Origin of the sequence: Shewanella sp. BJSY2023SW001, from assembly GCF_047314685.1 — a bacterium.
Classification (GTDB): Bacteria; Pseudomonadota; Gammaproteobacteria; order Enterobacterales; family Shewanellaceae; genus Shewanella; species Shewanella indica.
This window is the reverse complement of record NZ_JBKORF010000031.1, coordinates 781-58330: the sequence shown is the minus strand read 5'-3', so window position 1 is coordinate 58330 and position 57550 is coordinate 781. Positions and strand designations below refer to the sequence as shown.

Below are 57550 nucleotides of genomic sequence, written 5' to 3'. Positions count from 1 at the left end.
CTTCTGATGAGTCATCTGTCTGCAACAGCTGACTGTTCTCTGAGGGATAGAGCAAGAAAGTCGGCATGTTATCTCTTGCCAGTTCGGCTCTCAACTCGGCAAAATCCGCCTCGGTTTCTCCCACTATCACCCGGACGTCCGGCACGGCCAACTGCAACAAACGCACACTATTTTTTGCATGCTCGACCTCTGAAGGATGTTGCAGCACCAGTAACTGGCTACTAGGGTATATAGCAGACACTGCAGCACAAACACAGGCCGTTTCTGGGTACCCACATTGTTCACAGTAACAGCGCGACATACCTAATAACTTTCCTTAATCAGCACTTGCTCTCTTCAACGCCATCTTGCCATTTATCGTCAGGCTAATAGTCGATCATCTGCCAAGACGGCAACTCAGTAATACCAATATTAACACATGCCCCAGGTTAAATTCGGCTCTGAGTCCAATGCCAAAATGAAACGGTTAATGAGAGTTCCCTGTATGACAACAATGCTTTATAAATAGAACAACTCTGTCCTCATCGCCTTTGCTTCCAGTTATGACTAACAGCTCTTGTCGAAAGTCCGACCTCAAAAACAATGGTAAAAGATATAAAAAAGCCCCGCTCAAAGAGCAGGGCAAGCCAGTTAGCATATAAATAAGAAGGGAGAAACCCGCAGAGCCCTTGAGCTCTAACCAAAGATCGCCAGCAAGATTAAGCCCACTTGATGACAGCGGCATGACACTGATGCGGGATTTTTATGACAAGCTCAATCCTGCTGTGCTTGCAGGTACTGACGTAATGCATCTCCCGGAATCGAGGTTTCAGAGGCAACCGCGAAAGCCGCCCACTGAGCGGCTTCCTTCATGGCCTGTTCCACTGCCATTCCCGATACCAAACCATGGATAAGCCCGGCGGCAAAAGCATCACCGGCACCCGTGGTATCCACCACTGTCGCCGGCACAGCCGCTATCAGCGTCTCACCATTCTCCTGGTATAACACTGCGCCCTGCTCGCCTTGAGTCACAATAAAGTATTTAAGTGCATCACCGGCTATCTGACGCCCAAACTGCCAGGGGCTAAGCTCACTGCGCCCTTGCATATCTGTTACCGAAGACAGCAATACATGGCAGGGTCTTGGCCTGTCATCTTTGGCCAATTGTGCCACCACCAGAGTGTGTTCCAGCGCGGTTCGCGCCCAACTGACCGCTCCTTCGGCAGAGGAGTTGATATATAGCGCATCCCACTGCGACCACTTGGGCGGCGCCGGCAATTCAAATATCGGCCGCTGCGGCCGAATAATGGTGCGCTCGCCATCCGGGGTCATCACCAACAACATTTCACAGGTATTGCCTGCTCGCCGCTGCACCCTGCGACAATCCAGCCCTTGGGTACTGGCTTCGGCCAGCAACCAATCGCCCATCTCATCCCGTCCAACCTGGCTGACCAGAGCCACATTATGGCCGGCCCACTCCAGTCCTATGCCTGTGTTGGCACCACCGCCCCCCAAGCGTTGGCCACCATCCTGATAATGGAATCGACCTCCGGTGCGCAGGGGTTTATCCAGCAATAAGATTCGGTCACAGTTAAGATTGGCAACGAGCAAAATATTGGCCATAGAAATAGTCCACAGAAACGAATGACCCATCTTACCCCAGGGCAAACACTAAATGCAGCGCAGCCAACAACAAAGGCCCTAAGAGGTGATATTGCCAAACGGCTAAAAACACCGTTTAACTCAGCAAAAACTGCCGTTTAAGCAAGTTTTTATTTACATTTATTCAAAGTTAAAACAGACTATTAACCATCCAGACTTTGGTGAAATTTTCTTTCCAAGACAACAAAATAAACTCACTTTACCCAAGCGCTACAGACTCCTATATTCGCGGAAAATTTCACCATTAAGACCTTTTTAAACTGATCTTCGTTTAAAAGGTCGTTTTTCTATTTGGAGTCTGAGTTGTCTCAACCTCATGCCACCGCTCACAACAACAGTGCCTGGGTACCTGTTGCGGGTTTGACCCTGTTTGCTCTGGCTTCCGGCTATCATATGAGTCTGCTGCCGCTGGCATTGGACGGTTTCGGCTTAGCGACAGATCTGGCGGCTTGGCTGGCGAGTATTTTCTATTTCGGCCTGTTGCTCGGGGCAACTTGTATTTCACCTGTAGTGGCACGCCTGGGACACAGAGGCGCCTTCATCCTATTTCTATTACTGCTGGCGGCGACAGTGGCTGGCATGCCCTTGGTGGTTAATGGTCAGTTTTGGCTGGCGGCGCGCTTTATTGCCGGGATTGCCGTGGCCGGCATCTTCGTAGTGGTGGAGTCCTGGTTGTTGATAGCCGACACAGCCAAGCAAAGAGCCAAGCGTTTGGGCTTCTACACAGGCTCACTCTATGGTGGGAACGCCCTGGGACAACTGGGTGTGGGACAATTGGGTGTTGATGGTGCCATGCCGCATATTTTGGTGGCGATAGTACTGGTGTTGGCCGTATTGCCGCCACTGCTGGCCAAGCGCTGCCAGCCACAAAAAATACAGCATCAGAAGATTAGCTTCAAAGAAGTCAGGCATGTGAGTCGCCCTGCCATCATGGGCTGTCTGGTTGCAGGTTTGGTATTGGGCCCCATCTATGGCTTGATGCCTGTATTTCTCAGCGAGCAAACAGGTGACCACCAGCTGACGGGCAAACTGATGGCCATAGTGATCCTGGGAGCCATGTTGGTGCAACCCCTGGTCAGTTGGTTGTCTCCAAGATTCAGCAAGACTCTCTTGATGGCGTTTTTCTGTTTGTTGGGCGCCGCCGGGGTTATGGGTATTTTGCTGAGTCACAGCACTTTGGTGATGGGCTTCAACCTGTTGCTGCTGGGGGCTGCCGCCTTCGCCCTTTACCCTATCGCTATTACGCTGGCCTGTGACAGCCTCGATAGCAGCAAGATAGTGGCGGCAACCGAACTTATGCTGCTCAGTTACTCTGTGGGCTCGGTTATCGGGCCTCTGGTGGCCAATGGCTTCCAGCAACAACAGGGTCTGCTCATGTATCTGGGCTTGTGTCTGACCACAACCTGCATCTATATGCTGATATCCAGTGTACGGCCAACCCGCGGCCGGATGCCGGCACTGCGCCCATGATCCCAATCCCCGAAGTGAGTGTCAGCCATTCAGGCTGACACTAACTTGGCATGCCCCTCAGAACTTCTGAGTCATTTACGCTCTATGGACGCCGCTTGGCTTGTCATCATAACAACAGAACTCCAGCACAGCAGGCAGCACCTCACGGCCATCGGCCAACCCTAAATGATACACAGCCTCTACCTTGTTGATGTCGCGCTCCAGCCTCGACAAGTCCAGTGCCATGTTAGGCTGGATCACCATAGCACTCCCTGCTGCCACCGCCTGTTGTAATTGCTGTTGTGCCTGGTTATACACCTGATGACGCCTCAACAAAGCCTCGGCAACCTTGGGATAACGCCGATAAGCTTTTTGTGCCAACCATTTAAATTTAAAGGCTGACTTACTGTAATCTGCAGCCTGAGTCAGGATAACCAGTTGTTTTTGATAGCCGTCGGCTCTGGCTTGCTCTAGCGGGATAGGAGCCGCGATGCCACCATCAAGATAAGGCACGCCATTAATGGCAACGGGTTTGGAGATAAAAGGCAGACTGCTGGAGGCGATCAGTATCTGCAACAGCTGCTCGTGGCCGTCAAAGTCACTCATACCAAAGAAGTCGGTTTCACCGGAAAGGCAGTTGAAGGCGCCTATTTTGAATTCGGCTCCCGAAGACAGGAAAGTCTCAAAATCGAACGGCAACAACTCATGAGCCATGCGTCTGTAGGTGAAGTCAGTGTTGACGTAATTGCCCGTCTTCAACAGATGTCTCATGCCCATGTAGCGTTTATCTTCAAGATAACGCTGCTGAATTAACAGATTACGCCCCTTCTGCCTGGACAGATACGAAGCCGGGTAGATGGCGCCAGCGGAAACACCCACCTGATAATCAAACATAACTCCGGCTTCCAGAAAAGCATCCAGCACCCCGGCGGTATAAATGGCGCGCAAGCCACCGCCCTCCAGCACCAAAGCCGTGCCTTGCTGTTGCCTAAACGCTATGACCATGATGATTTCCCCCAATACAGCCAATAGCGCAGCATAGCCAAGCATGACCCACAGGGAAAGCCACTCTTACAAAACCTGTACTTTAGCAGTAAGAAAATTGCCCTGAACTACTTAAGCTTATACTGATTTTTTATTAAGAAATCCGCCAAAAATATTCTAGTTGATGACCAGCTTATCCTTGGTAAACCTTGGTGGCACCGGGTTTGGCTATATTTGGACAAATCACAACATTGCGGATATCAGGCGAACCGGCATTATCAGGCAACTGATTAAAAAGTAATTTATCTACCGTGGCAGGAAGCCATGCTGTATTGGCGGACAGGAGTTAAAAGAATGGATGCTAACAATCAAGGGGAAATCTGCTTACTACCGCAGTTGGCCAACAAGCACAAACTCAAACTCTATCGCTGTTGCCTGGAAGAATTTCGACAGTTGGGCTACTGGGACAAATATGTGCAGCAAGTGCAAGACGAAGTTAACAGGCTCCAGGCCTTGGCGGAAGAGTAAACTGCACAGCACCAGGCAATAGGGTGACACTGTTCAAATTTAAGTTAAAACATTCCCCGGAACAAGCTGCAATAACAACGTAAAATTTCACCTTGGGTGATTTAGCCATTCAAAGACGCAAAGCCAACTTCAATTTGGCCAAGGATGCCGAAATTCTTAAGGGAAAAAGATGAAACGCTTTGTTTTTTATTTTATTTTTGGTTATGCCTGTTATCTGAGTTGGGTAAAGCTCAGTGGTAATGAACCTCAGCAGCTGACCAAAATTCACCAAGACACCCTAAGCAACAGTATCCGCGAAGCGGCTCAAACCTCGCCGCGCTATGCCAGTAAGCCTGTGGAGATGGACACAGGTTTCCACTGCGATGGGCGCCGATATTGCAGCCAGATGACCTCCAGGGCCGAAGCCGAATACTTCAACCGTTACTGCCCCAACACCAAAATGGACGGCGACAATGATGGCCGTCCCTGTGAAAACGACAGCCGCTGGTGAGTCACGCTATTTCTCAAGCAGCGGCTATAGCTCACTCACGACCAGACAACTGCCAACAGTTGCGGCCATGTTTCTTGCCTTGATAGAGCGCTTATCGGCCAAGGCTATCATGCTGGAAAGCTCATCGTCATATCAAAATCCAGTCCAGGTCTGAGCATCAACACTTAAGTGACAAGCACAACTTGGTATTACTGATACAAAAAGTTTCATCTGTGAGCGGATTTGGTGACCAAACACACGATATCTCAAGGTTTAAAAATCTGGCCGAGGTCCATGTGCGGTGAAACATGCGCCCAGGGTCGCTATCGCCTCACGAATTTTAGGAGCTTGCCCCTCACGCCCAGCGGTCAAGGCATAGACGCTGTACCGCGGCAGTTGCCAGTCAGGCAACAAAGTTAACAGTAAACCCTGCTGCAAAAACTGCCGCACTTCAGGCTCCGGCAAGGCCGCATAACCCAAACCATCCAGGGTAAAACGGATCAGACTCTGCATATTGTTGACGGCCAGGCGCCCTGGCGCCAGAGACAGCTGCTCACCACTGACGGTATGACTCAACATACTGTCTTGCACCATACTCCCCTTATGACACAGACGCTCCCAGTCCTGCAGTTCACCAGGATAGCTTGGCATTGAGTTCCCTCGCCGACGCAGAAAGTCCGGTGCCACGCACAAGAGCATCTGCCAATCGGCCAGATGATGCGCCACCAGCGCCGAATCGGCCAAAGGTCCGATACAAATGGCCAGATCTATGCCACTCCCCACCAGATCCACTGCCTCATCCTGCAGCTGCAACGACAATTGAATGCCGGGATGCGCTTCCAACAGACGCCTTAGCGGCTCACTGAGAAGCCCTCCACCAAAGCCCACAGGGGCGGCTATCCGCAACTCACCGGCCGGACCGTCCTTCAAACGACTCAACTGTAGTTCTGTCTCATCGGCAAGAGCAATCATCTGCACGCAGCTCTGGTAAAAGAGTTTGCCAGCCTCGGTAGGCGTCAACGCCCTGGTGCTGCGGTTAAGTAGCCCAAGCCCAAGTTGCTGCTCCAGCTTGAATATCTGCTGGCTAACGGCAGATGTACTCATGCATAACTGCCTGGCGGCGGCATTCATGGTGCCCTTCTCAACTGTAGTGGCAAATACCAGCATCGCCTTGACCATCTGCCTATTCATCTTTCAGCCCCATTAAAACAGCAAAAACTCTCAGTTTCGGCAGTCGCTATAAAGCAATCCTTAACTGTGTTTCCAGAAAAATGCGCTTGAGAGGATTGTATCATCGGCGTAAATTCTCGCCATTGAAAATCATTCTCATTTACATAGTTTGCATTTATCATTCAGGAGTCCAAAACCTATGCCTTTATGTCGAATCAGCCCACTGGCCAGCGTCATTGCCGCACTCTTACTCATACCTGCAGCTCAGGCCGATGAAGCGCCCCAAGACATGGAAGTCATAGTGGTCACAGCCTCCGGCTACGAGCAACAACTCAAGGATGCTCCCGCCTCTATCAGCGTGCTTACCCGAGAACAACTGGATAGCCGTTTCTACCGCGATATTACCGATGCCATGCTGGATGTGCCCGGCGTCGTGGTTACCGGCGGCAGCGATCGCCGTGACATTAGCCTAAGGGGTATGGGAAGCCAATACACACTGATCCTGGTGGATGGCATGCGCCAGTCATCCCGGGAGACTCGTACCAACAGCGATGGCCCGGGAGTCGAAGGCGCCTGGACACCGCCATTGTCGGCAATAGACAGAATCGAAGTAGTACGCGGCCCTATGTCATCCCTGTATGGTTCTGATGCCATAGGCGGGGTGATCAATATCATCACCCGCAAGGTTCCGGAAAACTGGCAAGGCGAACTCAGGTTGGACAGCACAGTTCAGGAACGCAGCGAATCCGGCAATATCTATCAGGGTAACTTCTTTGTCAGCGGGGCCCTGATCCCGGACTGGCTGGGTCTACAACTCTATGGACAATACACCAAGCGAGAAGAAGACCAGATCACCGGCGGTTACCGCGGCCGAGATGCCAACAATCTCAGCGCCCGTTTCTCGCTGACTCCGAGTGACGACCACGACATCATTTTGGAGGTCAGCAGTGCCACTCAGGAATTGGACAGCACTCTTGGCAAAACAGTCGCCCCCCTCGCTCCCGGCAAACCTTGTGGCCGTTTTGGCTGCCCGGCGTCCTCCACAACAGAATATGAAAGCCGCAAGTATTCCTTGGCACACACGGGCCGCTGGGAAATAGGCACGAGTAACACCTGGGTCAAATATGAAGAGTTTGAAAACAAAAGCCGGGCAATGACCATCAAAAACACTGATGCCCAGACCAGTCTGATCACCGGCTTTGGAGATAGTCATACTACCACCTTTGGAGCCGCCTTCAATTACCAGGATCTCAGTGATAAAACAGGTAATCAGGTAGGTGACCGTAGCGACATCAGCAGACGCCAATGGTCGGTATTTGCCGAAAACGAATGGCGCATGAGCGACACCTTTGCCTTGACGGCCGGTTTACGCATGGATGATGACGAAAACTTTGGCGAGCACTTCAGCCCCCGTGTCTATGGAGTCTGGAACCTGACTGACAGCACAACGCTCAAAGGTGGTGTTTCCACCGGCTTCAGGGCGCCAAGCCTGAGACAAACAGTGCCGGATTGGGGCCAGGTCAGCCGCGGTGGCAATATGTACGGTAACCCGGATCTAAAACCTGAGACCTCAATCAACTACGAGCTGGGGCTGCACACCGGCTTCGGCGATAATATCACCACGGCCATGACAGTCTTCTATAACGAGTTTGAAGACAAAATTACCCGAGTACCCTGCCCCGAGAGTCAGTGTACCGATGGTCCGAACCGGTTTGGCTCGGATCCCACCACTTATGTGAATGTGGATGAGGCGGTAACCCAAGGGTTCGAGTTGGATTTCAGCTATGACATCAATGATGACATCCAACTTTCGGCCAACTACACCTACACAGACTCAGAGCAAAAAACGGGTCGCTATCAGGGCAGCCCCCTGAATAAACTGCCCAAGCACTTGCTGCAAACCTCCCTTAACTGGCAAATCAACGACAGTTGGGGCAGTTGGGCCAGGGTGCACTACCGAGGTGAAGAAAGCCAGCCAACTACGGGCCCCTCTTCATCAACTCTGGTAGCCCCCTCTTACACACTGCTGGATATAGGTGCCAACCTGCAACTGATGGAAAACCTCAAACTCAGCGCCGGTATCTATAATCTACTGGACAAAGAGATTACCCAGGAAGAATACGGCTATATCGAAGACGGCCGTCGCTATTGGATGGGAATGACCTGGAGTTTCTAACGAAAGAAATCTTATGCCGTTTTTATAAGCCGGAACAGTTCTGGGATAGACTGGCGCCATTCAACTCTCTCACTCCAAAGACCGCGCGCTGCCGCGGTCTTTTATTAGCTGTTGCAAAAACATCATGACAGCGTTTACTGTGTCCACGCCAACTTCCCAAGGTTAAGGAAAACAATGAAACTGATACTGATTATTATCGCGTTTGTGGCCTTCTTTATTGCCCTGAAAAAGTGGCAACGAGCCCAGGCGGTAAAAAGTGGCGACCCGGATGCCATGGCCAATGAAGGCTTGAGACTGATTGGCAGAAATAGCGTCGATGAAGGCATAGCGCTGCTGGAACAGGCCGCCAATAAAGATCATCCCGCCGCCGCCCAAATGCTCTATGAGTTCTATACCCGTCCCGAGCTGGAGATGGTCCCCAATGATGCCGACAAGGCGATGCACTGGGCCGCTAAGGCCTCGTCATTGGACAATGAATTTGCCAAGCTCCATGACCTGATGCTGGAGCTGAACCAACACCCTGCTTTTGGTGACAATATTCAGCTGCTGGAGCAAAACTTACTCCCCAGAGCCGAAGCCGGTGATATTGAGAGCCAAAGCCAACTGGGACGGGTCTATGCCCGTAACCCGATACTCGATAAAGATGGCAGCAAGGCGATAAAATGGCTCGAGTTGGCCGCTGCCAAAGATGATCCCGAGGCCTGCTTTCATCTGGGAAAATTACTGCAGGAACCCAGACAAGGTGAAGCCGATATGCAGCAAGCGAGATTCTGGCTCACCAAGGGGCACCAGCTGGGTGAAGCGGCCAGCGGCGGTCATCTGGCGGAAATGATGTTGCAAGGCCAAGGTGGCCCGGTGGATAAACGCCAGGCCGAACGACTCTTGATTGAGCAGGCAAAAGACAGCAGTTACTCGCAACTGACATTAGGACAGCGCTACCTGAGCGGTGACCAATTACCCCAAGATCTGCACAAGGCCAGAGAGTGGTTGGAAAAGGCCGCAGCCGACGAAGAAAACAGCGTGGCTGCCACTATTTGGGCCGGCTTCCTACTCGAACACTCCCACGACAGTCAGGATCATCTGCGTGCCAAGGCAATACTTGAACCCCTGGCGCAAGCTTGGGATCTGGGTGCCCACTTTCAGCTCGGCAAACTCTATCAACAAGGGCTGGGCATCAATCGCCAACTACCGCTGGCACTGATGCATTTCGAGTTTGCCGCCATGGCTGAAGAAGCCGAGTATATCGCCGCCAAAGAGACTCTGGCAGCACGTCTGAGCCAATCGGAAAAGCAGCAAGCCCAAGCTCTCAAACAGGAATATTTGACCCTGCACCCCATAGACAACCTGGCCCAGGCCAGATTGGACCTACTCAAGGGCCAAGCTCTACTGTATGCGGATGAGCAAGAATACCAGGAGCTGCAACAAGCGCTGCACTGGCTGGAAAAGGCCGCCTTCGGCGGAGAAACTCTGGCCTATGAAGAGCTGTATGAAACCTGCCTCAAGCTGGATAAACGGGTAGATGCCGCCGTATGGCTGTATCTGGAACTGGCAGAACATAACCAGTTTGGTTTTCAGGGGAATCTAGTGCTGCAGCAACAGGAACTGCTGCAAAGCTTTACCGAGGCCGAAACTGCCTGGTATGAGCAGCGTCTCGAAGAGATTCAGGCGCAACTGCCGCAAAACAACCCCGCGGCCGCTTAAAGCCTGTTTATATGTTAAACCTTGAAGATACAGACCCAGGCCAAGGCTTGGGTCTGTTGTTTCTGAGAAGATTGGCAAAATCGCTAACCCAAAGGTTCAACCTTTATTCTTGATGGTCCAGTAGGCGGCGTTAACACCATCTTCACGAAATTCAATATCCACCGGGTACTCACGCTCACAACCTTCTACTATCCAGCGTTCATGCCAGTAGCGCTCACCGACTTCGCCTTTGGGCATCGCCAGCACAAAGGCAAAAAACTGCTCCGGCACCTCGCAGCCGCGGCGAGCCACTTCGGCGGCCACGCCCGGCATAGCATCCTTGAGCAGGGTTTCATTAGCTAAAGTGCCTTGCTGAACTATCTCCTCAGAGAAGTATTCCCCTCCGGCAGCGGCTACCGGCAGTGACACCAGCAAGCCACACAAGATCCCAATCCATTTCATCTGCTTTCCTCCCTGATAGTTTCAGTATCAATATTAGCCCGCCATCCCGCCACAGGCTCAACCAGCCTAGTAGAAGATTGGTCTGCTTTAGGTCGCCGGAGTGTGAACAAAGCTATAGTTTGATACAAAACAATACCTTAACCTGGAAATTGTGCAAACTTTAAGCTAAACCCTAAATCAGCTAACGAGAACTATCGGTCAATGCCGAAAACTTTAAAAACTGCTTCTATTTATATGGTGGTACTTAGGAGCGCCCATTTTCTAAATAAATGACAGGTGAATGAAATGGATTTTATTGAACGAATTCAAGCTCTATCAAAGCGCGTCCCCCAAATATCCGCCAGCCTTCAAACCGAAGAAGCAACTAAGAACGCACTAATAATGCCTTTCCTAAGCTCTGTATTAGGGTACGACGTATTCAACCCAGATGAAGTACTCCCTGAGTACACTGCCGATACTCCAACGAAAAAAGGAGAAAAAGTCGACTATGCGCTGATGAAAGACGGAGAGGTGTTGATGTTGATTGAGTGCAAGAAATATAACGAAAAACTATCAATAAAACATGCTAGCCAATTATTCCGCTATTTTTCAGTCACCAAAGCAAGAATTGCCATATTGACCAACGGTGTTCAGTACCTCTTTTTTACTGATCTGGACGCTCCCAACAAGATGGATGAAAAGCCTTTTTTGGTATTAGATCTGGAGAATATTGATGAACACATAGTGCCGGAAGTTAAAAAGTTGACAAAATCAACATTTGACATGGAGTCTATCGTCAATGCCGCTGGAGAACTTAAATATCTAAGTGACATAAAGAGAATTATCAGTGATCAGTTCAAAAATCCTGAAGAAGAGTTTGTACGCTTTTTTGCCAGCAGGGTTTATGACGGCATGTTAACTCCAAAGGTAAAACAACAGTTTACTGAGATCACGGCCAAAGCTCTCAAACAGTTTATGAAAGACGGTATTAATGAAAGACTTAAGTCTGCAATGGGAGATAGAGCGACCGATGACGTTGAGGAAGTCTCAGGCTCAGATGGCGAAATCGAAAATAAGCCAAGGATAATTACGACCGAAGAAGAGGTTGACGGCTACAATGTCATCAAGGCGATTCTTAGACAAAAAGTCGATGTTAGTAGAATCACCGGACGAGATACGCAAAGCTATTTCGGAGTTCTACTGGACAACAATAATCGCAAGCCTATTTGCAGACTGCACTTTAATACCAAACAGAAATATCTCGGATTAATGGACCATGAGAAGAATGAAACCCGTCATCCGTTAGACTCAGTAGACGATATATTCCTGCATAGTGAAGCCTTACTGCAAACAATCACCTTCTACGAGTAAAGCAAAAGATCGAACGGCGAGCCACTTCATTAAGTGAGTTCGCTGTTATTCTTATCATCCGCGACTTGCCAGACCTCAGAGGCTTGGCTAGACTGCCGCATCGGCGACGATTGTTGGCAATATCTCTATTCTATAAACCGGGCGATGTAATGAAAGCAAAGCAGTATCAGGGCTTTACCCTAATTGAACTTGTAGTGGTGATTATTATCCTCGGGATCCTGGCAGTAGTGGCCGCGCCCAAGTTTATCAATCTGCGCGACGACGCCACAGAGCAAGTGCTCAGGGGCCAGTATGCCGCCTTTGAATCTGCGGTGAAACTCTATCACAGTGGCTATCTGGCCAAGGGAGAACAGGGCGCCATCGACAATCTGGCCAGCTTTGGTGATGGCAGTGTTGATTCCAGTTCCAACGGCTGGCCCTATGCCACCGCAGGCAAAGACACCCATATTTTCGACGCCTGCGAACAGTTGTGGCATGGCCTCACAGATACCGACCTCAGCATAGCCTATGTAGAAGATGCCAATCTGCCTACAACCACTGTCGACGTGGCCTATACCTATAAACAAACGCCCAATACCTGTATCTACCGCTCAGTGTATTTTATCCAGCAAAATGAAGAGACACTGATCATGGAATATCTGCCGGATACTGGTGAAGTCTCGGTTCACAAAACCTTTTGGAGTCAGCCTTAAAGCCTGGCAGTTTCCCCCGGACTCTGATCGAAGTAACGCTTGAACTCCCGGCTGAATTGAGCCGGGCTCTCATAGCCCACTTCCAGTGCCGCTTCCTTCACCTTGAGGCGCTGTCTTTGCAGTAGCTCTTTGGCCTTATTAAGGCGGATCTTCTTCAAGTACTGAATGGGCGATGAGGCCGTGACCTCCTTGAAACAGCGATGAAATGCCGAGGGACTCATGTTAACCAACTCGGCTAACTGCTCTACCTCCACACTTTCACGATAGTTCTGATGCAGATATTTGAGCGCCTTCTCTACCCGGGATAAACGGGTATGACTGAGCGCCAGCGCATATAAAGGCGCCGCATTGTCGGAAGCCAATACCCGAAACAGCAACTCTTGCACCATGGCCTTACCCAAGACCTCGGCTTCCAACGGCGACTGCAGAGCCAGCAGCAAACGCTCGACACAGCAGAGCATGTCTTCACTGTTGGCGGCAACAAAGAAGCCGCGCTGACGAGCATCATCGAGATCCTTGGGCACCTTATGGTGTTGATCCATCATGCGGATCAACTGGTTCAGTTGCTGCAGATCTATATCCACCATGAGTACCAATACCGGTTCTTCCTCGGAAGCAAAGGTTTCACACTCCACCGGCATAGGTACTGTCATCACCAAGGTGTTCTGCGGATCATAGTCATAGATCTTATCTTCGAGATAGACACGTTTACGCCCCTGGCCGACTATCATGATCCCTTGGGAATAACACATGGGGCCACGGCTGCCATAGGCCGAACTGCGAAACAGATGCACCCCTGGCAGGCTGGTGCTGTTGACCCCTTCATCCACCGCCAGGGCCGCCATTAAGGCTGCAATATCACTCATAACACTCTCCAATCATCAGGGTTTGGATACTAGCACCATCACAGAAAAAAGCATCAAAATAGCCATATTCAAGCCCCTATTAACCAATTTAGGCAGGAATAGGCATAAATGCTCCAGCAATGTGTATTTCAATCCAAGCTGAGGGGACTAAGATGGCAGCATAGTTTTTCGGCTGTAGAAGAGAGAAATATCATGCTCAATTTCGACTATCGCAACCCTACCCACATAGTATTTGGTAAAGACAGACTGGCAGAACTGGATCAACTGGTACCGACGAATGCCAGAGTACTGGTGACTTACGGCGGTGGCAGTGTCAAACGCTTCGGCACCCTGGATAAGGTCATAACCGCGCTGGGCGACCGCGTTGTGTTTGAGTTCGGTGGCATTGAGGCCAACCCCAAATATGACACCCTGGCCAGAGCTGCCGAGCTGGCACGGCGCGAATCCATCGACTTTCTGTTGGCCGTTGGTGGCGGTTCAGTGATGGACGGCACCAAGTTTATTGCCCTGGCGGCAAAATTCGATGGCGACAGCAGCAGCTTGCTGCATCACGGTTTAAACCCGGTTCCGGTCACAGAGGTACTGCCTGTCGGTACAGTGGCGACACTGCCAGCTACAGGCTCAGAAATGAATGCTTTTGCAGTGGTCAGCCATCAGGGTGGCAAGTTTCCCGTGACTCATCCGCAGAGTTTCCCGGTATTCTCCGTGCTGGATCCCAGCCTGACCTTCAGTCTGCCGAAGATCCAGGTCGCCAACGGCGTAGTCGACTCTTTCGTGCACGTGGTCGAGCAATACGTCACCTTCCCCGTGGATGCCAGAGTTCAGGACAGAATGGCCGAAGGCATACTGAAGACCCTGATTGAAGTGGGCCCTGTCACAGTGGCCGAGCCGGAGAACTATGATGCCCGCGCCAACCTGGTGTGGAGTGCCACCTCGGCGCTCAACGGCATGATAGGCAGCGGCGTACCGGCAGACTGGACCACTCATATGATAGGCCACGAGCTGACTGCCATGTTCGGCATAGATCATGCGCAAACGCTGGCCGTAGTCCTGCCCTCTGTATGGCGGGTGCGCAAGGAACAGAAACGCGCCAAACTGCTGCAATATGCCGAGCGGGTTTGGGATATCACTTCGGGTGATGAAGACAGCCGTATCGAGCAAGCCATTGCAGCCACCCAGGCCTTCTTTGAACAGGTTGGCCTCAAGACTCGTCTGCGCGACTATGATGTACCGCAAGAGCGTATCGCCGATGTTGTTGCCGCACTGGAAGCTCACGGCATGACCGCCTTGTCTGAAACCGGCGATCTTGGTCTGGACAGCAGCCGTGAAATCCTTGAGCTTGCCTGGTAATTCGACCGACCGATAAGACTGAACTTTGAGTCAGTGAATTAACCCACTCAGCTAAATCAAAAATCAGCAAAAGGTGCGAGAAATACCGAGGTTATCCAGGTACAAAACGTCTGGATAATACTTTAAACGCCCGCCAAGAAAGCAGAATGCCGTTCACTTGGGGTGAACGGCATTCATTAGCAATCAAAACAACACACTAAATAAGTTATGTTATACGTCCATACAAGCCTTAAGCTTGTTCATGGCGTTTTTCTCCAACTGGCGGATCCGCTCGGCAGACACCTGATAGGTATCGGCCAATTCCTGCAGTGTGGTCTTTTCATCGTCCAACCAACGGGCCCGCAGAATATGCTGGCTGCGCTCATCCAAGGTCTTGATGGCAGACAACAGCTTGTTCTGGGCGTTGGATTCCCAGTTGTCATTTTCTACCTGGGCGGCCAAGTCGGAAGAATGGTCTTCCAGATAAAGCGCCGGGGCAAAGTCATGATCATCATCGTGATCATTGGTCAGGTCGAAGGCCGGATCCTGCGCCGCCATTCGCGACTCCATCTCGGTCACATCCTGTTTGGATACGCCAAGGTTTTCGGCCACCATAGTGACCTCTTCATCGCTGAACCAACCCAGACGTTTCTTGGCCTTACGCAGGTTGAAGAACAACTTACGTTGTGCCTTGGTGGTGGCGACTTTGACTATGCGCCAGTTCTTCAACACATATTCATGAATTTCTGCCTTGATCCAGTGCACGGCGAAAGATACCAAACGTACACCCACATCAGGGTCGAAACGCTTGACCGCCTTCATCAGGCCTATGTTGCCTTCCTGGATCAGGTCTGCCTGTGGCAGACCATAACCCGCATAACCGCGGGCAATATGCACCACAAAACGTAAGTGCGACATAATCAGTTGCTTAGCCGCCTGCAGATCACCTGTTTCCTGCAAACGCTTCGCCAGCTCATACTCCTGCTCGGCGTCCAGCATTGTCATGCTGTTTACCGAATGGATATAGGCCTCGAGACTGCTGCTCCCCTGGGGAACCATCAGTGCCATTGATTGCGTTTGATCAGTCATTCACGCTCCTGTTTCTTACTGCTTTGATGCTCATTTCGGGTCGAAAAAAACGCTGATGAGCCGATGCACTATCGGTCAATTGACATATATTGTCAACGCCGTATCCAACATCCGGGATTATTTTCACCCCGAAAATAGGACAATGCAAGTGAAGATAAGTTCATTTTTACCTCAATGAGGCTCTATGGCTCGCAGGTGTTGGCGTACCGACAGGAAAGACCCCAACCAACCCAAAAATGACGCCAGTGCCATCATCTGCAGCAGCTCAACAAAGGTCAGAGACTGCATCTCAAGTTGGCTGCCATACAGGCCCAAAAGCGAGGCCAACGCCCCATCCAGGTACCAGACCAAGAGGTTGATTATCACCCAGGCGAGTATACCGCCGATAACACCATACCAGATGCCGGTGTAGAGAAAGGGCCGCTGAATAAAGGCTTCCGTGGCCCCGACCAGCTTCATGACCTCAATTTCACTGCGCCGATTCATGATAGCCAGGCGAATAGTGTTGCCTATGACCAGCACCACAGCCAGGATCAGCAGTGCCGCCAACGCCAGCACGGTACGTTCCAGCAAGCGCACCAGCGCCTGTAAGCGCTCCAGCCACTCGATATCCAGACGGCCAAAGCTCACCTCAGGCTCACGCTCCAGCTTGGTCAAAAGCTCTCTGGCGCCTGCGGGGCTGGAATACTTTTCAGTGGGGATCACGCTGATCACCGCCGGCAAAGGGTTGCTTTCCAGATAGGAGAGCGCCTCGCCGAAACCAGACAGCTGTTGGAACTCCGCCAGTGCCTCGTCACGATTGATATAGTCGACCGTGTCGATTTCCGGGTAAACCTTAATCCGCGCCAGCAGGCTCTGAATACTCTGCTCTGAGCGGTTCCCCTCAATAAACAAGGAGATCTGTGCCGCACTGTTCCAGGATTGGGTAATGGTTTCGGCATTTTTTACCAGCACCTGCAAGGCGGCCGGCAAACTCAGACTGACCCCCAGCACAGCCATGGTCATCAGCGATGAGATAGGGTTGCGCCACAACTCACCCATGCTGGCCATGGCATGCTGTATATGGCGGATAAAAAACATCACTATCCGGCCGGAAAGCGGGAGTTTACTGCGGGTCAATGAAGGCTGGGCAGACATAGCTTATTCCTTAGCGCTCATGGGGCTGGTCCCCAGTTCTTCACCACCTATCATCCGCCCCTGCTTCAGGGTCAGGGTGCGGTACTTCATTCTGGCGATAAGACCGAGATCATGGGTGGCAATCAACACGCTGGTGCCCGCATCATTGAAGGTTTCAAACAGCCTGAGAATATCCATGGACAGCTTGGGGTCCAGGTTACCGGTCGGCTCATCGGCCAGCAATAGAGGGGGTTTGTTGACTATCGCCCTGGCAATACCTACCCGCTGCTGCTCACCGCCAGAAAGCATAATGGGGTTATGGCGCTCTTTACCATAGAGTCCCACCATATCCAGAGCACCGGCGACCCGCTTGCGGATCTCCCCCAGGGTAAAACCTTCGATAACCAAGGGCAGCGCCACATTGTCAAACACGCTGCGGTCCATCAATAGATGGTGGCTTTGGAAGATCATCCCGATATCGCGGCGCAGATAAGGCACATGGCCGCGCTTGATACCGGCGATATCATGACCGTTGATCCATACCCGGCCGGCACTGGCGCGCTCGATAACAGTGATCAATTTGAGCAAGGTACTCTTACCGGCTCCGGAATGTCCGGTAAGAAAGGCCATTTCGCCCCGCTGAAGATGAAAACTCACATCAGACAGTGCCTTTTGGCCCCCGGCGTAAATTTTGCTGACCTGCTCAAATCGAATCATATATCAGTTATCCCCCTTCTCCTGACTGAACAGGGCTTCGATAAAGTCTTTGGCATTGAAGGTACGCAGATCGTCTATCTGCTCTCCCACGCCTATGTAACGAATAGGAATACCAAATTTATCGGCAATGGCAAAGATAACTCCGCCTTTGGCTGTGCCATCCAGCTTACTGATACTGATACCGGTAACCCCGACCGCTTCCTGGAACAGTTGCGCCTGACTGATGGCATTCTGGCCCGTACAGGCATCCAAGGTCAGCATCACTTCATGGGGAGCGTCCGGATCCAGTTTCTTCATCACCCGAACCACTTTCTTCAGCTCGTCCATCAGATGGCTCTTGTTCTGCAAGCGACCTGCGGTATCGGCAATCAACACATCAACATTTCTGGCCTTGGCAGCCTGCAGGGCATCAAACAACACAGAAGCGCTATCAGCACCTGTATGCTGGGCAATCACAGGAATATCATTGCGCTGGCCCCAAACCTGCAACTGCTCAACTGCAGCGGCGCGGAAAGTATCACCGGCAGCCAGCATGACAGACTTGCCTTCGCGCTGATACTGTTTGGCCAACTTGCCTATCGTAGTGGTCTTGCCAACGCCGTTGACACCCACCATTAAAATAACGAAAGGCCCGGCAGCATTGTCCGGCACCAGAGGCGCACTCACAGGCTCCAGCGTCGCCAGCATCTCCTGCTGCAGCAATTCATATAAGGCTTCGGCATCCTTGAGCTGCTTGCGTGAAGCATGATCTGTCAGGCTGGAGATCAACCGACTGGTGGTTTCTACCCCAACGTCGGCAATAAGCAGTTGCTCTTCCAGCTCTTCAAACAGGTCATCATCAATCTTTTTACCACGAAAAAGCCCGATAAAACCGCTACCGATATTTTCGCTGGTGCGCATCAGCCCCCGCTTGAGGCGGGCAAAGAAGCCCTCTTTAGCAGGTTTTGCCTGTGGCTCAGGTTGAGCTTGTTCCTCGGCAACCTGTTCAGCTTGTGCTTTTTCAGCGGCCAAACGTTCAGCTTCGGCTTGCTCGGCCTGGGCCTTTTCAACAGCTAAACGTTCGGCTTCTGCCTGTTCTGCCTGGGCCTTTTCAGCGGCCAGACGTTCGGCTTCGGCTTGCTCTGCCTGCGCCTTTTCAGCAGCAATACGCTCGGCTTCAGCTTGTTCAGCCTGGGCCTTTTCAGCGGCCAGACGTTCGGCTTCGGCCTGCTCGGCTTGGGCCTTTTCAGCGGCAATACGCTCGGCTTCGGCCTGTTCGGCCTGGGCCTTTTCAGCGGCAATACGCTCGGCTTCTGCCTGTTCGGCCTGGGCCTTTTCAACCGCAATACGCTCGGCTTCGACCTGCTCGGCCTGGGCCTTTTCAGCGGCCAGACGCTCGGCTTCGGCTTGTTCGGCCTGGGCTTTTTCAGCAGCTAAACGTTCGGCCTCTGCCGCGGCTTCTGCAGCCTGTTGTTCGGCGAGTTTGGCCGCCTGTTCGGCTTCGTCGTTGTGTTTGTCTTTACGAAACCAGGAAAAAAAACCTTTCTTTGCCATCAGTGCTACCAGTGCTCAACATCGTGGGGGATCTTCAGGAGCCGGGCTCCCGCTTGAGGTCGCAACTATTTCCCTGGAGCAGCGGGGCCTGTTACTGGCATTCCCGAGCGATAAAGGGCTTTAGCTTCATCTCACCTTTTCGGCTGAGTTTGTTATAAAATAGCGACGCTTTTAAGGTGGCATAGTCTACCACTTTCTTTCTTCAGGCAAAATCACGGGGGCAAGATGGCCAAAAATAGACCGGGCAGCGGTCAGGTTCGTATTATCGCAGGCCAATGGCGCTCGAGAAAATTACCCATCCAGGATCTGGAAGGCCTGAGACCAACCACAGACAGGGTGCGGGAAACTCTTTTTAACTGGCTGGCAGGTGAACTCAGTGGCAGCTCGGTATTGGACTGTTTCGGTGGCAGTGGCGCTCTGGCATTGGAAGCCCTGTCCCGCTATGCCGCTTTTGCCAGAGTCTATGAACTGCAAAAAACTGCGGCTCAGCAACTGCAGCAGAATCTGCAAACCCTAAAATGCGATAGTGCCGAGGTCATTAACGGCGATGTATTGGCCGGTTTGGCGCGCCCTGCCGATCGCCGTTTCGATATCGTGTTTATCGATCCCCCTTTTCGCAAGGGGCTGGCCGAGCAAACCCTAACCCTGCTGGCCCGGCATCAATGGCTCAACCCAGGCGCCCTCATCTATCTCGAAGTGGAATCTGAATTGCAGCAGTTACCGATACCGGCTGACTGGGAGGCATTGAAAGAGAAACAGGCTGGCCAGGTCAGCTACCGCCTGTATCGCGTCCAGGGAGGAGCCGAGTCATGAAAGCCGTATTAGTGTTGGGAAAACTGGCGACCCTATTGGCCTGGGTGTTGATGTTTTTCAATCTGTTCAGCCCGTTTGAAGGCAATATCGGCGTGATACTCACCATACTTCTCGGGGTAACCGCCATGATGCATGGGCTGCAGGTGCTGATATTCCACACGATATTTTGTCAGTTGTTGCCGCTCAAGGCTAAAGACTATCTCAACGCCTTTCTATTCGGGGTGTTTGCCTTGCTGGATTACCGCCAGCGAGCGCTGAGTAAACTGGCTGCAGAAACCTCGGCAAACACTCAAGATTAAGGTGGCAAAGGCGCCTCTTTACCCTTGGCCAATATTTCCAGAATTTGCTGCAAATGCTGGCTCAAAGCTTCAGCCTCGGCTGCCGCAAACCTTTGCTTGAGGGATGCATCGAGTTGAGTCGCCAGCTCCGCCTTCACAGCTGAGAGGGCCGGTTGGTTCTCTTCAACCTGTAACTTGGCAACGCTGAGAGCCAACAACTTAAGCTCAGGCAACAACTCTATTTGCTTCAGTGGTGCCAATAAGCCTGGGTCGTCAACACTGAGTCGTTGATCCAAAGTCACCAGCAGTTGGTCAACCCGCGCCAAAGTCTGCTCCCCACGCTGATACAGAGGAGTTATGGCAACATCATTGGCAAAATCAGTGAGTTGATAAAGCGTCACACTCAGAGTCAGCACAATTAACAACAGCGGCAGTGACAACCCGAACACCAGACCGACCCAAAAGTTATTGATACCGGATAAAAAGGCTCGCATTGCTCCTCCGCTGTCAGCAACAAGGCCATCCAATGGATGGCCCGGGATCACAGGAATTTGATTGCCAAGGGGTACTTGTATTCCACGCCTTCACTGGCCTTGACTGCTGCGACTATGGTCACCACCACATCAAAAATTGCCAGCACGGCCACCAGCACCAAACCTATGCCAACAAAGATCAGGATCAAGCTGATGATGGTGTAAATGATCATACTGATTTTGAAGTTCAGGCAATTACGGCCGCAAACATCGACAAATTCAAACTCTTCCCGTTTCATCAACCAAACGATCAACGGCCCCAAGATAGTGCCCAAAGGGATCAGGTAACCGGCAAAACTCGCCAGGTGCACCAACATTCCCATGTCTCTTTCCTGCTTTTCCATGTTGTTTCCTAACTTTTTCAGTTCAAAGCCAAACTATCCGGGCCATAGAGGCGCATCTGCCAGTCTTCTATGCTGCCCCGCTCCAGTCGGCGCTGCAAGCTGCCTACCCAGCTGGAGGCCAAACCTTCACAACTGAGCAGCCTATCATAGGCGGCCGCATCAAATTCGGGGCGAAAATACAGCTTCATCGCCTCGGCAACACTGATATCGGTACGCCTTTGTTTCAATATCAGGGCATCCTGACAGTTTATGATGCCAGGCTTAAGCACCCGATAGAACCAACCTGACATACCCGTTTGCTGCATGGCAAGGGCAAAGTCCCGCTGACCATATTGGTGATTGAGCTTAAAGCAGGGGGAACGCGGTTGGGTGACCTGCAGCTCAACTTCGCCAAAGCTGAGGATATCGCCGATATGAATATCCGCCTCGGTCAGGCCAACACTGCTGATGTTTTCTCCCATGGCCGGTGCATCCTGCCCCGCGGTTATCAGCCCCATGCGCCGGTAATAGCCATAGTGCTCGCGAGGAAAATGATGCAGCACCCTATCCGGGCCACCATGATGTTTGGGATCCGCCTGGGCATCACCCGCAACCCTGTCGCCGAAAACCTCCAGCGTCGCCATCCGAGACTTGTTATCTATCCCGCTTGCCAGCTTGTCCCTGAATGTCAGTTTATCACCGGCATACAGCCCAGAAATCTTGTCAATCAAACACTTGGTCACGTTACGTCTCCCTTCGGGTGCCAAAGCCCGATCATACTCCAAGCTTACGGGACAGATCACGGACATTTCCATACAAAGCGGCGCTATTGTATGGCCGCAGCGCCGAGGACAATGCCCGGGATTTCTTATGTATTCAGGAGAAGTAATATGAAAGCATTCAGATTCAGCGCCCTGGCCCTTGTTGGGGCTGCAGTAAGCAGTGCCGCCTTGGCGGACAACACTGACGTTTATATCCGTAATGGCCAGATTTACAGCCATGAAAACAGTTTCTTTGTCTCTGCCGGTGCCTATCAGGGCAGCGAACTCTATCAAGGCGTCGATTCCAAGCTGCGTCCATTCGGTAACCTGGGTTATAACGGCAAGGACTTCAACGCCTCACTGGCCAATATCAACTACCGTTTTTTCGGTAATGATAAAGATCTGTTCAACCTGAGTGTGTTTCTGGGTAGTCCGGGTATTGCCTTGAAAGACTCAGACGCAGCAGCGCTTGGCGGTATCCATGAACGTAAACTGAGTGGCGATCTGGGTATCAACCTGGATACCCAACTGGGATTCGGTACTCTATCCACCTCGGTACAACATGACGTAACCAACAGATACAACGGCTTTATCGGCCAGGTCCGTTACGCCGTACCACTGAATCTGGGCTGGGGCACTGTCGTTCCCTACGCCGGCGTCAGCTACTTGAGCCGTGACTTTACCCAGTACTACTTCGGAGTCAGCAAGGCTGAAGCCAATAAGCAGCATAAGTACTACCAACCGGGCAAAGCCTTCACCTACAACGCAGGTTACAAGCTGATTGTGCCTCTGGGCGAACATCTCGAACTCAGCCAAAGCAGCAACTACAGCTACCTGGATTCCGCCATTGCCGACTCGCCGATTGTCGATGGCAAACAGCAGTGGAACGCCAACCTGGCACTGACTTATTACTTTTGAGTTTGAGATCATTGGATGAAATCGCTTAAAAACCTCTTTTTTACCATAGGCTTAGCCATAGTAGTCAGTGGCTGTGCGACCCATTATGACACCCAGAAATTTTCCTGGGATCTCGACAAAGACTTTACGAGAACTCAGGTGGACTCAAATACTTGGTGGAATAACTACGTTAACAACCATAACGACAAATATATAATGGCGGCACTCTGTCAGAAACACCGCTACTCCCAGTACTGCAAAGGTTAATTTATAGCGACCTATAACTTGGATTTTGGGCTGGCTATATTTTCAATACTGTCAACCGCATTACTGAATGTTTGTGGGTAAAGGGGTGACCAAGTCCCCCTTTATGCCAATTGAGCTGTCACTTATGTAACCGGAGTGATAATTTTGCTTTATCTAAACCCGCATGCTTACCGGCAGGAAATGGCAAACACTCGCATAACACTCGTAGAAGACGATAATAAGATCAGTGACCTTCTGACAGATTATCTCAGAAACCAACATTTCGATGTTGAACGAATAGATGACGGCAGTCGCGCAGGACAACTTATCCTCGAACGTCAACCTGAACTGGTGATCCTGGATCTTATGTTGCCGGGGAGTGATGGTCTGAGTATCTGCCGTGAAATCCGCGCCCAATACCAAGGCAAGATACTGATCCTGACCGCCAGTGAGGACGACATGGATCAAGTGGCCGCACTGGAGATGGGCGCCGATGATTTTGTCAGTAAACCAATCCAACCCAGGGTACTCCTGGCCAGGATCCGCATGTTGCTAAGACGTCAGGAAAATGTGCCAACGGAAAGCAATCGCGAACGCCAGTTCGGAGAACTCTACCTGGATAATGCCCGCAAGTTTTGCGCCATCAGTCAGGTAGAAGTCAACCTCACCACTGCCGAATTTGACCTGCTATGGCTGCTGAGCTCACATCCGGATGAAATACTGTCGCGGGAGTATCTGGTCAAGGAAACCCGCGGCATAGAGTACGACGGAATAGACCGCAGCATAGATAACAAGGTAGTGATTTTAAGGAAGAAATTAGGTGACAACCCCAGCTTGCCGCGCAAGATAATCACGGTAAGAGGCAAGGGTTATCTATTTGTACCGGATAGGTGGTAATGAAACGGCTGTTTATCTTCTCCTACCTGGTGCTGGTGTTTCTGTTTTTCACCTGCTTCATTTTTGTCTTTCAACTGGACTTCTTTTCCTCCGATGAGTGGGAAGCCGACTATCAGGATCGCTCCTATATGTCTCTGATCCAGTTGTTATCGGATATCTCGACGGCCGAGGGCGTTGCCAGTGCCGAGGCCTCGCTTGAGCAAGTGCTCGGCAACCTGCACAAACAGCTGAGGGTCATCTCGCTGGACTCGGATGAGCTGTCGGCTGACGAGAAACAGCGCCTGAGAGAAAACCAGCGTTATATCAAAGATGTGGAAGAGGATATCTCCTACATCATGTTCCAGGGCTCAGACAAGGTGTATGCCATCAGCCGCGATGAGTCCGCGCCCTTCTGGCAGGAATACTACTTCAAAGAATCCATTGCTTTCTGGGTGATGTTTCCGGTACTGGCTTTTATCAACTTTGTGCTGCTCTATCTATTGGCCCGGCGCCTGCGCCGCTTGGAGCGGGTCCACAGCGCCTTTGCCAATGGTGATTTCAAAGTTAGAGCCAAAACAGGTGTGTGGCACAAAGTGGGACACCTGAACCAATCCTTCAATCAAATGGCTGACAAGATAGCCAAACTCATCGATAGCAACAAACAACTCACCAATGCCGTAGCCCACGAAGTGCGTACACCTATATTCAGGATCCGTTGCAATCTGGATATGCTGGACGATTCAGGCGTTCGCCCGGAGCAAATGCCCTATCTGGAAGGCATACATCAGGATCTGGATGAACTCGGCACCATGGTGGACGAATTGTTGCATTACGCCAAGATGGAGCGACGCCAGGCGCCATTACAATTGAGCTACCAATCATTGGATACCGCACTGCAGGAGTTGATCGCCCACCTGCAGTTTGAAACCGACATCGCCCTTGAACTCACCACGGCAGAACCACTAACGGCCATGATAGACCTGCGCCTCTGGCACAGGGCCGTCAGTAATATCATCCGCAACGGCTACCGTTATGCCCACCAAAAAGTCAGCATAAGAATTAGCGGCGACACAGATAGGATCTGGCTGCATATTGCCAACGATGGCCCAGGGATCCGGGATGAAGACAAGCAGCGCATTTTTGATCCCTTTGTTCGCATCGACAAATCACGGGATCGCGGCAGCGGCGGTCACGGCTTGGGACTGACCATCAGCGCCCAAATCATTCGCCAGCACGGTGGAGACATTGCCATCAGCGACAACCAAGACGGTGGCCCAAGCTTCGATATCTGGTTACCTAAACAGATAAAAAAAGCCCCGTTAAGAAACGGGGCACCAGCGAATCAGTGGGGAATCAGCGAGTGAATCACCGCGCCATAAAGAAGACTCGCAATCGAGACTAAGCCCATCACATGACAAGCTTGTGACTCTAATAAGACATTGGTATGAAAATAAAAAATGCCCGCGGCAGCGGTCAACTGCAACGGGCCAAGGGTGAAACCTTACTTGAAACTAAAGCTCAGTGATGCGCACACTGTTGCTCATGATGCCAGGCATTAAAACGGCTCTGGGCCATGACCAGCAGCAGCACCATAGACAGGCTGCCCATCACCAAAGTCACTGCAAATGGCGCACTGAGGTCGGTTTGCTGCACCAGACCGGCCAGTAAAGAGGCGCCGCTCATCTGAATACAACCGAGCAAGGCTGCCGCAGTACCGGCACGCTCGCCGAAGGCCGCCAACGCCATACTGGTTGCCGGACCCAGCAGGAAGGCGAAACCGACACACAGCAACATCATGGGCAACATAAAGCTCATGGCGGCAGCCATACCTTGCTGAGGGCCATAGATCTGCAGTACAGGTTGCATCGCGGCAGAAGCCAGCAGCAACCAGAGCGAAAACACAACGGTCGTGCGATTTCCAAGGCGTTTGGTGACCACTGGCGCGGCAAAGCAGGCAATAATGTTCACCAAGGCGTTGAGGCCAAACAGGCCACTGAATGCCAGCTCTGACATACCCAAATGATCAATCAGCCACACAGGTGCGTAGGAAACATAGCTCAATATTGAGGCCATACCCGCCATGCAGCAGAAGGCATAAAACAGGAAGTGGCGTTCGGCCAATACAGGCTGATAGCGGCCCCAGCGGTACAGCGGCCCACTGCTGACAGTATTCTGCGGCCGGGTTTCTGGAAAACGCATACTCACCAGCAGCAGGATCACCAAGCCGTAAACAGCCATAAGCCCAAAGGTAGAGCGCCAACCGAATTGCATCGCCATCACGCCGCCAAGCGTTGGCGCCAGTGCGGGGATGACGCAAATCGCACCGTTGAGATAGCTGTAGATACGGGAACTTTCAGCCGGTGTATAACAGTCACGCACCGCGCTAAACACCACAATAGAGGTGGAGCAGGCCGCCAACCCCTGCAATACCCTGGCAATCTGTAACCATTCGAACTCCATGGCAACCACAGCCAACAGTGCACTAAGCACATAGAGAGCAATCCCCCCCAATGCCACAGGCCTGCGGCCAAATCTGTCTGCCAAGGGGCCTATGAGGATCTGCCCTACCCCCATAGCGAACAGAAAAAGCACCAGAGTCGACTGGACTTCGCCGGCACTGACGCCATATTCAATCGCCATAGTCGGCAAAGAGGGCAAGTAGATATCGATAGCCAGTGGGCTTAACAGCACCATGGCCATCAGCATAGGCAGGAGGTTTTTTGCCATAGGTTGTCGTTCAATCCTGAGTGAAAACTGAGATGGGGCACATTCTAATGAACTGGTGGTATGAAAAGAAATGATATAATCTCACAACATAATTTCCTCTGAGGAATATCAGGGTGAATCTGGATAACCTGGCCCGTATCGACCTCAACCTGTTGGTCATGTTGCAGGTGCTACTGGAAGAGCGCAGCGTGACCCGCGCCGCCAATCGACTGCACCTGAGTCAATCTGCTTTGAGCAAGAGCCTCAACCGCCTGCGCGACATGTTGGGCGATCCTCTGTTTCAGCGCACCGCCCACGGCCTCAAACCGACGGCTCACGCTGAACAGTTAGCGCAACATCTGCCTATCGCCTTACAGAGTCTGCATCAACTGACCCAACCTCCCGTGTTTACCCCGGCCAGCAGTAATCGGCAGTTTTCGCTCACCATGGTAGAAAGCGCCTATGAAACCCTGCTGCCCAGTTTTATCGGTCGCCTGCTCAGTAACGCCCCCAATGTCAGGCTCGACTCCTACGTCTGGACCGAAAAATCGATGCAGGCACTACAACAGGGGCAGATAGATTTGGGAATTTCGGGAAGGGATCTGCAGCCCAGCTCCAGTTTTCACTTCAGCCAGTTGCCGGAAGGGATCCTGTATCAAACTCTGTTTCAGGATCATCAGGTGTGTCTGGTGCGCGAAGGACACCCGGCGCTGCAAGCTCAAAAGAACAGGGTCTGGGATCTGGCGGCCTACCTGGCGCTGCCCCATGTACAGGTGCGTTGCGAAGGTAATGATTGGTGGGCGCTGGATTATTTTCTGGCGGACCTCGGTCATCATCGCCGCCTCAGTGCCACAGTGCCCGACTTCTACGGTGCTGCCAGTATTTGCGCTCACAGTGACTTGGTATTTACCCTGCCCTCCAGTTTTGCACTGCACGCCTGCAAGCTTTACTCGCTGCAGCAATTGCCACTGCCGATAGACTTTATGCCCATGGCTTATGTGCTGCTCTGGCATGAGCGCAATAACGACGACCCCGGCCACCGCTGGATGCGACAGCTGATAGGTGACAGCATGAGCAGTAAAAAGACCGCCTGAGCAGCGGTCTTGGATTAAATGTGATTAGAGCACGAAGGTCGCAACCTTGGCATTGAGATCGGTCGCACGCACCTTGAGCGCCTTGGCGTGTTCAAGGTCGTCCATGGCGGTGGCGGTGATCTCATCGGTAACATCCTTGATGGCCGTGGTGTTTTGGGTAATCTCCCCTGTTACCTGAGTCTGCTCTTCCGCCGCCGTGGCTATCTGTCCGGCCATATCCGATATCTGCGCCACTGCAACGGCTATCTCTTCCAGCGCCTTACTGGCCTCTTCGGCATCGCCGACACTGCGGCCTGCCATCTGGCGGCTGTTTTCCATGGAGGCTACCGCCCTGGCGGTGGTTTGCTGCAATGCCTCTATGGTGTCGTGGATTTCGGAGGCCGAATCCTGAGTTCGTTGGGATAGAACCCTCACTTCATCGGCCACTACGGCAAAGCCGCGCCCTTGTTCGCCGGCGCGGGCAGCCTCGATGGCGGCGTTCAACGCTAACAGATTGGTCTGGTCGGCCACCCCTTGAATTGCGGTGAGAATAGCGCTGATAGCCTGGGCATGACGATTGAGCTCATTAATCACTTCAGTGGTTTGGCCTACTTCCTCGGCCAATGAATGTATCGAGTCTCGGGTCTGCAGTACCAGACTCTTACCCTGCTGCGAGCTGCAGGAAGATTGCTGCGCTGCAGTAGCGGTCAACTCGGCGTTGGCGGCAATCTCCTGAGTGGCACTGGCCATCTCGGTAACTGCGGTAGCCACCATGGTTACTTCCTGCTGCTGCCTTTGCAGCTCAACAACCGAGCTCTGGGTGGTGTTCAACCCCCGTTCGGCATCCAGATCCAATTCGGCCGCCAACTGACGTATATGGCTTATCAGCTGATGCTGGGCCGAAACAAAGCGGTTGAAGTTGTCGGCCAGCTCGGCCACTTCATCATTGCTGTCGACCTTGATCCTTTGGGTCAGATCGCCATTGCCGTCGGCAATCCGTGCCAGCGCCTGGGATACCCGCCCAAGCGGGGCCAACAAGAGTCCAAGAAACCAAGAGATAGCCGCCGTGCTCACCAGTAACACGAGCGCCGCCAAACCAACCTGGGTCCAAAGCAATTTGCCAAGCGGTGCTTCAAGCGTTGCCTTATCCAGCAGCAGCAAGAGCTGCCAGTCAGTATCCGGGATGGCCGTTGCCCAAACAAGTTTGTCCCGACCATCGGCATCAAAATACAGAGATTGCAACTGCGCCGTTTTTTGAATATTGGCCAGAATGCCCGCACCGAGATCATCATCAATTTCGGCAACCGGACGCATCGCCTTGCTGCCATCCTTATAAGCGATGACGGTACCGTCGTTATGCATCATGATGGCAAAACCCGCGGCCGGGATCGCCATGCTGTTGACCTCGGCCACCAGAGTATCAATTGCCAAGTCACCGCCTATCACCCCTTTGGCGGTTGGCTGCGCCAAAGAGACCACCTGAATACCATAGCCGCTGTCGATATAGGGTTTGGTGATAATGGCCCGGCCTTTGGCCATGGCATCCTGGTACCAGGGACGGCTGCGGGGGTCGTAATGGCTGTTGTCCACGCTGGGATCGGCATCCTGCATTTTGCCGTCACTGCCACCGAAGTAGACTGACTCCAGCTTGCCGGCCGCTCTGGCCTGTTGCAGTGCAGGCACAAAGTCATCACTTATGTATTCCCGCAAGGATGAAACCACGTTGGTGCGAATCGCCAACCACTCGGTGACACGCTGTGCCTGCATCTCACCAATACGCTTTAACTCTTGCTGACTGGCTTGCAGCAGTTGTGTTTTCTGAGTGCTGTAGCTTTGCCAGGAAAGCAGAGCCACTACCAGGGTCAGTGCCAGTACCACACACACCAGCAACTTGTGTTTCAATGAGCGGAGTTTCATCATTAGCAGGGTCCGATATTTGGGAAAAGCCCACAGCCATAGGCACAGTAAGATTTTGCGAGATAATTACATATTCTGTCGCTGCAGTTGAGAGTTAGTTCACAATCATTTGAAAAACCAACCTAAACTGCAACAAAAACCATTTTTCAAGTACTAAATCACAGTTGATGAATAAATATTTATTCGGGGAACTCCTACCTCTTAACGCTTTCTTAATAAAGCGGTATTAAACATGATAAATAATGAAGTAGATTTAAACCTGACCTGAGCCAAGCAAGTCCGGAGGAAGAAAAATGTATCGACAGTTTGCGCAGAATCTGCCACTCAATCCCAGAACCTTGACGGGAGCCCTGCTGAGTCTCTGCGCTTTTAGCCTGGTCCTCTTGCTTATGCCCCTGGTGTTGATCTTGGCAGCAACCACACTCCTGTGTCTGGGCCTGTTTGGCCGCAACTACTTAAAGCGTCAATTGGCCAGTATCCAGCAATGTCGCCACAAAGGCAGACAAAGAGATCTCTATGACTTGGAGCCCAACTTGTGCCGGGATTCTGGATTGGGTTCAAGAGGTCGAATCCTAGAACACGAACCGGATTAATCGGCGAGTAGTTCCTGCGCCCGTTTCAGGGCACGCCGCTCATCCACCGACTGGCTCAGTTGCAATACGCTCTCCACCTGTTGTTGCAATGACTGCCACAAGGGGCCTATCACCTCCAGTTCACGCTCGTCGGCACGCTCTCGTGCCAGTCGCAACCAGGCAACGGCCTCCACTACGTCTATGCGTCCTAAGCAACCATCGGTCAAGGCTATCGCCAATTCAATCATGGCGGTCACACTGTGACCATAGCGAATAACCTGCCTTAAGTAACTCTCTGCCTGGGACAGATCTGAACCAAATGCAGCATCATCGTTAAGCATATGCTGCGCCCGCGCCAACATGGCATCCAGCTGTCCCTGCTCTGCCGCCTCGGCGAGCCATTGTTCACTGGCACTCAGGTCTGCTTCACAGCCTTCGCCACGGGCCAACATCAGGGCAAGGTGGTATTGAGCGTGAGGATCGCCGGCTCTGGCCGCCCGGGTGATGTGTTCAAAGGCTTGTTGCAGCTGACCGCGTTGATAACAGAGCACCCCGAGATTGGCCATAGCCTCAGATTGCTCGTTGGCGGCGGCAGCACTGAGGAAACGTTCGGCCTCGGCTTCATCTTTAGCCAGCTCACCACTACCCACCAGATAGAAGTAGCCCAGGAGTGCCATGGCATCGGTCACGCCGGCTTCTGCTGCTTGACGAATCGCCCGCTGCCCGGAGGCGATATCGACATCGCCGCGATAGCCATGAATTAGGGCGACGCCGTGCTCAAACAAGGCCTTGGGCTCGCGTGCTGCCGCCTCGGCAAACCAGTGTGCCGCCTTGGCCAGCATGCGCGCCGAATCACCGGCAAGCGGTTCGTCAGCCTTATCTTGCAGGGCCTGCTCCTGGCCCCGGGCAATCAGAGCACGATTCTTGAGCGCCATCCCCAACAGATATTGCGCCTCGGCATCATCTTCCATCACGGCCCGATAGCAGAGCTCACGTCCGGCCTGCAGATCAAAATCATCGAAGCGGTATTCAGGAGCTTCCCGGCCCTTTAGTCTGGGATAGGCCAGTTCCATCAGTTTCAGCAGATCGCCGATGGCCTTTTTGGCCAGTTGCAGCAGTTGTGTTTCGGTGAGGTGGAACTTTTCCGGATGGGCGCCGCGGTTGCCATCGGCCCTCAGCCTATGCAGCGCCCGGGTGATGCGCACATCGATCAACCTCTGGCGATTGAGCTGTTCGATACGATCATAAAGGTTGGGACTGTCAAAACTGAGTTTGGCCGGTGCAGCCAACAGCTCAGTCAATCTGTGGGCAAAGCTGCGAACATGCAGCAGTGCCTGGGTTGGCACATCCTGCACGTAGCGCTTGGCAGTCCGGTACTCCCGGGCCAAGTCTTCCGACACACTGGCAATAAAAGCAACATCATCCAGCACAGTCTGACCTCACAAGGCCGCAGGAGCGGCCAGTAGAGAGTTGATTATTAACCCTTACGGGCAACCCGATAAAGGCGGAATAAGGCCACATTGACGAACAAACCAATGAAAGCCACCAAGGTATCCACCAGCAACTGCAGTGGCATACCACCAGCCTGCCCAAGTTGCGACAGCACACTCCCCATGATCAGTAGCGGAAAGTAGCTCAGCAGCACCAAGATTGTCTTGCCGGTGAGTCCGCTACTGAACTCAAAACTGGCCTTGATGGCCTGCAGCGGGGTCAGACGCTCGACCACCACCATAAAGTTAACAAAAGCCAGGCGGGCAAACAGATACAGGCTGATCCCCATCCCCAGGATCCATACTGGCCCTATGGCCGCCAGGATCATAGTCGGTGCAGCAATCGCCATGCCGGAGAACACCCCGGCCAACATCAAACCCGGCACAAACGCCAGACTGGACTTTAACACCTGGCCCGTGCTGGGCTGCATCCCCTCGGTACGCAGTTCCATAAACAGAGTCAAGGCCGCGATAAGCACAGAGAAGATCACCATCAAGGCGATCACCGCCAGCATATGAGGGGTACCGAATTGTGGATTTTCAGGATCGGCACTTTGCAACTCGGTACCGAGCCACATTTGAATACCCACCTGCAATAGCAGCAAGGGAACGGTCAGCATTGCCAGCTGAACGATATGATTACGGAAGAAGTTATAAGCTTCGGTCAGGATGGCAGACAGAGACATGCAGCTTTCCCAAAAAGGTTGTAATTAAAGGATCAAGATAGACGCCAAGGATACCCAAATTCCCACGCCAATGCACAAATGAAATACAGCAAAACGACCGCCTGTCACGCAAAAGCCGTGCATCGGCGCCTGAGATAAGACTAGAATATGGCCCCAGAACACCTTTTATATGCATAGGAAAGCAGAAATGAAAGCTTATATCACAGCAGCCGTAATCATGGGCTCACTGATGGCGGCCCCAGCGCAGGCCGGGTGGTTCGACAAACTCACCAGCAACCCCCAAACACAAGCCGATACGGCCACCAATAGCCAGACCGCCACTCAAAACAGTGAGCTGGTCGGCACTGTGATGTCACAGCTGGGCCTGACCCAAACCCAGGCCAAAGGTGGCCTTGGCAGCCTGCTCGGACTGGCCAAGACGTCATTGGGACAAGAATCTTTCTCTCCCATTGCCGACAGCATACCCGGTATTGACGGCTTGCTGGCCGCAGCGCCCAAGCTAGATGGCAACTCAGGGATGACGGGCCTATTGTCCAAAGCCGGCGACCTGGGTAACTCCTTGCAGGGCAGCGCCATGGTCTATGATGCCTTTGCCAAACTTGGGATCTCCAAAGAGCTGGCTGCGCCCATGATAGATATAGTCAAAAACTACCTGCAAAGTAGCGGTGGCGAAGGCACAGCCGATCTCCTTGTCAAGGGGCTGGGCTCACTGCTGTAAAGCGGTTCACGCTATCAAAGGGGAACCCGCGGCCACTGATGACGTCTAAAAAGTGTGGCCGCTCGGTTTAAGCGCGCATCGGCAAGGCCGGATTTACCCGGCGCCAAGCCGCAAACCGCGTGGCCCGACATGTTTAGAGCCTATACTGAACCAACTGACAGAGAAGCCTATGATCGCCAAGCTCAAGCAGTTTTTGAATGCCCATCAACAGAGTCAGTCCCCGCAGGAACAACAGAAACAACTGGAACTGGCAGCTGCCAGCATGTTGTTGGAAGTGGTTTATGCCGATGAGGAGATGTCCGGCACCGAATCGCAGCTGTTGCCCGAACTCCTGGAACAAACACTGGGTTTAGCTGCCGAAGCAGCGGCCGAGCTGATAATTGAGGCGAAGCGGACCCGTCACGATGCCACCTCACTGTTTGAGTTCACCTCGGCCATCAATGATAGCTTTACCCTTGAGCAGAAGCAGCAGCTGATCCTGGCGATGTGGCGTGTGGCCTATGCAGACGGCGAATTGTGCCGCTACGAAGACCAGATCATTCGCCGCTGTGCCGACCTGCTGTATCTCAAACACTCTGAGCTTATCCAGCTGCGCAACCAGGCCATGACTGGCAACTCAGACTGAACCAGCCCTTTATTGCATGCTTTTATTGCATGCTTTTATTGCATAGGAATCACCGGCGGCAATTGGCGTTTCTGCCACTGCCGCTGCAGTGTCAACAACACAGCCAACACACACAGCAAACCCAGGGCGTAAGCCATGGCGCTGCCGAGTGCAAACGCCAGCAAGACACAAAGCGCGCAGCTTAGCAGTACCAAAGGCAGGTAGCGTTTGCTCAGCAAGCGAATGGCTGCCAGCATGGACAACAGATAGATCACCACAAATACCCCATTACTCCAGGCAATCAACTGCTCAAGCTGTTGGCCTGAAATATAGGTCAGCACTATCACCAGCCCCATCACACCAAGCACGGCCGACAAAGCTCTGACCGGCACCTGATAACTGTTACGCTCACGGAACCAGGCCGGCAATATTCCCTCGGTACTGAAGCTCCAAAGCAGCCGCGATACACTGGCGGCATAGACGTTCACTGCCGCCAGACCACTGGCAATACCCAGCACACCTATCACCTGAGCGCCGTATCCGCCAAGCAGGGTATCAAATGCCCCTATCATGGCGACCTTGGTATCCACCTCCACCAGCAATAACAACAAGGTACAAACCAGATAAACCGCGCCGACCAAAATCACTCCTATCACCATGGCGGGGATCAAGTCTCGATCCGGGCGCTGGAAATCATTGGCCAAGTGGGTCATGGCCTCCACACCGAGGAAGCTCCAGAAGGCGATGCCTATTGCCAGCATCACACCGTCATAGTCGGGAGTGGAATGAGCGGTCAAAGACAGCAACTCACCGGCCTTGGCACCACCGGCGCCGAACATCATCACCACCACGGCCACAATCCCCAGTGTCAGGGCAAATTGCGCCTTGGCAGAAACCTGAATTCCCCTGAGATTGAGCAGCCAGAGCCCGAGCAGAACCAAGAGTTCGCAGCCCACCTGCACCCAACCGGATACGGGGATCAGGGCGTTAACGAATTGGAAAGTCATCAAAATGGCGGCGGGCGCACCGATAGGCACAGCCATCAAAAAACTCAGGCCTATGGTGCGACCCAAGGTACGGCCAAAGGCTCGTTCGACAAAATAGGCGGGGCCGGCAGCGTGAGGGAAACGGCTGGCCAGACGGGCAAACACCAAGGTCACCGGAATAATGGCCAGGGTCAACAGAGCCCAAGCCAGTAAGGCGCCACTACCGGCCTTATCGACTGTCATCTGCGGCAAAATAAACACCCCGGTACCCAACAATGTGGTGGCCATTAAGCCGGCACCCTGCCAGCGTCCGATTGTTCCTGTAACTTGATTCATCTGCTAAATTATCAGTATCTTGAATGGCGCCAGTATAGTCGTTCTCCGGCAGAATTTCTGTCATTCGTTTCCGTCAAATACGGCTTTTAAGCCGACGAAATGACGGCAAATCGGCAAAAAACACACAAAACGTCAGGTAGCATGGATAAGTTCGATAAAGCAATCATTAATGCGCTTAAAAAAAACGCCCGTCGAAGCATTTCAGATGTGGCAGCCGAAGTGTCGCTGTCCCGCAGTGCCGTCTCAGACAGGATCAAGAAGCTCGAGCAAAACGGTGTGATCCGTGGTTACCAATTGCTGCTCAGTGAATCCCAAAAAGAAGCCGTCAGTGCCTACTTTGAAATTCAACACAAATGCCCCCGCTGCAGCGATGTAGTACATGTGTTTCATGCAATTCCCGAAGTCGTCACCTGTCACGGGATCTCCGGCGACATGGACCTGCTGGTATTCGTCAAGACTCCCTCGATGCGGCGATTGCACGAGATCCGTGAATATATAGACACTCATACTGAGATAGTGAAGATTAAAACCCATGTGGTGATGAGCGAGTGGATTAATAACCAGTGAATTAAAACCAAGAAAAGCCACCCGCGTGCTCATTAGGTGGCGAGTCCCGTGGAGGATCGGGAAATGCGTCAAAGGCGCAATAACAAAGTGGCTTCCTGCCCAATCACTTCCTTGTCAGCAACGTAATAACGTTGCTTCAGGATGCGGCGGTGCTTGTTCTTGACTGCAAAGCCGCCGCATTCCTTAACCTCTTATCAGTGGCAGTCTTTACAACCCGCTGCCGGGTCTTTTTCTTCGTGAGCTGTGTGACAGTCAGTACAGCTGAGCACGCCATCATGTTTCTTGTGTGCCTCACCTTCGAGCGAATTCATATCACCGTGACAGGAAGCACATTGCTCGTTTTCAAAGGCATAATCGGCAGAAGGCGAACCATCTTTATGGCAGGCTTCGCAGCCGGACATTTCCGTGTGAGAATCAGCTATTGGGGCTGCCAGCAGTGAACCGGAGAAACCCAGAGCCATCATCAAAAGCATTTTTTTCAACATCACATTTTCCTTTTTATGGGGGTTAAGCAATCGTCATTTGTCCTGTGTACAGGATGAAGTGGCGCAGCAAAATGACCCCCAACAGACTCAGGGTTGCTGTCGCTGCCACATAAGACCATTTACGCTTGGCCGTGGCGGTCATAAACAGATTCATTGCCAGTGGGATAGAGAGACCACAACCCAGGATACCGAGCCAGAACACCCAACCCCAGAAACCTTCCCCGATGGCATTGAAGGCCGCAACTTTGCTTTGGCCACCGGTGAGCACCAGCCCGACAAAGAAAGTGAAGATCACCGCAATTTCCACCAGGATAAGAGGGATCTCTATCTTGTGAATAAAGTGCACTTCTTTGCCGTCGGGGTTGCCCTTTAGCAGCACACCACCAAGTAGAGACGCCGCCGCACCGGAAGATAGACCGGAGATCAGGAACAGCAACGGCAGTACCGGATTCTTCAGCATGGGGTAACCGGGCAGAGCCGACAGCAGGAAGCCGGTATAAGCCCCCAACGCCAGAGACAAGATCACCAATAAACCTGTTAAGCTGGGTTCATGTTTGGCCAAAAATCCGGTCACTTTGAGCACCACGGGGAAGCGTTGCTCACACCAGTCATCTATCGGTTGACGGAACACCATGGCAATCCAGGCGAACATAAACACCATATAGACCATGAGGATCATCACCCCGATGGACATCACCGAAGTGGGGTTATAGAACACCAAAATCTTCCAGAAATGGAACGGCTTGGTCAGGTCGATGACCAAGATCCCCAAACCTGCCATCACAGTGAGTGGGGCGACCAAACAAGCAGCCTGGACAAAGCCGGAGCGCCAGGCATCCTGTTTCAGGCAACGGTGTTTCAACAATACGGCAAAGAACATGGCGCCCGCCGAAACCCCGGCGAAGAACAGATAAAACGCAATGGGCCAGTGCCAAACCAAAGTATCAAAATGAAAAGGACTCATAGCTTAATCTCCCCCTGTTTGGCCACTATCTTGAACAGCTTGGGCCGGGTGCCGAGATCAACCTTGGATCTCTGGGTTGGGTTGGCCCGAATCATCTGCACCACTTCTGAACTCGGATCTTTCAGGTTACCGAATACCAAAGCCTTGGTTGGGCAGGCTTCTACACAGGCCGGCTGTTTGCCCTGCTTGAGTTGAGTCTCACGGCAGAAATCACATTTGTCAGCCGCTTTGGTAACTGGGTTAATAAAGCGCACCTGATAGGGGCAAGCCGCAATACAGTATTGGCAACCAACACACTTCCAGGCATCCACAGTCACAATGCCGGTTTTCTTGTCCTTGAACGCCGCACCAGTTGGACAAACGTTGACACAAGGCGCGTCTTCACAGTGCTGACAAGACTTACGGCTAAAGTGGTAAAACTGGTTCGGGTATTCACCATATGGGCCAGTGCGAATAATCTCCAACCGCGAGACCCCTTCAGGTACCTGGTTCACTTCCCGGCAGGCATCACTACAGGCGTTACAGCCAATACACTTGGTTTCATCATGGAGCAGGGCATAGTTGATGCCAGAGTCATGATCGGCGCTGGCAACCGCCTCATTGCCACTCAATGGATAGAGAGAGGCACCGGCCATCAGGGCACAGCCCCCTTTTAAAAAACGTCTTCTGGAATTTTCCATTACTCTTACCCCTTAGTTGACCGTATGACAGTCACGGCACAGCTTGCTGTGCTGTGTGCCAGTTGCTTGCTTCATTGGATCGTCCAACGGGTGCAGCTTGTGGCAGGCGGCGCAGCTCAACTTGTCGGCGTGAACATTGTGGGTCCACTCTTTCTCAGCCAATTTCTGTGGCTGGTGACACTTGAGACAAGTGGCATTCTGGGTTGCTGGGGCAATCCCTTCCTGAGGAGTAAAAACTCTTAAATCATTGGGCTTTCTTGGATGTTTTCCTTTTTCCCCATGACAGGTGCTACAACTCATATTGAGCTGATCCTGACCATGGTGTCCCTGCATTAAGCCATTGCGTTTGTGACACTTCACACAGGGATCACTGTTGATTTTCAACGCGGTCTCGGCATAGGCAATGCCGCTTACCCCCAACAAACAGGTCATAGAGGCCGCGCCTAATATTGCACGCCATCGAATACTGGACATCTCGGGTCCTCACTTTCAATTGGATATACAGGGACTCAAAGGTAGCGGCCTAAACCGCCACCCGTTATTGCAGCCTAAGCTGTCAACATCTGCTCAAGGTGCTGTGCATCCAGGGGATTGGAGCGTTTCATATCGATGAGGCGAACGTTGAGCTTTTCAAGTAGGCTCTTTGAGTTGGCGCTTTCAGCATCACTGAAATCTGAAATTACCATTTTTATTTCTGAAGAATTCTGATCTATCAATACATAGTCCAGGCGCGAGTGACTCGCGGTCGCATGTGGGTCAATATCAACCACTGACTCCAACGCCACATTGCTACAAACTTCGTATCGACCATTGGTTAAAGACTTCAGAGATTTAAAAAAATCTAAACTCTGCTTGTCAAAGAACCTATTTTTGAGCTTTATCTCTTCGGCATTCTTTTCATCTGACTTAAAGAACTTGATACATGTCATCACAAACACCACCAGCACGAATGGCACTGCAATAAAAAGCACGAAGTAGATAAAGGCATAACTTAGAATAACTGAAGTATCCATATAACCCTCCAAACATCATTTTTAGTTTTAATACGCTTATTGCGCAGTTGAATTATTACTATCTACAGCAATATTAATTTTGATCGTCATCAAATAACCGTTGAGGAAAAGATTGAAAGATCGAAACATAAGACACTGACTACATTGCTATTTTCTAGAAAACGTTCTGCTAAAAATAAGAAATAGCATTTAGATAAAGCGATATTTGGAAATGTATTATTTCACTATGTGAAATACACACAGTTAATGAGAATCTCTCTCACAAACCTCTTTAAATTAGTCAAAAAAACAGCATTTAGTGATCTAGAATACAGAATCGAAAATAGCTTCGAATAAAATTATTCTTTCTGAAAAAACAGGTTAATATAGATGCTGAAGGTACCACTAAAGGAGTATTGCAGATGAACCATATTGACTTTGAAAAGCTGGATATTTTGAGCCTTTCCATCCTTGTTAGCTTATATGAAAACAAATCTGCAACACACGTTTCAAAGCTTTTAAATGTACCAGCCCCAAAAATAAGCCGTTGTTTAAAAACTGCCAGATCTATTTTTGGTAACGAACTATTTCTAAGAAAAAAGTATGGCCTTATTCCCAATGAATTTGCGGCTAAGGTTTACCCTATTGCCAAAGAAATAGTGAACAGTGCCAAGGGCTTCAATCAGCTTGGCAATCCAGCTATGGCGGGCAATAAAAACTTTGAACTTGTCACGCCGGGTCTTATCTCTTACGCCTATCCCAAGGCCTTGATGCAGGCCATTAAACAACAGAACAAACAGCTGCATATCAATTTGAATTCCTGGAGCTGTAACTCATTGCAAGGGCTCATAGATGGCAACATCAGTGCAGGACTTTGCAGTTGTCACTACCCACAAGAACTGCAATCTATAGGCAGCAAATTACAGATTGAAGCCCTGAGAAAACTAGATAGCCTCTACCTTATCTGCAACAAGAATCATCCGCTGCTCTCCCGCGAGCTAACGTTGGAAACCATCGCCGAGTATCCTTACATCAACACAGATTTGAGCATAGGCCCCAACACTCTAAGCCCATTTGAAGATTACTGCCGGATCAACAATCTGGATTTGAATGTCGAAATGACTATCACCGGCATCTCCTCCCTGAGTGCCTATCTGGAAGCCTCACAGGCGGTGGCTTTGGTGCCCTACAAGGCGGTATTCGATCTGTTGGGCGAAGAACCTCTGCTACACCTTTGCAAGCTGTCGGAAATGGAAACCACTCGCCTGTTCAATGTCACTGAGCCGCTGACACTGACACTGCTTAGTCCCAGCGGCCAACAAGACCCGGATCTGGAATGGATACGTTCACAGTTGCGTTTGGTGAGCGGGACCTTACTGTAGGCTTGTGATAACAATCTAAATAGGATCTCAGCCCGCTCTTTACGACTTGAAGTATACAGACAGATTTGCCCAAGAGTTCATACAATAGCGCTGCCAAAAGCGGTACACTAATGCGCATTCGATACTGGGTAAGCCGTCTATGCAAATCAATTCTCACGCCGAACTCAATCTCCTTTGGGGTTCCCTCATACTTGAAGAACTGGCACGCCTTGGGGCTCAGCATGTGTGCATGGCACCGGGCTCGCGCTCAACGCCTCTGACACTGGCAGCCGCCCGCCAGGACAAACTGAAACAACATCTGCACTTTGATGAGCGAGGACTGGGCTTTATGGCACTCGGACTCGCCAAAGCCAGTCGAGCTCCGGTGGCCATTATCACCACCTCGGGAACAGCCGTGGCCAATTTGTATCCGGCCATAGTCGAGGCCTGGTTAACTCAAGTCCCCTTGGTCGTGCTTTCCGGCGACAGACCGCCGGAGCTGATAGCTTGCGGCGCCAACCAAGCCATACTCCAACCGGCGATTTTCGGCCAATATGCCAAGCAGTTAAACCTGCCGACACCGGATCTGGCCATAGCTCCCCAAGCGCTGCTGACTCAGATTGATGAAGCCGTGGCCAACCAAAGCATGCCGGTCCACATCAATTGCATGTATCGTGAGCCACTGTACCCAAGCAGCCTGGATGCCCCCAGAAGTCAAGCCATAGAGCATTACCTGCAACCTCTGACGAACTGGCAACAGGCAAGCACACCCTATAACCAATATGCAGCTGTAGGCATGGGACAAGTCCCCAGTTGGGATACCATGGCGCGTTTTGTTCACGGCAAGGGTGTTATCATCGCCGGCACCCTGGATAGTGCCGATAATCCACAAAAGTTGGTCGAACTGGCCAGCAAACTCGGTTGGCCGCTGCTGACAGATGCCCAGTCTCAGCTGCGCCAACATCCTGCCGCGATAGGCAATGTCGACCAACTGCTGCTCAACCCCAAGGGCCGAGCCCTGCTGCAACAAGCCGACCGGGCACTGGTGTTTGGTGGACGCCTGCTGTCGAAACGCTTAATAAGTTATCTTGAACAGCAGAACTGGCACCAATATTGGCAAGTATTGCCGCAGCAGATGCGCCTGGATCCCAGCCATAAACCCAAGCAGCTCTGGCTGGCAGAGCTGCAGCAGATAGCCGCGCTTGAGTGGCCACGCTCGTCCTCCGCCAATTGGGCGCTGGAGCTCACCGCCCAGAATGAGGCGCTCAATGAGCTCTTTGTACGCCAAATAGATAACGGCGAGTTCGGTGAGGCCCAGGTGATCAGGGCCATAGCGGCAACCCGCACCGGCGAACAACAGCTGTTTATCGGTAATAGCTTGCCGGTGCGGCTTTATGATATGTTCGCGCCCATCAGTTGCTGCGCCGCCATCACCTACACCAACCGCGGTGCTTCGGGGATAGATGGCCTGCTGGCAAGTGCCTGCGGCGTCGCCAACCACAAGGGTCAGGCCACCACCTTGGTGCTCGGCGATCTATCGGCGCTGCACGACCTCAACTCTCTGGCGCTGGCACGCCAGGCTCAGGGGCCGTTGGTGATAGTGATACTCAACAATGATGGCGGCAATATCTTCAATATCCTGCCGGTGCCGGACGAGCAAGTAAGGGCTCACTATTACCGATTAAGCCACGGACTGGAGTTTGGTTATGGTGCGGCCATGTTTGGCCTGCCCTACAATAGGGTAGAAGACTTCCAAGGCTTTATGGATGCCTACAGTGAAGCACTCAACTATAACGGCGCCTCGGTCATCGAGGTTTGCGTCAGCCAAACCCAGGCCAGCGACCAGATAGCCAGCATAGGCCAATGGGTAAAACAAAGCTGATGTTAGCCACAACGACTCAGGGTTCAGCAACCCAGCCGCCTTTGGTGCTGCTGCACGGTTTTCTCGGCAGCAGCTATGATTGGCGCGAGTTGCTGCCGCTCCTGAGTCAGGACTACTACTGTATTGCGGTCGATCTCCCGGGACATGGCCGCAGCGGTGATATCCAAATCGACAGCCCAGGCTTCAGTGACTGTGTTGCCTTGCTGCGTCATACACTGCTCAAGGCCGGCATCGCGCGCTTTCACTTGTTGGGATACTCGCTTGGTGGCCGTATCGCACTGCATCTGGCTCAAACCTGGCCCGAGGCGTTGCTGAGCCTGCATCTTGAGTCCTGTCACCCGGGCCTGTTATCCCATGATGAACGTCAGCAGAGGGCGATGGCCGATAAGCTGTGGGCCGAACGTTTTAACACTATGCCGATTGAACAAGTGCTGGCCCTCTGGTATCAGCAAGCGGTATTTGCCGACCTATCAAGCGCCGAGCGAGAAGGTTTAATTGAGAAACGCCGCCATCAGCAGCCGCTTGGCCTAATCAGCTGTTACCAGGCCACTTCACTGGCACTGCAACAGGATCTGCGCCAGGTGCCGGCCAAGCTTGCTTGCCCAAGCCACTACTACCTCGGGGAGCAGGATGGCAAGTTTGGCGCTCTCGCCAAGGCCTGGCAGCCACAAGCCGGATTCAAGCTGCATACCATTGCCGATGCGGGCCATAATAGCCATCAGGCCCAACCCGGCGCTTTTGCCACGGCGCTCAAAGGCGCCCTGAACGCGATTTCAAGGGGTGAATGATGCATCCAGACTCACTGTCACTGGCCCGCTATAGGCTGCCGCTGGAAACCTCACTACCTGTGGGTAAGCAAAGAATCGAGCAGAGATCCGGGCTGATTATCAAGGCCAGTTGCGGCAACGAAGAACATTTTGTGGAAGTCGCCCCCTTGAGCGGCCTGGATGCCAACGGCGAGCCACTGCTGGGTTTTAGCCGTGAATCGCTGGCGGAGGTGACAGAAGCAGCCTTGGCACTGATGCAAGCACTGGCCGCCAAAGAGCTTAAGTTGAGTCAGGCGGCCGATGCCTGTCAGTATCCCTCACTCGCCTGGGGGCTAAGTCTGCTCGATGCCAAACTCAAGGGACAACTGCCACAGCGCTGGCCGGCCGTTGAAACCATCCCGCTCATCTACCACAGAGAAGAAGAGCCACTGGCGCTACTGCAACAAAGGCTGGCGGCGCTTCCCGATACGGTTCTCAGAGCCAAGATAAAAGTCGCCCAGACCAGCATGGTCCAAGAGCTCAGACTGATCCATGCTGTATTGGCCGCCAAACCTCATCTCAAACTCAGGCTGGATGCCAATCAGGGCTTTGAGTATCAACAAGCTGTGGATTTTTGCGCTTGTCTGCCCAAAACCAGCATTGAATATATTGAGGAACCCTGCCGCCGCGCCGACGATAATCCGGCCCTATTCAAGGCCACAGGGATCCGCTATGCCCTGGATGAAAGTCTGCTGCAAAGTGAGTTTGTACCTGACTGCAATGACTTCGCGAGCGGCCTGACCGCGCTGGTGCTTAAACCTATGTTGCTCGGCAGCTTAACCAGACTGCAAACCCTGATCGAACAGGCCGAAGCGGCCGGTGTGCGCGCCCTGTTGAGCTCCAGCCTGGAATCTTCTCTGGGAATTGCCGATCTGGAGGCGGTCAGTGCCCTCTTGACCCCCAATGAAGCCCCCGGACTGGATACTCTGGCGCCTTTCGGACGCGATATTATTGTCGGTCAAGGCCACAAACCCTGTCTGGACTTTGCCGAGCTGGAACTCTTGGGTCAGTGGCCCTGTCTGTAACCGCCAAGCTCTGACAGCCTCTGCAACCTCCAATTTCAGTAACAGGAGAGCACATGACCTACTCGCCCCTTCACCTCAGTGGCCAACAAACGCCGGATGCCATCGCCTTGGTAGAGGGCGGTATCTGCCATAGCTATCAGGCAGTAAGCCGGCAGGTGTTGGCGCTCGGCACCGAGCTGCGAGCCTTGGGGTTGCAGCGCGGGGATAAACTGGCCTGTGTGGCCACCAACTGCCGCGAGCTGATATTGCTGTATTGGGCTTGTCTGGATCTGGGGCTGCTCTTTTGCCCGCTGTCACCCAAGTTTCCGGATAGTCAGCTCCAGGAGCTGCTTGAGCGTTTTCATATTCGCTTTATCTGGTGTCCGGATAACACCAGAAATAAGCTTTGGCAAACGCGGGATATCACCCGAGTGCTGGCGGATTTTGCTATTCTCGAATCGAATGGTATCCCAGCCGAGATAGCCACGGTCTCGGCCGATACGCCGCTCAATATCATTCTTACCTCGGGCTCCAGTGGCAGCCCCAAGGCCGCAGTCCACTGCCTTAACAACCATATCGCCAACGCCAATGGCAGTCGGCAGTTGATCCATTTGGCAAATGGTGATGCCTGGTTACTCTCGCTACCGCTGTTCCATATTGGAGGTCTGGCCATTCTCAATCGCTGCGCCCTGGCCGCCGCGGCCGTGGTGCTGCCGGATAATGAGCTGACTATGGCAGCGCAGTTAAAGCGCGATGCCATCACTCATCTCTCATTGGTGGCCACCCAGTTGCAACGCCTATTGGACGACAACCCCGAAAGCCTTATGGGGGTAAAGTGCCTGCTACTTGGCGGCGGTGCCATAGGCCAAGGCCTGCTGGACCGGCTATCCCCCTTGAAAGTGAAATCCTTTACCAGTTACGGCATGACAGAGATGGGCTCGCAGATCACCACGGGATTCGCCCGCAGTGATGGCAGCAGTGGCCGCCTGTTACCCGGGCGCGAACTCAAAATAGAACAAGGAGTTATCTGGGTCAGGGGCGAGACCCTGTTTATGGGTTATCTGCAGCCGGATGGCAGCATAGTTAAAGAGACCCAAGACGGTTGGTTCTGCACCAAGGACAAAGGCTTCTGGAGCCTGGATGGGCTACTGCATATTCAGGGGCGGGTCGACAATATGTTTATCTGCGGCGGCGAGAATATTCAACCGGAAGAGGTGGAAGCGGCGCTGAAACGGCACCCGGCCATCCTGGATGCCATTGTCTTTGGTGAAGATAACCCTGAGTTTGGTTTACTACCGGCCGCCATTTTGCGTTATCGAGGCTCACAGGCGCCGAGCGAAGCCGAGTTGACTGCCTTCCTGGCAGACAAGCTGGCCCGTTTTAAACGCCCGAGGCACTATTATCCCTGGCCGCAACAGGTTGCCGAGGGGTTCAAAGTACAGCGCAAACAGGTTATTGCCGCTATCTGTTCAGCCATGAAGTCTTAAAAGTTCATTCTGTAAAAAGCGTTTACAAAAGTCAGCTTCACTCAATGGATGCGAAAAGTAAAATCCCTGTCCCAGATTGCAACCGAGATTTTGCAATAACTTAAGCTGGGCAGCCGTTTCAATACCTTCAATAACTAGCTGCATATCCAATGAATCCGAGAGCGCTATCACACTGGATATCGCCGCCTTACATCTGGGCTCTGTATCCAAACCTTCCACAAAGCAGGCATCCAGTTTCATCTGTGAAAAAGGCAGATCACACAGGCGAGCTAAAGATGAATGTGCGGCACCGAAATCATCAATCGCCAATTCACAACCCAACATACGTAAACGGATCAAATTCTCCATGTTGAGGGCCGGTGCCAATATAAGTCCAGACTCTGTTATCTCTATGGTAACCAACTTAGGCGGAAGCTTATAATCCCGAATCAATTTGGAAATTTGATATACAAGTTCAGTGGAGTTTAATTGGGAAATGTCAAGGTTGTAGGCAAGCGATAAGCGATAGTTCTGTTCCAACAATCGCTTTTGCAATTTGATCCCCTGATGGAATAATTGAAGAAACATCTCGTCCAGCAGGCCATAACGAATGAGAGGTTCAATAAACAGATTAGGATGCAGTAACCCAAACACGGGATGCTGCCATCGCGCCAACACTTCCGCTCCTTCTATTTGTAAATCAGTAACGCTGAACTTGGGTTGATAGAAACCAACAAATTGATGTTGCGTGACCGCATCCTTAAAATCCTTGAAGTTTAACGAAAACCAATCCGGATGTAACTCCGGCTCAGTTGGTATCTTCGGCGGCTCATTGAGCTCACGATAACACTTGATCATGGCATTCAAGTTTTCAATTGTGGGCGACTTAGCCAAATCACCCAGATACTGAAATCCCAATAGCTTAACCATCTGAGACACCGCCCGACGCAGATCTTTGTCAACATCACTATAAAGCGCTACCCCACGAATTTTGAATCTGGCTCTTGCCTGGCGCAAGAAAGACAAACCATCGGTTCCAGCCAACATCAAGTCGCAAATTACGATATCGACCTCCCTATGCTGTTGTAACCAGGAAAAAGCGGCTGTCGCGCAGCCAAAGCTGAAGACTTCCACACAAGTTAGCGACTTGAGGTTGTGCTCCAGCACAGTGCGTTGAAAAGGATGATCCTCAAGCACCAACACCTTGCATTTCTTCATTGTTTAAGCCAAAAAATAATATGGATATAAATGGCGGTCAGCATCATTTATCTGCAAAAATAGCCGACATTTGCTTTATTAAAATTAACCAAATCCTTATATGGCTATATTTACGCCAACACACCGAAAATGGTCTATATCACACTATTCCTAATTTACTTTGAAGCGATATATATTCAACCATATTATAGTAATTGTAAAACCCAAGAGAAAAGGCTGAAAGTTCAGTAGGAAATATCCTACTTACATGTAAATATTATTCTGCCACAATTGGCTTGAATGATAATGGGGGTAGAAGTTTAGAATATGAAGAAAATTATTGTTGTTGATGACCATCCTGTGGTGATTATGGCCATAAAAATCATACTCGAGCAAAATGGCTTTCATGTCATAGCCACAACAGATAATGGAGTTGACGCGCTGAAGCTCATTCGAGAGCATCAACCAGATGCCGTTATTCTGGATATAGGCATACCACAACTAGATGGTCTAGAGGTGATTAACAGGTTAAATAATGTGGACTTTCCACCTAAAATCCTGGTGTTGACGGCACAGCCATCCGAGTACTTTGTTACCCGCTGTATACAAGCAGGCGCCTCTGGTTTTGTCTCAAAACAAGAGGATCTAACTGAGGTTTTAGGGGCTTTGAGGGCGGTGTTATCTGGATATTCCTACTTTCCCAACAATGCTTACATTCATTATAAGCAGAACAAACAACTGCCGGAGTCAGATAAGTTGGCACAATTATCAGGCCGAGAAATGATGGTACTTCAACAACTGTCACACGGCCTTTCCAATAAAGAGATTGCCGATCGCATGTTACTCAGTAATAAAACCATAAGTACATATAAGACTCGTTTACTGGAAAAGCTTAACGCTCGTACCCTGGTCGATCTTATCGAAATATCCAAGAGAAATCATATTATATGAAGAAAGCACCACTTCTATTGGCGCTATACTTAATATTGCTTTTTGTCACTTTTACTTCAAAGCAAGCAAAAGGGGCTCAATTGCATACTCCAACACTCTCAGGCCATGCCAGTATGAGTGAAATAGAGATAGATTTAGCCGATGAGCAGTGGCAGTGGTTACAAACACAGCAAAGTATCCGGGTAGGAGTTACGACACCTGACAATCCACCTTTCGATATGACAATGGATGGCAACAGTGACTATTACGAGGGCTTGAGTGCCGATTACTTGCAGCTTCTTTCCGACCTCCTAAAAGTCAGAATAGAGCTACGTTTATTTAATAACAAAGAGGACGCTATCTTAGCTATCAAGGACGGCGAATTGGATCTGCTCACCGGGGCCTCTGATTACGAAGCATCCCAAGGATTACTACTAAGCCGGGCTTATGTCGATAACCAAGCTGCGTTATACACTTCAGAAAAACTGCCTTCAGAACAAGCTCCGACTCATATTGCCATGGCTTATGATTACCTGCCAGATGCCGACTTAACCACACTTCTTCCTAAAATCCAAATCACCCCCTATCCCTCCAAAATAAAAACGGTAGCCGCAGCTGTATTTGGTGAAGCTGATGCCGTTATCATGGATCTGTTTTCAGCCAACTATATTGTTAACAACTATTTTGCCAAGAAGTTACGGATTAAGAAATTATTGCCCGTTGATACTCAAGGCATAAGCTTTGCTTTAAGCAATGATAAACAGCAACTTAAAGAGATAATAGATGATGCATTAAATCAAATCCCGCAAAGTGAGCATTGGGCCATCAAAAAACGTTGGAGTGGAGGCGGCCTGAATCTATCCAAAAAAAACTCGGTCTGGATCTGACTGATACAGAATTAGCTTGGTTAAAGCGACATCAGCCTATAAGAATTGCAGCCAATAAGTTTAATGCACCTATGACCTATTTCGATCAAGAAGGCAGATTACATGGTTTCGCAGCTGATATTTTGGAGATTATAAAGCTTTATAGCGGGATTGACACTATCATTATCCAGACGCAAAACTTCCATGAAATTGCCAAGAGCCTACAAGATAACAGTGCTGATCTAGCATTGTTATCACCTTCAGATAAACGTAAAAAGGAACTGATTTTCACTAAAGAGTTAGCTTATGCTCCATTTGTATGGATCTCCCTTAAAAACTCTCACATCAATCAGCAAAAAAATAACTTAAAAATAGCCTTACCAACGGCACATATCTCTACGGAAATGTTACCTGAAGTATTACCTCAGATTAAAGTTCTAGAAGTAAGCAACTATATGGAAGCCCTTGAGGCCACGCTAAAAGGTAAGGTAGATGCCACTATAGCCCCGCTTGGGGTCGCAGATTATTACGTCAATCACTATTATGACCACAAACTTGAAATACAGGGTATTTTTGATAGTTTACCGCCGGCGACTGCAGCCTTTGCCACGAGCAAAGGTAACCCTGAATTAATCAGCATTCTCAATAAGGTTCTGGCCATTATTCCCGCAGATGAGTTGCAATCTATAGGAAATAGATGGCGCGGCAATGCCGTCCCCGGACAAGAGACCTGGCGTGACTATAAGTATACTATCTATTCCATCACTATTGCCGCTATATTGTTGATTACTGCATCTTTAATCTGGGCCTGGTTCACTCGTAGCCACTATCTCAAACGGTTAAAGGTAAAAAAGGAACTCCAAAAACAACTTATATTTATGCAAGAGGTTATTGACAGCATCCCCCACCCTATTTATGTACGCAATACAGAGCGTAAGCTAATTCTCTGCAATCAAAGTTATTTACAATTTTTCCACGTATCAGAACAGGAATTGATAAACAGAACAGTGTTGAAAAACGGTGACAGAATCAAAGATGTTCACACCATAGATCAAAAATATATTCAAGCCATAGATGAGAACAGAGCATGCTACGAAGATAGGCGTATATATATTGATGAAAAACCTATTGATGTGTATCACTGGTTCCGCCCTTATAAAAATGAACAAAATCAGATCCAGGGGATTGTCGGTGGATGGATAGATGTCAGCGACCGAATTGAATTAATGCAACAGTTGAGCCTAGCCAAGGAACAGGCCGAAAAGGCCAGCGTGGCCAAGACTCAATTTTTGGCGACTATGAGCCATGAAATACGCACCCCCATGAATGCGATTATAGGCTTGCTGGAGCTATCGATAAAACGCTCCCAGGAAAACTTGTATGATTTTAAGTCTATTCGTGTTGCTTATGACTCAGCCAAAGGGTTACTGGAACTGATTGGCGATATACTCGACATTGTTAGAATTGAGGCAGGGCAATTAAGCTTAAACCCTGTACAGACAGAACTAAGGCAAACGCTGGATTCGGTAATACGTATCTTCGAAGGTATTGCAACCCAAAAGGGCTTGCAATTATCGTTGGAAGTTGACCCTCAACTACCAACGTATGCGCTGCTAGACCCCCTAAGAATCAAACAGATACTGTCCAATCTAATAGGTAATTCCATAAAATTTACCGAGCAGGGCAATATAGTCCTCACAGCACTTAAAGCGAAAAACGCCGCAGGTCAGAATGAACTGGTCTTCCAAGTTGCCGATACAGGTATAGGCATGCCAATTGAAGAGCAACAGGACTTATTTAATCCTTTCGTTCAAGCCCAAAATGGTGCCCACAACAAAGGGGGAACCGGTCTGGGTTTACCTATATGCCGTTCCCTGTGTGAGATGATGGGCGGTTCTATTACTTTGGTTAGTGAACCAGGGCAAGGAACATGTATCAATATCCGAATACCTTTACAAATCGCCAATACCGATACTGCTGAAGAAAATCAAACCTCTTCTGTACCAGATGCCCTCCCAGCAACCCAAGCACAACATGTATTAATAGTCGATGACCATCCAGCCAACAGACTGCTGTTGTCACAGCAACTTAAATATATGGGGCACAGCATTGATGAAGCAAACGATGGTCAGGAAGCGCTCCAACTCTTCAACCAACACCCTTATCGAATCGTCATTACCGATTGTAATATGCCGGAGATGGATGGTTATGAGCTTAGCCGCAAGCTGAGACAACTTGAGAAAAGCCGTAATCTATCGCCAGCTGTTATCTTAGGTTACACAGCCAATGCCCAGCTGGAAGTCAAAAAAATCTGCATCGCCGCAGGCATGAATGATTGCCTGTTTAAGCCTATCAGTTTATCTGAGCTTAAAAGCACCTTGGATAGCTTCCATCAAGTACTTGAACAAGATGTTCCAAAGCCCAGCTTCCTACCTAGTACATTGGATAAATTAACCGGTGGCAATTTAATGCTAACAGAGCAGTTACTACATGAATTATTGAATGCCAATGAAGCTGACCTAATAAGTTTGAAATCAGCATTGAAAGATGGGGATGAAGATAAGACCAAGAGTATAGCCCACAAAATTAAAGGTGCGGCGAAGATTATTTCAGCTACTTCCATAGTCAAACATTGCGAGCAGTTAGAACAGGCAGAAACCCTAGAAGAAGCAAGTGTGTATCTGGTTACACTCAGTAATTCATTGGAGCATCTTGCTGAAGATATAAAAGCATACCTAATTTCAGAGAAAAACGAAACGATAGATTTTACAAGGCGTTGTTGACTAAAAGCATTTCGAACTATTGCCTCCGTTTTTGAAGCCGAAGGAATGCGGCTTTCCGACATACACACGGCATCTATCGATAGCGAAGGCAGAACATTCCAGAAGCTAGGACATAAATTTCAGTGGAAAATATGTTTAGTCAACAACGCCATTTTACAATCTAAATTTAGCTTAAATTTTCTATAAAATAAAACACCCAAGTTATTTCAACAACAAACACAAACTTGGCTACAAAGTAAACTATAAATATTTTTGCTGTGACCTTCTCGGCATCAACAGATTTTACCGCTTGATATTTATGGTACGCATGGCTATTATAAAAGTTTAATATTTATCAAAAGATTAATAGATTGCGACAATTGAACAACTAGATATTACACATAAGATTAAAAAACTATAAAAAGCATCACCCGTGTAGGACTTTTCCTATAGGGTTATTGTCATTTCCGATCCAATCCCAATCCTCTTTCATTCTAGTCACTACTAATTGTAGTATCAGCATCGAAGTGGTTCGAGCTTAGCTTGAAAATATGAAGCTCAATTTTAAGTTGAGATCTTAGGTTTTCCTAGGCTTCTAAATTCTACAAGTATAAAAGCGCATACCACCTATTCTTTAAATATTAAGGATTAATAGGTACACATATGAAGAAAATAATTGTATTAGCGGTATCTTTAGCTGGTTATGCTTCTCTAGGAACAGCTAACGCAGCATCAACAGGTACTATTCAATTCGTTGGTGAAATCACTGGAGCCACTTGTAATGCTACGGTTAATGGCACAGGCAACGCCACCGTAACACTGCCAACTGTCAGTAACAGTCAACTTCAAGCGGCTGGTAATACCGCCGGGAAAACCAGCTTTACCGTTGAGTTAAGTGATTGTACTGCACTAGGTACTATGACTCAGGGTTCTGCTTTCTTCGAGAGCGGCTCAGCAGTCAATATAGCAACTGGTCGTCTTAAAAATACCGCGGCAAACAATGCCGCAAGTAACGTGACATTGCAGTTACGTGACGCTTCATCTGATACAGCAATCAAAGTTGGCGACTCGAGCCAAACTACTACAAACACTTATGTCAATTTGCCAACCACAGCCGGAGGTAAGGCTCAACTTCCTTACACTGTAGAATATTATGCTGAAAATGCGGTGACTGCGGGTAAGGTTAATTCATCAGTAGTTTATTCAATCCAATATAAGTAAACCTTTTATTAAATAAGATATATAGGGGGGGATCTCCCCCCCCTATCATCAAAAAGGATAATACAGTGCTTCGCTTCTTTTACCTTATTCTAATTATGGTTACATTAATATGTACTATAGGAGTTGCACCACAAGCATTAGCCAGCGTGGTGATTACTGGCACTCGTGTAATTTACCCTTCTGATGCGAATGAGGTGAGTGTAAAGCTGGATAACAGGGGAGAAACTCCTGTTTTGGTTCAAAGCTGGATTGACAATGGTGAAATTGATGAAAAACCTGACTTCATCGATGTTCCATTTATCATTACTCCTCCTGTAAATAGAATTGATCCAGATAAGGGACAGACTCTAAGAATACGTTACACAGGGGATACTCTTCCGACTGATAGGGAGAGTTTATTTTGGCTAAACGTACTTGAAATCCCTGCAAAACCAAGCTCAGAAAGCAATGAAAACTATTTGCAAATGGCGTTTAGAACGAGAATAAAGCTATTTTACCGACCAAACTCATTAGCGTTTGACGTTAAGGATTCTATAGAAAAGATCAGTTTCAACCGACTAGACAATGACACTGTAAGAGTTGATAACCCAACTCCTTTCCACATTTCCTTCGCCAAGATAGTATCCAATGAAAAAGAAATAGAAGGAGAGATGGTATCGCCACATTCATCGTTGAAGTTCCAACTACCTAACCGAATAGGAAGTAAAGTTGAAGCCACTTATATCAATGATTACGGCGCCATGAAACTTCAGGAATATTTAGTTAAATAATTAATAGCCTAATATGGATAACAATATTGGCATCAGCTAAATAACTAAATCGAGGTCAAATTGAAAAAATTACCAATCAGTAATTTTATTACATTATTAGTAGTGGGCTATACACTATCATTTGGCTGTAGGATAACTCTTGCTGATACCTCCCCATCTGTTGGTGCATCATCTACTAGCGTTACATTTGATTCATCTCTATTGAACATGGTGGGATCAGATAGCTTCGATTTAAGCTATTTTCAAGATGGCGCATCTGCTCTTCCTGGAAATTATAAGTCGGCAGTATATATCAATGGGGTATTACTTGGCTATTACAATGTTGAATTCAAGGTAGACAATAAGAAAAAGGTATATCCATGCCTGAGTCAAAAATTGATAAAAGACATTCAATTCAATCCAGATGAATTACCCATACCCATTGATAAAAATATCGATTCATGCATTGACTTGAAAAATCACATCTCTACGGCATACGTTAACTATGATAGCGGAACTCAACACCTTGACATTATTGTGCCTCAAGCCTATCTGTACAATAAGGCAAGGGGGGAAGTTCACCCTGAACTATGGGATGAGGGCATCAACTCTGGTATTTTTGGATACAATATCAATGGTTATAGTAGCCGTTCCAATGGAGAAAATTACAACTCATTATTTGCCAACTTTAGAACCGGAATCAATATCGGAGCATGGCAACTAAGACATAATGGTAACTACTCTTCAATTGAAGGAGGAAGAGAGAACTATAACGCTATAAATACATATATACAACGTGATATCCCTTCATGGAGAAGTAGTGCTTTAGTTGGACAATCAAATACTTCTGGACAAATATTTGACACCTTACCTTTCGTTGGACTTCATTTGGCAAGCGATAGAAGAATGTTACCTGAATCTCAGCAAGGCTACGCACCTCAAATAAGAGGTGTAGCTAAAACTAATGCGCGAGTTTTTATCCGCCAAAATGATCAAATCATTTATGAAACCAATGTAACTCCCGGTGAATTTCTAATTAACGATCTCTATCCTACCGGTTTTGGTGGGGATCTTGTTGTTACTGTAAGAGAATCTGATGCCAGTGAACACTCATTTAAAGTACCCTACGCTTCTGTAACCCAGTTGTTAAGGCCAGGTACAATACACTATGAATTTACCGCAGGTAAAATTCATAGTGATAGCTTATTAAGTAATCCTGATATCTATCAGGCGACTTACCAGTATGGTGTCAATAATACCTTTACTAGTTATGGTGGACTCCAGGCCAGTGATGATTATTACGCCGTGCAACTTGGTGGTGCTATCGGTTCTTCCATTGGTGCATTTGCTCTGGATATTACCCACGCAAGAACCCGCTTGGGAGACGGAGTTGAACCTATGGATATTAGTAAGAGAGTAGAAAATATAACAGGACAAAGTTATCGACTAAGCTATAGTAAGGCTATCAGCGAAACAAACACTAACTTGTCATTGGCTGCATATCGATTCTCAACCGATGGGTATATGGACTTTATGACAGCAATGCATACCCGTGATGCTGTATCTTTAGGAGATTCACCAGAGAATATTTTCAGATCTAAAAATCGCTTTACTGTTACCGCAGCACAGAGTTTACCTAATAATTGGGGACAATTTTATTTAAGTGGCTCATTACAAGATTATTGGAACCAAAAAGGGACAGAAAAGCAATATCATTTTGGATATAACAATCGTTATAAAATTTTGTCTTATGGTTTAAGTATAAACCGTAGCTTTTCCAGTATAGGAACAGAAGAAACCAACTATTTATTGAGCTTTAGTCTGCCCCTTGGAAAAAGTAACTTCTCGCCGCAGATGATGGTAGACCTTTCCCATGACACCAATGGCAATAATAGCCAGCAGTTGGCAGTATCTGGTGTATATGGAGCCGAAAGTGAATTAGGTTATGGTGCAACTATTACCAATACTGATAACGGCGGAACCAGTCATTCACTCAACGCCAATTATCGAGGGCATGCAACCACACTAACAGGTAGTTATAGCCATGGAAATAACTACAACAGCGCTGCGGCAGGGATTAATGGCACTGTCATAGCACATTCAGGTGGAATAACACTCACCCCCTATGTAGCCAATACCTTTGCCTTGATTGAAGCTATAGGTGCTGAGGGAGCAAGTGTATCTTCATATCCTGGTATTCATCTTGATAGCAATGGTTATGCTGCCGTACCTTATTTGAAACCTTATCAGATAAACGAGATTAACATTGATCCAAAAGGAACCTCTGCCGGGGTTGAATTGGAATCTACTTCTCAGAAAGTAGCCCCTCATGCAGGAGCTGTGGTGAAGTTAAGCTATAAAACCAAGCAGGGTAATCTGATTTTGGTCAAAGCAACCTATGAAGGAAACCCATTACCATTTGGGGCTTATGTTACAGATGGTCAAAACAATCATGTTGGCACTGTAGGCCAAGGTGGCGTTCTTTATGCCAGAGTCGATAAAAACAGTGGACAATTAAATATAAAATGGTCAGAACCTGATTCAAAAAGTTGCTCAATTGATTATGAAATAAAGAAAGATTTACCAAATGGGATCCATAAATTCAAAGCTGCTTGCCACTAACCAACTGAATTAACAAGCTTAGAAAAGTTTCACCTAAAGTAACAGGTAGATTAAGATGAAGTGTATAAAAAAATTTTTTTGGATCTTCTTATTGTTAGTCATAGGAGGATACTCTAGCGTAGCGGAAGCGATCCAATGTTCTCGAACCTCATCTTTAGTTAACGCACAAATGCCTTTGGCTGTAAATAACTTAACTGTTGGCCCTGACACGCCTAACGGCACAGTTATATTTAGGCAAGATTTTCGCGTAGGACAAAGGCTATCCGTACATTGCACCCCTTCAAGCTCGCCATATCAAATTTATAGGAGTTATAATTATACACGCATGCCATTGCCTAGTTCGCAATGGTATGGCGGACCTTATCCTAGAGCAACTATTTATCAAACCGGAGTGCCGGGTATTGGCGTAATGATATTAGCAGAGAATAGGCCTTTACCTATAGATATAAAAGCTAACGAAGTCACACCAGCGAATCAGTTCACTAATTATAATTTAAACTTAGGCATGGTTTTATTTTTCATTAAAATAGGAAATGTACAACCGGGAACTATTAGAGGATTTAACTTACCTTCCAGCAACATAAGGTTTAAAGCGCCTGGTGCTAATGTTTTATTGGCAAGATTAGCAATCACCGGCTCTATCAATATAGTGTCGCAAACGTGCAGGGTATCGAATGTGACTGTCCCTATGGGACAGCATAAGATAGGTGATAAATTAACAGGAAAAGGGAAAACCACTGAATGGGTCGACGCATCCATCAGGCTGACTAACTGTCCGAGATTTTACGGCACCCTAAAAGATGGTAAAAATACCAACTACAATTACACCACAGGCGTAGTGAACACCGGAAATTACACTCAAAATGCGTTGGGAGTATCAATATCACCTAACACAAGTACGGTAGATAATAGTGCAGGTATTATGAGTATCAAGTCCGGAACCAATAGCGCTCAAGGTGTTGCCATTCAGCTTGCCGAGTTTTCCAATCGTAGATTTAACAATTATATAAAGTTTGGAACTCCTTGGATATATACTTTATCAAATGAAAATAGTACAACTTTTACCATTCCACTGAGAGCAAGATATATCCAAACCGAATCAGAAGTCACTCCCGGTAGAGCTGATGCCACGGCTACTTTTACCTTGACATACAAGTAACATTAATAAAAAGAATAGTTTTAAAAAAGGCAGCCAGATGGCTGCCTTTTCTATCAATTTTTTAATCAAGGATAATACTGAAATAAACTTAAGAACAGTAAGGTTGAAAATCAGCCTAATGTCATAATCAAGGAGGCTCGCCAACGACGATAATGATATGGCAAAATAGGTTGTGGCAAGACCCAGCGAGATTCACTGTCACTCTTGTAAAGCGGAATATCTTGGCTTCTTAAGAAACGCTCCAAACGAAAAGGGTGTAAACGACAAAAAATAATGTCACAGCCTGCCAACTGCTCAACGTGTAACTCATCTTTTGATATGCAAAGTCCAGCATCCATCAGCCAATAAAGTGTCTGATGATAAATTTCATATTTATGCTGTTTTAGAAAAGCTATGCCCCAACCTGGTTCAGCCGTTAATGCCAACTCTCGGTAAGTTCTGAAATCCATTTACAGCCTCCAAAAGATAGTTTAGGCAGACTATAAAGGCTTGCTTCAATTATATCGTTAAGAAAAATCTCTATTAATGTAAGAAAGTTCTGACATTGAAGTTCTGTCAAATCTCATTACTAGTAACCTGTCCAAATAACTCTCTTTCATGACATTGCTGACTAAAACAGACTAAAAATATTTTCCATAGTAAGCTAATAGCGGGTTTTCTAGACGGCGTTGTTGCCTAAATAAGCGGAACCTTTTTCGCTTTCCATGATCTGATCTTGCATAACAGGTCTTCGGTCAGTTTCATGGGTAAGTCAGAACGCAATATCACCAA

Annotated in this window: 55 protein-coding genes (1 of these 55 cut by a window edge); 30 read left to right on the top strand and 25 right to left on the bottom strand. The window is 49.8% G+C overall.

Features of this window, described 5'->3' with window-relative positions; genetic code table 11:
- Both ACMHXH_RS07560 and ACMHXH_RS07555 read right to left on the bottom strand, forming a co-directional pair.
- Positions 1-301, bottom strand: the 5' portion of a protein-coding gene (locus tag ACMHXH_RS07560) for a tRNA-uridine aminocarboxypropyltransferase (protein WP_071476139.1). The gene continues 290 nt to the left of window position 1, outside the view; 301 of the gene's 591 nt are visible here — the first part of the coding sequence; it begins with the start codon at positions 299-301; its stop codon lies beyond the left edge, outside the window.
- 452 nt (positions 302-753) lie between these two features.
- Positions 754-1602: a PfkB family carbohydrate kinase gene (locus ACMHXH_RS07555; protein ID WP_071476138.1), complete on the bottom strand. Its 849-nt coding sequence runs from the start codon at positions 1600-1602 to the stop codon at positions 754-756.
- Between the two features lie 342 nt (positions 1603-1944).
- Between ACMHXH_RS07555 and ACMHXH_RS07550 the strand changes: the two genes are divergently transcribed.
- Positions 1945-3111 carry an MFS transporter gene (locus ACMHXH_RS07550; RefSeq protein ID WP_039036025.1) on the top strand — a complete coding sequence of 389 codons (1167 nt, stop codon included), beginning with the start codon at positions 1945-1947 and terminating at the stop codon, positions 3109-3111.
- A gap of 75 nt (positions 3112-3186) precedes the next feature.
- Here ACMHXH_RS07550 and ACMHXH_RS07545 read toward each other — a convergent pair whose 3' ends face one another.
- A complete protein-coding gene (locus ACMHXH_RS07545) occupies positions 3187-4095 on the bottom strand; it encodes a patatin family protein (protein WP_071476144.1) in 909 nt (302 codons plus the stop codon).
- A 333-nt stretch (positions 4096-4428) separates the two neighbouring features.
- Between ACMHXH_RS07545 and ACMHXH_RS07540 the strand changes: the two genes are divergently transcribed.
- Complete coding sequence (locus tag ACMHXH_RS07540; protein WP_157822972.1) at positions 4429-4602, top strand: hypothetical protein; 174 nt, start codon at positions 4429-4431, stop codon at positions 4600-4602.
- Positions 4603-4771: 169 nt separating this feature from the next.
- Positions 4772-5092 carry an excalibur calcium-binding domain-containing protein gene (locus ACMHXH_RS07535; RefSeq protein ID WP_052248288.1) on the top strand — a complete coding sequence of 107 codons (321 nt, stop codon included), beginning with the start codon at positions 4772-4774 and terminating at the stop codon, positions 5090-5092.
- Positions 5093-5344: 252 nt separating this feature from the next.
- On the opposite strand, the gene ACMHXH_RS07530 is transcribed toward ACMHXH_RS07535, so the two are convergent.
- A complete protein-coding gene (locus ACMHXH_RS07530) occupies positions 5345-6262 on the bottom strand; it encodes a LysR family transcriptional regulator (RefSeq protein WP_039036024.1) in 918 nt (305 codons plus the stop codon).
- Positions 6263-6440: 178 nt separating this feature from the next.
- On the opposite strand from ACMHXH_RS07530, the gene ACMHXH_RS07525 reads away from it, so the two are divergent.
- Positions 6441-8417 (top strand): ligand-gated channel protein, encoded by a 1977-nt coding sequence (locus tag ACMHXH_RS07525; RefSeq protein ID WP_071476137.1) that lies wholly within the window; start codon positions 6441-6443, stop codon positions 8415-8417.
- Between the two features lie 174 nt (positions 8418-8591).
- Entirely contained in the window at positions 8592-10118 is a 1527-nt protein-coding gene (locus tag ACMHXH_RS07520; protein ID WP_335912209.1) for a hypothetical protein, read from the top strand.
- 96 nt (positions 10119-10214) lie between these two features.
- On the opposite strand, the gene ACMHXH_RS07515 is transcribed toward ACMHXH_RS07520, so the two are convergent.
- On the bottom strand, positions 10215-10559 hold the full coding sequence (locus ACMHXH_RS07515; RefSeq protein WP_200888005.1) for a hypothetical protein: 345 nt from the start codon (positions 10557-10559) through the stop codon (positions 10215-10217).
- Positions 10560-10844: 285 nt separating this feature from the next.
- Between ACMHXH_RS07515 and ACMHXH_RS07510 the strand changes: the two genes are divergently transcribed.
- Together ACMHXH_RS07510 and ACMHXH_RS07505 are read left to right on the top strand one after the other, a co-directional pair.
- The gene (locus ACMHXH_RS07510; RefSeq protein WP_039036201.1) at positions 10845-11909 is read left to right on the top strand and encodes a type I restriction endonuclease; all 1065 of its coding nucleotides are present in this window, start codon (positions 10845-10847) and stop codon (positions 11907-11909) included.
- Positions 11910-12058: 149 nt separating this feature from the next.
- Positions 12059-12601 carry a type II secretion system protein gene (locus tag ACMHXH_RS07505; protein ID WP_039035745.1) on the top strand — a complete coding sequence of 181 codons (543 nt, stop codon included), beginning with the start codon at positions 12059-12061 and terminating at the stop codon, positions 12599-12601.
- On the opposite strand, the gene ACMHXH_RS07500 is transcribed toward ACMHXH_RS07505, so the two are convergent.
- On the bottom strand, positions 12598-13467 hold the full coding sequence (locus tag ACMHXH_RS07500; RefSeq protein WP_234500721.1) for an AraC family transcriptional regulator: 870 nt from the start codon (positions 13465-13467) through the stop codon (positions 12598-12600). The two genes, ACMHXH_RS07505 and ACMHXH_RS07500, sit on opposite strands and share 4 nt — an antisense overlap.
- A 192-nt stretch (positions 13468-13659) precedes the next feature.
- Here ACMHXH_RS07500 and ACMHXH_RS07495 point away from each other — a divergent pair, with 192 nt between their 5' ends.
- Entirely contained in the window at positions 13660-14817 is a 1158-nt protein-coding gene (locus tag ACMHXH_RS07495; RefSeq protein WP_335912211.1) for an iron-containing alcohol dehydrogenase, read from the top strand.
- A gap of 210 nt (positions 14818-15027) precedes the next feature.
- Here the strand turns inward: ACMHXH_RS07495 and rpoH are convergent, their stop codons facing one another.
- The 4 genes from rpoH to ftsY form a co-directional block, all read right to left on the bottom strand.
- On the bottom strand, positions 15028-15885 hold the full coding sequence (gene rpoH / locus ACMHXH_RS07490; RefSeq protein WP_028780766.1) for an RNA polymerase sigma factor RpoH: 858 nt from the start codon (positions 15883-15885) through the stop codon (positions 15028-15030).
- A gap of 171 nt (positions 15886-16056) precedes the next feature.
- Entirely contained in the window at positions 16057-17022 is a 966-nt protein-coding gene (gene ftsX, locus ACMHXH_RS07485) for a permease-like cell division protein FtsX (protein WP_039035742.1), read from the bottom strand.
- A gap of 3 nt (positions 17023-17025) precedes the next feature.
- Positions 17026-17718: a cell division ATP-binding protein FtsE gene (gene ftsE / locus ACMHXH_RS07480; protein WP_025012145.1), complete on the bottom strand. Its 693-nt coding sequence runs from the start codon at positions 17716-17718 to the stop codon at positions 17026-17028.
- Positions 17719-17721: 3 nt separating this feature from the next.
- Entirely contained in the window at positions 17722-19251 is a 1530-nt protein-coding gene (ftsY, locus tag ACMHXH_RS07475; protein WP_413737903.1) for a signal recognition particle-docking protein FtsY, read from the bottom strand.
- A 225-nt stretch (positions 19252-19476) separates the two neighbouring features.
- Here ftsY and rsmD point away from each other — a divergent pair, with 225 nt between their 5' ends.
- Both rsmD and ACMHXH_RS07465 read left to right on the top strand, forming a co-directional pair.
- Positions 19477-20064: a 16S rRNA (guanine(966)-N(2))-methyltransferase RsmD gene (gene rsmD, locus ACMHXH_RS07470; protein ID WP_071475533.1), complete on the top strand. Its 588-nt coding sequence runs from the start codon at positions 19477-19479 to the stop codon at positions 20062-20064.
- A complete protein-coding gene (locus ACMHXH_RS07465; protein WP_071475532.1) occupies positions 20061-20363 on the top strand; it encodes a DUF1145 domain-containing protein in 303 nt (100 codons plus the stop codon). The genes rsmD and ACMHXH_RS07465 overlap by 4 nt, the downstream gene beginning before the upstream one ends.
- Here ACMHXH_RS07465 and ACMHXH_RS07460 read toward each other — a convergent pair.
- Genes ACMHXH_RS07460 through ACMHXH_RS07450 form a run of 3 tightly spaced genes read right to left on the bottom strand, consistent with a single transcriptional unit; the run spans position 20360 to position 21941 of the window.
- On the bottom strand, positions 20360-20836 hold the full coding sequence (locus ACMHXH_RS07460) for a hypothetical protein (RefSeq protein ID WP_071475531.1): 477 nt from the start codon (positions 20834-20836) through the stop codon (positions 20360-20362). The two genes, ACMHXH_RS07465 and ACMHXH_RS07460, sit on opposite strands and share 4 nt — an antisense overlap.
- Before the next feature lie 47 nt (positions 20837-20883).
- Complete coding sequence (locus ACMHXH_RS07455) at positions 20884-21219, bottom strand: DUF4870 domain-containing protein (RefSeq protein WP_039035737.1); 336 nt, start codon at positions 21217-21219, stop codon at positions 20884-20886.
- 17 nt (positions 21220-21236) lie between these two features.
- Complete coding sequence (locus ACMHXH_RS07450) at positions 21237-21941, bottom strand: MOSC domain-containing protein (protein WP_335912214.1); 705 nt, start codon at positions 21939-21941, stop codon at positions 21237-21239.
- A gap of 147 nt (positions 21942-22088) precedes the next feature.
- Here ACMHXH_RS07450 and ACMHXH_RS07445 point away from each other — a divergent pair, with 147 nt between their 5' ends.
- From ACMHXH_RS07445 to ACMHXH_RS07435, 3 genes are all read left to right on the top strand, one after another.
- Complete coding sequence (locus ACMHXH_RS07445) at positions 22089-22877, top strand: MipA/OmpV family protein (protein WP_052248256.1); 789 nt, start codon at positions 22089-22091, stop codon at positions 22875-22877.
- Between the two features lie 426 nt (positions 22878-23303).
- Entirely contained in the window at positions 23304-23999 is a 696-nt protein-coding gene (locus tag ACMHXH_RS07440) for a response regulator (RefSeq protein WP_039035735.1), read from the top strand.
- Positions 23999-25342, top strand: coding sequence for an ATP-binding protein (locus tag ACMHXH_RS07435; RefSeq protein WP_052248255.1), 1344 nt, complete (start codon positions 23999-24001; stop codon positions 25340-25342). Before ACMHXH_RS07440 ends, ACMHXH_RS07435 begins: the two co-directional genes overlap by 1 nt.
- A gap of 154 nt (positions 25343-25496) precedes the next feature.
- On the opposite strand, the gene ACMHXH_RS07430 is transcribed toward ACMHXH_RS07435, so the two are convergent.
- Positions 25497-26705: a multidrug effflux MFS transporter gene (locus tag ACMHXH_RS07430; protein ID WP_335912215.1), complete on the bottom strand. Its 1209-nt coding sequence runs from the start codon at positions 26703-26705 to the stop codon at positions 25497-25499.
- 113 nt (positions 26706-26818) lie between these two features.
- Here ACMHXH_RS07430 and ACMHXH_RS07425 point away from each other — a divergent pair, with 113 nt between their 5' ends.
- Positions 26819-27778, top strand: a complete 960-nt coding sequence (locus tag ACMHXH_RS07425) for a LysR family transcriptional regulator (protein ID WP_071475527.1) — start codon at positions 26819-26821, stop codon at positions 27776-27778.
- 24 nt (positions 27779-27802) lie between these two features.
- On the opposite strand, the gene ACMHXH_RS07420 is transcribed toward ACMHXH_RS07425, so the two are convergent.
- The gene (locus tag ACMHXH_RS07420; protein WP_071475535.1) at positions 27803-29674 is read right to left on the bottom strand and encodes a methyl-accepting chemotaxis protein; all 1872 of its coding nucleotides are present in this window, start codon (positions 29672-29674) and stop codon (positions 27803-27805) included.
- A gap of 293 nt (positions 29675-29967) precedes the next feature.
- Between ACMHXH_RS07420 and ACMHXH_RS07415 the strand changes: the two genes are divergently transcribed.
- The gene (locus tag ACMHXH_RS07415; protein WP_039035732.1) at positions 29968-30267 is read left to right on the top strand and encodes a hypothetical protein; all 300 of its coding nucleotides are present in this window, start codon (positions 29968-29970) and stop codon (positions 30265-30267) included.
- Here ACMHXH_RS07415 and ACMHXH_RS07410 read toward each other — a convergent pair.
- Together ACMHXH_RS07410 and ACMHXH_RS07405 are read right to left on the bottom strand one after the other, a co-directional pair.
- Complete coding sequence (locus tag ACMHXH_RS07410) at positions 30264-31676, bottom strand: tetratricopeptide repeat protein (protein WP_071475526.1); 1413 nt, start codon at positions 31674-31676, stop codon at positions 30264-30266. The two genes, ACMHXH_RS07415 and ACMHXH_RS07410, sit on opposite strands and share 4 nt — an antisense overlap.
- A gap of 47 nt (positions 31677-31723) precedes the next feature.
- Positions 31724-32422: a hypothetical protein gene (locus ACMHXH_RS07405; protein ID WP_039035730.1), complete on the bottom strand. Its 699-nt coding sequence runs from the start codon at positions 32420-32422 to the stop codon at positions 31724-31726.
- Between the two features lie 187 nt (positions 32423-32609).
- Between ACMHXH_RS07405 and ACMHXH_RS07400 the strand changes: the two genes are divergently transcribed.
- A complete protein-coding gene (locus tag ACMHXH_RS07400) occupies positions 32610-33140 on the top strand; it encodes a DUF2780 domain-containing protein (RefSeq protein WP_071475525.1) in 531 nt (176 codons plus the stop codon).
- A gap of 169 nt (positions 33141-33309) precedes the next feature.
- On the top strand, positions 33310-33765 hold the full coding sequence (locus tag ACMHXH_RS07395) for a TerB family tellurite resistance protein (protein ID WP_039035728.1): 456 nt from the start codon (positions 33310-33312) through the stop codon (positions 33763-33765).
- A gap of 35 nt (positions 33766-33800) precedes the next feature.
- On the opposite strand, the gene yjeH is transcribed toward ACMHXH_RS07395, so the two are convergent.
- A complete protein-coding gene (gene yjeH, locus ACMHXH_RS07390) occupies positions 33801-35066 on the bottom strand; it encodes an L-methionine/branched-chain amino acid transporter (protein WP_101094770.1) in 1266 nt (421 codons plus the stop codon).
- A 141-nt stretch (positions 35067-35207) separates the two neighbouring features.
- On the opposite strand from yjeH, the gene ACMHXH_RS07385 reads away from it, so the two are divergent.
- Entirely contained in the window at positions 35208-35633 is a 426-nt protein-coding gene (locus ACMHXH_RS07385) for an Lrp/AsnC family transcriptional regulator (RefSeq protein WP_028780007.1), read from the top strand.
- A gap of 194 nt (positions 35634-35827) precedes the next feature.
- On the opposite strand, the gene ACMHXH_RS07380 is transcribed toward ACMHXH_RS07385, so the two are convergent.
- From ACMHXH_RS07380 to ACMHXH_RS07360, 5 genes are all read right to left on the bottom strand, one after another.
- Positions 35828-36118: a cytochrome c3 family protein gene (locus ACMHXH_RS07380; protein ID WP_039035726.1), complete on the bottom strand. Its 291-nt coding sequence runs from the start codon at positions 36116-36118 to the stop codon at positions 35828-35830.
- Positions 36119-36140: 22 nt separating this feature from the next.
- Positions 36141-37082, bottom strand: a complete 942-nt coding sequence (gene nrfD / locus ACMHXH_RS07375) for a cytochrome c nitrite reductase subunit NrfD (protein WP_226685239.1) — start codon at positions 37080-37082, stop codon at positions 36141-36143.
- Positions 37079-37762, bottom strand: coding sequence for a 4Fe-4S dicluster domain-containing protein (locus ACMHXH_RS07370; RefSeq protein ID WP_025010745.1), 684 nt, complete (start codon positions 37760-37762; stop codon positions 37079-37081). The genes nrfD and ACMHXH_RS07370 overlap by 4 nt, the downstream gene beginning before the upstream one ends.
- Before the next feature lie 12 nt (positions 37763-37774).
- Positions 37775-38236 (bottom strand): cytochrome c3 family protein, encoded by a 462-nt coding sequence (locus ACMHXH_RS07365; protein ID WP_039035724.1) that lies wholly within the window; start codon positions 38234-38236, stop codon positions 37775-37777.
- Positions 38237-38310: 74 nt separating this feature from the next.
- The gene (locus ACMHXH_RS07360) at positions 38311-38775 is read right to left on the bottom strand and encodes a hypothetical protein (RefSeq protein WP_039035723.1); all 465 of its coding nucleotides are present in this window, start codon (positions 38773-38775) and stop codon (positions 38311-38313) included.
- A 638-nt stretch (positions 38776-39413) separates the two neighbouring features.
- On the opposite strand from ACMHXH_RS07360, the gene ACMHXH_RS07355 reads away from it, so the two are divergent.
- From ACMHXH_RS07355 to menE, 5 genes are all read left to right on the top strand, one after another.
- Positions 39414-40136, top strand: a complete 723-nt coding sequence (locus ACMHXH_RS07355) for a LysR family transcriptional regulator substrate-binding protein (RefSeq protein ID WP_160289587.1) — start codon at positions 39414-39416, stop codon at positions 40134-40136.
- 139 nt (positions 40137-40275) lie between these two features.
- Positions 40276-41997 (top strand): 2-succinyl-5-enolpyruvyl-6-hydroxy-3-cyclohexene-1-carboxylic-acid synthase, encoded by a 1722-nt coding sequence (gene menD / locus ACMHXH_RS07350; RefSeq protein WP_039035721.1) that lies wholly within the window; start codon positions 40276-40278, stop codon positions 41995-41997.
- Positions 41979-42785, top strand: a complete 807-nt coding sequence (gene menH / locus ACMHXH_RS07345; protein ID WP_233962987.1) for a 2-succinyl-6-hydroxy-2,4-cyclohexadiene-1-carboxylate synthase — start codon at positions 41979-41981, stop codon at positions 42783-42785. Before menD ends, menH begins: the two co-directional genes overlap by 19 nt.
- Entirely contained in the window at positions 42785-43828 is a 1044-nt protein-coding gene (menC, locus tag ACMHXH_RS07340) for an o-succinylbenzoate synthase (protein WP_413737899.1), read from the top strand. Before menH ends, menC begins: the two co-directional genes overlap by 1 nt.
- A gap of 53 nt (positions 43829-43881) precedes the next feature.
- Positions 43882-45294: an o-succinylbenzoate--CoA ligase gene (gene menE / locus ACMHXH_RS07335; RefSeq protein ID WP_039035719.1), complete on the top strand. Its 1413-nt coding sequence runs from the start codon at positions 43882-43884 to the stop codon at positions 45292-45294.
- Here menE and ACMHXH_RS07330 read toward each other — a convergent pair.
- Positions 45277-46491 carry an EAL domain-containing protein gene (locus tag ACMHXH_RS07330; RefSeq protein ID WP_039035718.1) on the bottom strand — a complete coding sequence of 405 codons (1215 nt, stop codon included), beginning with the start codon at positions 46489-46491 and terminating at the stop codon, positions 45277-45279. The genes menE and ACMHXH_RS07330 overlap by 18 nt on opposite strands.
- 306 nt (positions 46492-46797) lie before the next feature.
- Between ACMHXH_RS07330 and ACMHXH_RS07325 the strand changes: the two genes are divergently transcribed.
- From ACMHXH_RS07325 to ACMHXH_RS07295, 7 genes are all read left to right on the top strand, one after another.
- The gene (locus ACMHXH_RS07325) at positions 46798-47421 is read left to right on the top strand and encodes a response regulator transcription factor (RefSeq protein ID WP_039035717.1); all 624 of its coding nucleotides are present in this window, start codon (positions 46798-46800) and stop codon (positions 47419-47421) included.
- On the top strand, positions 47418-48287 hold the full coding sequence (locus ACMHXH_RS07320) for a transporter substrate-binding domain-containing protein (RefSeq protein WP_413737896.1): 870 nt from the start codon (positions 47418-47420) through the stop codon (positions 48285-48287). The genes ACMHXH_RS07325 and ACMHXH_RS07320 overlap by 4 nt, the downstream gene beginning before the upstream one ends.
- Positions 48218-51049 (top strand): ATP-binding protein, encoded by a 2832-nt coding sequence (locus ACMHXH_RS07315; protein WP_413737894.1) that lies wholly within the window; start codon positions 48218-48220, stop codon positions 51047-51049. Before ACMHXH_RS07320 ends, ACMHXH_RS07315 begins: the two co-directional genes overlap by 70 nt.
- A 642-nt stretch (positions 51050-51691) precedes the next feature.
- Entirely contained in the window at positions 51692-52249 is a 558-nt protein-coding gene (locus ACMHXH_RS07310; RefSeq protein ID WP_071475519.1) for a fimbrial protein, read from the top strand.
- A gap of 65 nt (positions 52250-52314) precedes the next feature.
- Positions 52315-53019: a molecular chaperone gene (locus ACMHXH_RS07305; protein ID WP_202932881.1), complete on the top strand. Its 705-nt coding sequence runs from the start codon at positions 52315-52317 to the stop codon at positions 53017-53019.
- Positions 53020-53079: 60 nt separating this feature from the next.
- Positions 53080-55620 carry a fimbria/pilus outer membrane usher protein gene (locus tag ACMHXH_RS07300; RefSeq protein WP_143078330.1) on the top strand — a complete coding sequence of 847 codons (2541 nt, stop codon included), beginning with the start codon at positions 53080-53082 and terminating at the stop codon, positions 55618-55620.
- A 55-nt stretch (positions 55621-55675) separates the two neighbouring features.
- The gene (locus tag ACMHXH_RS07295; protein ID WP_082014359.1) at positions 55676-56779 is read left to right on the top strand and encodes a fimbrial protein; all 1104 of its coding nucleotides are present in this window, start codon (positions 55676-55678) and stop codon (positions 56777-56779) included.
- A gap of 110 nt (positions 56780-56889) precedes the next feature.
- Here the strand turns inward: ACMHXH_RS07295 and ACMHXH_RS07290 are convergent, their stop codons facing one another.
- Positions 56890-57228, bottom strand: coding sequence for a hypothetical protein (locus ACMHXH_RS07290; RefSeq protein WP_143078329.1), 339 nt, complete (start codon positions 57226-57228; stop codon positions 56890-56892).
- Positions 57229-57550: the final 322 nt, after the last annotated feature.

Coding starts and splice junctions, on each gene's coding strand:
- ACMHXH_RS07555 (WP_071476138.1), bottom strand. CDS start 1,602: ATGGCCAATATTTTGCTCGTTGCCAATCTTAACTGTGACCGAATCTTA.
- ACMHXH_RS07545 (WP_071476144.1), bottom strand. CDS start 4,095: ATGGTCATAGCGTTTAGGCAACAGCAAGGCACGGCTTTGGTGCTGGAG.
- ACMHXH_RS07540 (WP_157822972.1), top strand. CDS start 4,429: ATGGATGCTAACAATCAAGGGGAAATCTGCTTACTACCGCAGTTGGCC.
- ACMHXH_RS07535 (WP_052248288.1), top strand. CDS start 4,772: ATGAAACGCTTTGTTTTTTATTTTATTTTTGGTTATGCCTGTTATCTG.
- ACMHXH_RS07530 (WP_039036024.1), bottom strand. CDS start 6,262: ATGAATAGGCAGATGGTCAAGGCGATGCTGGTATTTGCCACTACAGTT.
- ACMHXH_RS07525 (WP_071476137.1), top strand. CDS start 6,441: ATGCCTTTATGTCGAATCAGCCCACTGGCCAGCGTCATTGCCGCACTC.
- ACMHXH_RS07520 (WP_335912209.1), top strand. CDS start 8,592: ATGAAACTGATACTGATTATTATCGCGTTTGTGGCCTTCTTTATTGCC.
- ACMHXH_RS07515 (WP_200888005.1), bottom strand. CDS start 10,559: ATGAAATGGATTGGGATCTTGTGTGGCTTGCTGGTGTCACTGCCGGTA.
- ACMHXH_RS07510 (WP_039036201.1), top strand. CDS start 10,845: ATGGATTTTATTGAACGAATTCAAGCTCTATCAAAGCGCGTCCCCCAA.
- ACMHXH_RS07505 (WP_039035745.1), top strand. CDS start 12,059: ATGAAAGCAAAGCAGTATCAGGGCTTTACCCTAATTGAACTTGTAGTG.
- ACMHXH_RS07500 (WP_234500721.1), bottom strand. CDS start 13,467: ATGAGTGATATTGCAGCCTTAATGGCGGCCCTGGCGGTGGATGAAGGG.
- ACMHXH_RS07495 (WP_335912211.1), top strand. CDS start 13,660: ATGCTCAATTTCGACTATCGCAACCCTACCCACATAGTATTTGGTAAA.
- rpoH (WP_028780766.1), bottom strand. CDS start 15,885: ATGACTGATCAAACGCAATCAATGGCACTGATGGTTCCCCAGGGGAGC.
- ftsX (WP_039035742.1), bottom strand. CDS start 17,022: ATGTCTGCCCAGCCTTCATTGACCCGCAGTAAACTCCCGCTTTCCGGC.
- ftsE (WP_025012145.1), bottom strand. CDS start 17,718: ATGATTCGATTTGAGCAGGTCAGCAAAATTTACGCCGGGGGCCAAAAG.
- ftsY (WP_413737903.1), bottom strand. CDS start 19,251: ATGGCAAAGAAAGGTTTTTTTTCCTGGTTTCGTAAAGACAAACACAAC.
- rsmD (WP_071475533.1), top strand. CDS start 19,477: ATGGCCAAAAATAGACCGGGCAGCGGTCAGGTTCGTATTATCGCAGGC.
- ACMHXH_RS07465 (WP_071475532.1), top strand. CDS start 20,061: ATGAAAGCCGTATTAGTGTTGGGAAAACTGGCGACCCTATTGGCCTGG.
- ACMHXH_RS07460 (WP_071475531.1), bottom strand. CDS start 20,836: ATGCGAGCCTTTTTATCCGGTATCAATAACTTTTGGGTCGGTCTGGTG.
- ACMHXH_RS07455 (WP_039035737.1), bottom strand. CDS start 21,219: ATGGAAAAGCAGGAAAGAGACATGGGAATGTTGGTGCACCTGGCGAGT.
- ACMHXH_RS07445 (WP_052248256.1), top strand. CDS start 22,089: ATGAAAGCATTCAGATTCAGCGCCCTGGCCCTTGTTGGGGCTGCAGTA.
- ACMHXH_RS07440 (WP_039035735.1), top strand. CDS start 23,304: ATGGCAAACACTCGCATAACACTCGTAGAAGACGATAATAAGATCAGT.
- ACMHXH_RS07435 (WP_052248255.1), top strand. CDS start 23,999: ATGAAACGGCTGTTTATCTTCTCCTACCTGGTGCTGGTGTTTCTGTTT.
- ACMHXH_RS07430 (WP_335912215.1), bottom strand. CDS start 26,705: ATGGCAAAAAACCTCCTGCCTATGCTGATGGCCATGGTGCTGTTAAGC.
- ACMHXH_RS07420 (WP_071475535.1), bottom strand. CDS start 29,674: ATGAAACTCCGCTCATTGAAACACAAGTTGCTGGTGTGTGTGGTACTG.
- ACMHXH_RS07415 (WP_039035732.1), top strand. CDS start 29,968: ATGTATCGACAGTTTGCGCAGAATCTGCCACTCAATCCCAGAACCTTG.
- ACMHXH_RS07405 (WP_039035730.1), bottom strand. CDS start 32,422: ATGTCTCTGTCTGCCATCCTGACCGAAGCTTATAACTTCTTCCGTAAT.
- ACMHXH_RS07400 (WP_071475525.1), top strand. CDS start 32,610: ATGAAAGCTTATATCACAGCAGCCGTAATCATGGGCTCACTGATGGCG.
- ACMHXH_RS07395 (WP_039035728.1), top strand. CDS start 33,310: ATGATCGCCAAGCTCAAGCAGTTTTTGAATGCCCATCAACAGAGTCAG.
- yjeH (WP_101094770.1), bottom strand. CDS start 35,066: ATGAATCAAGTTACAGGAACAATCGGACGCTGGCAGGGTGCCGGCTTA.
- ACMHXH_RS07385 (WP_028780007.1), top strand. CDS start 35,208: ATGGATAAGTTCGATAAAGCAATCATTAATGCGCTTAAAAAAAACGCC.
- ACMHXH_RS07380 (WP_039035726.1), bottom strand. CDS start 36,118: ATGTTGAAAAAAATGCTTTTGATGATGGCTCTGGGTTTCTCCGGTTCA.
- nrfD (WP_226685239.1), bottom strand. CDS start 37,082: ATGAGTCCTTTTCATTTTGATACTTTGGTTTGGCACTGGCCCATTGCG.
- ACMHXH_RS07370 (WP_025010745.1), bottom strand. CDS start 37,762: ATGGAAAATTCCAGAAGACGTTTTTTAAAAGGGGGCTGTGCCCTGATG.
- ACMHXH_RS07365 (WP_039035724.1), bottom strand. CDS start 38,236: ATGTCCAGTATTCGATGGCGTGCAATATTAGGCGCGGCCTCTATGACC.
- ACMHXH_RS07360 (WP_039035723.1), bottom strand. CDS start 38,775: ATGGATACTTCAGTTATTCTAAGTTATGCCTTTATCTACTTCGTGCTT.
- menD (WP_039035721.1), top strand. CDS start 40,276: ATGCAAATCAATTCTCACGCCGAACTCAATCTCCTTTGGGGTTCCCTC.
- menH (WP_233962987.1), top strand. CDS start 41,979: ATGGGTAAAACAAAGCTGATGTTAGCCACAACGACTCAGGGTTCAGCA.
- menC (WP_413737899.1), top strand. CDS start 42,785: ATGCATCCAGACTCACTGTCACTGGCCCGCTATAGGCTGCCGCTGGAA.
- menE (WP_039035719.1), top strand. CDS start 43,882: ATGACCTACTCGCCCCTTCACCTCAGTGGCCAACAAACGCCGGATGCC.
- ACMHXH_RS07330 (WP_039035718.1), bottom strand. CDS start 46,491: ATGAAGAAATGCAAGGTGTTGGTGCTTGAGGATCATCCTTTTCAACGC.
- ACMHXH_RS07325 (WP_039035717.1), top strand. CDS start 46,798: ATGAAGAAAATTATTGTTGTTGATGACCATCCTGTGGTGATTATGGCC.
- ACMHXH_RS07320 (WP_413737896.1), top strand. CDS start 47,418: ATGAAGAAAGCACCACTTCTATTGGCGCTATACTTAATATTGCTTTTT.
- ACMHXH_RS07310 (WP_071475519.1), top strand. CDS start 51,692: ATGAAGAAAATAATTGTATTAGCGGTATCTTTAGCTGGTTATGCTTCT.
- ACMHXH_RS07295 (WP_082014359.1), top strand. CDS start 55,676: ATGAAGTGTATAAAAAAATTTTTTTGGATCTTCTTATTGTTAGTCATA.
- ACMHXH_RS07290 (WP_143078329.1), bottom strand. CDS start 57,228: ATGGATTTCAGAACTTACCGAGAGTTGGCATTAACGGCTGAACCAGGT.